This window comes from Bacillus sp. REN3, assembly GCF_017912555.1.
GTDB lineage: Bacteria > Bacillota > Bacilli > Bacillales > Cytobacillaceae > Mesobacillus.
Window position 1 is genome coordinate 1 of sequence record NZ_JAERSD010000001.1, and the last position, 57,671, is coordinate 57,671.

Genomic DNA, 57,671 nt, shown 5'->3' on the forward strand with positions numbered 1-57,671 from the left:
GGTTTGATGAGGAGGGACTGAAAGTAAAAGAGGAAGCCAGGAAGGCTCCCTCTTTGAAATCAGTTTCTTACTCTACCCAGTCATCCTTTTTTACAGGGGAGCGGTACAGGTGAAATTTTCCTGTCGCGATCCTTTTCTTTGTATTCTCGGCAATCCGTTCATTGCATGATTTGCACATATATGTATGGATTGGCCGGTTTCGCAACTGTTTTGCCTGGAGCGTATCGCTATCGATTGTTTCGATTTTGTCGCATAGTACGCACTTGACTCTCATGCTTACACCTCATATCAAAAATCGTCACACATAGGATGTTCCGAAATGGATTATGATATAGTATATCATTGTTTTATCGAATTGAGAGTGAAAATCGTTTAATTTGCCCTGTATCAAGGGTTCGTAGTACTATTATGGTAGGTAAAGGAGGGCGAATATGGCAAATCAAGTTGAACCAAAGCTTATTAAACCTTTATTTGATGAACTTCAAAAAGAACGGTTTGTGACACTTGCGACCGTTGACCATGAAACAGGCGGCCCGAATGTAGGCGCGATTTCCTGGATCTTCGCCAAGGATGATCAAACCATTTATTTTGCAGTCGACAACCGTTCCCGCATCATTGAGAACATTAAGAAAAATCCTCTTGCGGTGATCAATTTAATCGCCAATGAATCTACATACTCAATCAGCGGACATTCAAGTGTGAAGATGGAAAAGATGGACGGAGTACCCTTAAAGCTGGCGCTTGTGGAAATCAAAATCCATGAAGTCCGGGACGTCATGTTCTATGGCTCTAAAATTATTTCTGAGCCACAATATGACAAAACATATGATAAGGATGCTGCTGCAAGGCTTGATAGGCAGGTCATGGACGCTATGAGAAAAGCTTAGCCGGAAAAAACGGCTAAGCTTTTCTTTTTGGTGTACCGGCATGGATGCTGGCCCCGTGAATAACGAAGGCAGGTGCTGCTATAGCTTTAAAGATGTATCATGGGCGACTTTTTATATCTGAAGGGAGTAAGTGCTAACTTCCACCTGAAAATCACGAACCTTTTACTCACCTAAAAGGATGCCGGCGAGTAGCCAGGGATCCAATAATCTATACTAACCCTTGGCTTGCTGGAGAGGACAAGGGTTAGAGAGAATGACAGCAAGGTATGAAAAACTGCGCCTGGAACAGCCGTATTCATAACTGTACTTTCGGTAGTGTGAGAAGGACGGAAGCAGATCACTTTGTCTGGCCCAATTATTTATGGAAGTTTGATTCCTGCTCCTGATTTTTCTCCAGAGTTCTCTTTTCCTGCTGGTCAAGCCTTTTCTTCGGATCCTCTGTAGGATTCTCTGATTGTGGATCGATCATGTCTGCGGGCACCTCAGGGATGATCCTGCCAGTTATGTCGGCAAGTTCATTCAGGATTCCCTGGATTGGCTTTCCGGCACGGATATCCTTGCCGATTTCCTTTAAACGGGCAGTCACATCGGGGTCTGCTATCACGGCAGCCCTGGCACCATGCGGGTCTTTTTTCAAGGCCTCCGCTACAGTATATTTAACCGTATCTACTTCGGACCTTTCCATGTTCTGATTTACATCAATACCTACAATAGCATATCTGCCGATGACTACCGCTGTAGCATCATCGACTCCCTTGATATCCGCGGTCAGATTTACGAGATGCTCGGATATTTCCTGTCCTGATTGCCGGTCTACCTGCTGGATATAGCTGTTTTGCACCTTTACACGTTTGTCTTGCTCCTCACGGGCTTCATCATTTTGCCAGCTGCAGGCGGAAATCAGCAGCACGAACGAAATAGCGGCGAATAATTTCAACATTTTAACCCCTCCGGATATTTATTCCCAGAACAGATCTGGCGAGATATATGGAAACAATTGAGTGAATGCCGTGAAAAATAAATACTCAAGCGTTATTGTGCAAATTTTCTTCTATCTTTATTCAGGAAATCATATATTTTACCAAAGTCCCGGCCAAGGCTATGAAGACAGCCGATGTCGGGAACAAGAAGGCGGGAGGCATCAATTTGAGTAAAATATATGTACTGGATACCAATGTACTACTGCAGGATCCGCATGCTATTTTCTCTTTTCGTGATAATGAAGTTGTCATACCTGCTGTTGTCCTTGAAGAGGTGGATTCCAAGAAAAGATATATGGATGAGATTGGCCGAAATGCGCGGCAGGTTTCAAGACTGATAGATGGAATGAGGGATACCGGGAGGCTTCATGAAAAGATAAATCTTAAAGGAGGAGGAGCGCTTCGCATTGAACTGAATCACCGTTCCTTCCATGAGCTTCAGGAAATTTTCGTGGAAAAGACGAATGACAACCGGATTCTGGCTGTTGCAAAAAACCTGAGCCTGGAGGAACAAACAAAAGAAGGTGGACGACCAGTCATCCTAGTCAGCAAGGATGCGCTTGTCAGGGTCAAGGCGGATGCCATCGGGCTGCTTGCCGAGGATTTTCTGAGCGACAGGGTGGTCGAAATGGACCATTTGTATTCTGGTTATGCAGAAATATACCTTGAAAAAAGAGAACTGGATCGTTTTTATGAAAATGGGGAGTTGGAACGATCAGAGCTAAAGGGGCAGGCTTTCCTTTACCCGAACCAGTTTGTGTTAATGAAGGATCTCCTCGGTGGCTCTGGATCAGCCATTGGGATGGTAGACGAAAAAGTGGAAAAGGTAAAGAAGTTGATTTTCGAGGGTGAAAACAAACCAATCTGGGGAATCAGGCCAAGGAATGTTCAGCAAATCATGGCCCTTGAATTGCTTTTAAGACAAGACATGCCCCTAGTTACCCTTACAGGCAGGGCGGGAACAGGAAAGACTCTCCTTGCCCTCGCGGCAGGACTCCTGCAGACAGAGGACAAAGGGACCTTTAAGAAGCTGCTTGTCGCCAGGCCGATAGTTCCTGTCGGAAAAGACCTGGGATTCCTCCCAGGAGAAAAAGAAGAAAAACTGAGGCCATGGATGCAGCCAATCTACGATAACCTTGAATACTTGTTCAATACGAAAAAACCAGGAGAGCTGGATGCCATTCTTGCCGGGATGGGCTCCATCGAGGTTGAAGCGCTGACGTATATCAGAGGGAGAAGCATTCCTGACCAGTTCATAATTATCGATGAAGCCCAGAATCTGACAAAGCATGAGGTGAAAACGATCCTGACAAGGGTAGGGGAAAGGAGCAAGATTGTCCTCATGGGCGACCCCGAACAAATTGACCATCCATATCTCGATGCCTATAATAATGGTCTTACGTATGTGGTTGAAAAATTCAAGGACCAGCAAATTGCCGGCCATGTCCAATTAGTCAAAGGGGAACGATCAGCGCTTGCCCAGCTTGCTGCAGAATTACTTAAATGAAAGGGCAGCGTGAAAGCTGCCCTGACGTTCGGTATTCTTGTTCATTCAACTGTAAAACCTGAAATGTTCCTGATTGGGTGTTCGAAATTCGAGCCATCTGGAAAATAGGCGTATAATGGTCCATCTTCAATCAAAGGCTTGCCATCCTTCGAAAAACCAAGGATCAAACCGTATGCCCGATCCAGCGGCATTTCTGTGTGTTCGCTGCCATGATGGATGATGACGGTGGATGCTCCTTCTTCTGGTTCGGCATTTTCCAGGAACGGTTTGAAAGGAATGCCGAAAGTCCCGTGCAAAACCCTTTCTTTCTCGTATTTCCTTTCGGATTTCAAAGTTGGCGGAAAGACTGCTCCTTCCATGATCTCACGGTCCCAATGCTTTGATATCGATTTGGTGTATTCTTCCATATCGTTATTACCCTTCTCTTCCTGCTTGAAATATGTATGGAGATCCACTTTGCGATCATCGAAAATCCAGACACCTGGGTCCAGTGTAAGTTTGTATTTGACTTTCCCATTTATAGATACAATGGTTTCCATGCTATACCTCCATTCAATTGAGCGCTATAGAAACTAGTATAACTTTATTTTCCGAAAAAGTCATAAACACACCGGTTCCTGTTGGAAAAGCAATTCAGAACCCTTAATATTCTTGCATTTTTGCATAGTTAAGGGTAAAATTTAAAGATAGGATCGGGTGAACGCTCGGAAACGGGGGGATCAAGTTGGCGTCTGAAATGATAATCAACCACCAAGAAAAAGCCCATGCCTTGCTTAAGGCTGACGCTGATAAAATTTTGAAGCTCATCAAGGTGCAAATGGATAACCTGACCATGCCGCAATGCCCTCTATATGAAGAGGTATTGGATACGCAAATGTTCGGTTTATCAAGGGAAATCGATTTTGCCGTAAGACTAGGCTTAATCGAGGAATCAGAAGGGAAGGCAATCCTGGAACAATTGGAAAAGGAACTTTCCGCCCTTCATGAAGCGTCATTAAAAAAATAAAGCCGCTAAAAACTCAAACAGCCAAGAGGAATGTTTGAGTTTTTTTGTCGTTATGACTACTGCAATTGTGCGGGAAAGGGATGTTGTTTTGATTTCATCTCTATGACATAATTTAAATGCATTTCACGTTTTCCATTAAGGGCAGCAGGATATTTGCTTTTGTAGTAGAATAGATTAATCAACTTAGAAGATGGGGAAGAGACGATGTTTAAAAAAATACTCAAATCATATGACTATTCATTGATCATCGCGATTGTGCTTTTGTGTTTATTCGGTCTTGTGATGGTATACAGTGCCAGTATGGTCACCTGGCATGGAGTGGAAAGTGATTTCTTCTACCAGAAACAAAAATTCAATCTGCTGGCTGCACTTATTGTGTTCATTGTTGCTGCCATTTTTCCGTACAAAGCGATGAAAAGCACGAAAATCCTTCTGCCCATGGTCGTGCTTACACTGGGCGGGTTGGTGATCCTGTTCATGGTCGGAAAAGTAGCCGGAAATGCACTTAGCTGGATTGAACTTGGCGCACGAAGCATCCAGCCTTCTGAATTGGCAAAGCTGAGTGTGATCATCTACCTGTCGGCTGTGTACGCCAAGAAGCAGTCATACATAAATGAATTCAATAAAGGGGTAGTACCCCCGTTGCTGTTCCTGGTCATGGTAGTTTTCCTGATCGCGCTCCAGCCGGATTTTGGAACGGCCGGCATCATCCTGCTAATTGCCGGAGCCATCATTATTTCATCAGGGATGAATTTCAGGAACATCTTTAAACTGATCATGATTGTAGTCATTTTGCTCGTTCCGATTTCACTCATCATGAAGGATGAAATTTTTTCGGAAAAAAGGATGGCGCGCCTGACATCATATAGTAATCCTTTCACGGACGAAAGGGATTCTGGCTACCAGTTAGCCAATGCCTATTATGCTATCGGGTCGGGCGGTCTTACCGGATTGGGACTGGGAGAAAGCAACCAGAAGCTCGGTTACCTGCCTGAGGCGCACACTGATTTTATTATTGCTGTCATCTCAGAAGAACTCGGGATCTTCGGTGTAGGGTTCGTTCTGTTAAGTCTTGCTTTCATTGTCCTGAAAGGAATCTACATCGCCCTGAAATGTAAGGACGCTTTCGGCAGCCTGCTGGCGATAGGAATTTCGAGCATGATTGGCATTCAATCATTCATAAACCTTGGAGGGGCTACAGGAGTCATTCCCCTGACAGGAGTCCCGCTCCCTTTTGTCAGCTATGGAGGTTCTTCACTGCTTCAACTGGCAATTGCCGCTGGCATCCTTGTGAATATATCGATGTTTGTAAGTTTTGAAGAGAAATACAGGAAGGATGGCACCGCCCAACCTAAGCCAGCATCATCAGCGCTGCCGCAGAAAAGTTCTTTTAAGTTCAAATGATGAGGATAAAAAAAAAAGCTGCATTGCGCAGCTTTTTTTATTTAACCGTTGCCGGAGAAGGAGGTAGTGTCGCTGAGTTTTTCACTTTCAAGGTTTCCTCATTTTTTCTGCTCCTCGATACCAACAGGATGAAGTAGCTGAATACTCCGAACAGGACGGAAATGAAGAAGGCGTGCGCCAGTGCTACGTATAAGTTCAGCCTTGTATAGATAATGAACGCCCCGGCTGTTACTTGCAATGTCGCCAGGATGAAAGAAATGATCCAGCCCCAGTAAAGAACTTTCTCATCTCTGTAATATTTGACTGCCAGGTATGTGACATAAGCGATCCATATGAAAATGAATCCCGCCGCAGCCCTGTGCCCCATCTGTACCCATTCATATATATTGGTTGGGAGCAAGGATCCGTTATTTACGCACAATGGCCAATCCTTGCAGACAAGGCTTGCATTCATATGCCTTACAAGCGCTCCAGTGTATACGACCATGTAGCTGTAAATCGTCAAGCCGACAATATGGAATTTCATCCTTTTGTCGATTACAAGCTTTTCAGCCTGGAACTTTTTATCGATTTCGAATATAAGCAAAGTCAATAAAAGAACGGCGGAAAATGAAATAAGTGAAATACCAAAATGGAGGGCAAGCACGAAATCCGATTGGCCCCATTTAACTGCGGCTGCGCCAATCAGCCCCTGCAGCATTAAAAATGTAAAGGACAGTACCGATAAAAATTTTGTTTCCCGAATATGGCCAATCGCCCGCCAAGTCCAGATGGAAAGGACGAGGACCATGAGCCCGACAGCACCTGAAACAAGCCTATGTGCGAGTTCTATCACAAGTTCAGGGGTGATTTCAGATGGTATGAACTGGCCGTTGCACAGCGGCCAGGATCGGCCGCAGCCCATTCCAGAATCTGTTTTCGTTACCAGTGCCCCCCCGAGCAAAACAAAAAGCATGCCGATCGTAGTTGCGACCGCGAGCCACTTAAGTGACTTTTTCATTATAAATCACCTGCTTATTCAAAGTTCGATAAGTTGTCAAACAATCAACTTGACATGTATAATAAAAAATGTCGTGTAAGGAGAAAAATTCTATTCATATAATAACGAATTTTGGCGGAAAAGAATAGGAGACAATACATAAGATACTACACAATAAACAATGAATATTCAATACTTCAAGCCTCCATAAGGATCGAAAGGCATTGAATGGCCCATCTGAAAGAAAATGTTCCATGAGGTTTTATGACAATTTTCCTGTTTTTTTTCCCAAAGGAAAAAAATTATCCAAAAATATATTTTCTCCTTCTTGGCATCCTGGCAATTTCTTTCTATTTTCAAGGGATTATTTCTTGCAATAAGTAAGATCTTTATGGATAATGGCGGTAAGACACAAATTAGTCAAATTTTGTTCTAAAAAAATTCACAAAAATACTGTGAAGTGTGATTTAATATACAACGAAGATGTTATTTTTCTACGCAAATATTTAACAGTCTTTACACATTGATAATAGTAGAAACTAAAGTTGGTTATAGAAATATAAACTCTTCTTTTTTTTGTAAAAATTCCGTATAGGGATTTTAAGAATAAAGGGGATGAAGGAGGAAGAAAGAATGTCTAATCCTAAAGCTTTCAACGAAGCTGTATTAGATAATGGACGGCCTGCATCGGCAGAGAGGACTGCTCTGAAGGATTTTCTTGCCTTGATTAAAGTTGGCATTGTAAATTCCAATGCGATGACGACCTTTACAGGCTTATGGCTCGCTCTTCATTTCAGCGGTGCTCGGTTCCTGGATAATATAGATTTGGTCCTGGCTACATTGATCGGATCATCACTTGTCGTTGCCGGATCCTGCAGCCTCAATAATTATATTGACCGCGATATTGATCCTTTGATGGAGCGGACAAAAGGGCGACCAACAGTCACCGGCCGTTTCCAGCCATCAAAAGTCGCGTGGATAAGCTTCATCCTGATTGGGATCGGGACAGCGTTCCTGTTAACGACGACAGTCACCGCTGCCGTTATTGCCCTCTTCGGTGTGTTCAGCTATATAGTCCTTTACACAATGTGGTCTAAACGCCAGTATGTATCAAATACTATTATTGGCAGTATTTCTGGTGCAGTGCCACCGCTGATTGGGTGGGCGGCAGTCGATGCGAATCTAGACATGAAGGCATGGGTTCTGTTCGCAATTGTATTTTTATGGCAGCCTCCGCATTTCTACGCCCTTGCAATGAGAAGGGTCGAAGAGTACCGGGCGGCCAATGTGCCGATGCTTCCGGTTGTAAAGGGATTCAGGGCAACAAAACGATCTATTTTCCTCTGGATTGCCGGGCTTCTGCCACTTCCATTCCTGATTCCTTCACTGGGAATCCCATTCCTGATCCTGGCATCCGTGCTGAATATTGGCTGGCTGGCATTGGGAATTTACGCCCAGAGGCTTAAAGATGATATAAAATGGGCAAAATTAATGTTCATATATTCCTTACAATACTTGACCGTTTTGTTTGTTGCTATGGTAATTGTCACACTTATTTAACTTTCTGTTAGATGATTCACTCTTTGTTGCAGAGAGGGAATTTATCCATATATTTTATCAATCATTTTTTCAAAGACTTTTTACGAAAGAGGGGTTTATTAAGCTATGAAGATGCGACCTAAATGGCGTCTGCTATCACTGTTCACAATGATGGCATTGATTTTGTCCGGCTGTGGTGAGCCGTACTTGTCCGCTTTGAGGCCTGCAGGTGAAGTTGCGCAGTCTCAATACGAGCTCATGTTGTTGAGCACAGCGATTATGGTGGGAGTAATTGCTGTTGTCACTATCATTTTTATTATTGTTCTTCTTAAGTTCCGCAGAAAGAATGACAATGAAATCCCAAAGCAGGTTGAAGGAAGCCATAAACTAGAAATCCTTTGGACAGTCATTCCGATCTTGCTGCTTTTAATCCTGGCAGTGCCAACTGTTGCAGCAACTTTCAATCTTGCTGATGTCTCTAAAATGGATAAGAAAAACAAGGACGGAAAGACGGATGTACTTGTTGTCAATGTACGCGCCAGCCTGTACTGGTGGGAATTTGAATATCCAAATGAAGAAATCGTCACCAGCCAGGAGTTAGTCGTTCCAACAGATGAAAAGGTTTACTTTAACCTTAAGGCATCTGATGTCAAGCACTCCTTCTGGATTCCAGCTGCTGGGGGCAAAATGGATACAAACACTGATAACGTGAATAAGTTTTGGCTTGAATTCGACAGCAAAGCAGCAGATGAAGCTGGCGGACTGTTCTATGGAAAGTGCGCAGAGCTGTGCGGCCCTTCACACGCGCTGATGGATTTCAAGGTTAAAGCTGTTTCCCGCGCCGAATTCGATGACTGGACAAAGAGCATGCAAGCAGTCAAGGAACCAGCAAAAGCAGAAACTGCAGCTGCACAAAAAGGACAGGAAGTCTTCAACAATAGCTGTATCGGCTGCCACGCTGTCACTCCTGCCAATACAGCACCTGAAAAAGCGCGTGTTGGCCCGAACTTGACAAACTTTGGTGACCGTTCACGTATCGCCGGTGTCCTGGATCATTCAGAAGAAGATCTGAAGAATTGGCTCAAGGATCCTGAACAATATAAGCCAGGCAACTTGATGACCGGAAAATATGGCGAACTTTCTGAAGAAGAGCTGGATGCTTTGACAGAATACTTAATGGGCTTAAAGGTCCAGAAATAAAAGAAGATTTGGTTAAAAGGGAGGTAAAACTGTGAGTACCTATGCTCAGAAAAAAGGATTCGGAGCGACATTGTGGGATTTCCTCACAACAGTTGACCACAAGAAAATCGCGATCCTTTATCTAATCGCTGGCGGATTCTTCTTTATCCTGGGTGGTTTGGAAGCTTTGTTCATCCGTATCCAGCTAGCTGTACCTAACAATGACTTTGTGAGTGCGGGTTTCTACAATGAAATCTTGACGATGCACGGAACAACGATGATTTTCCTTGCTGCGATGCCGCTTTTATTCGCATTCATGAACGCTGTCATGCCGCTGCAAATCGGTGCGCGTGACGTTGCTTTCCCGTTCTTGAACGCTCTGGGTTTCTGGCTGTTCTTCTTTGGCGGACTGTTCCTGAACCTCTCATGGTTCATGGGAGGAGCGCCAGACGCGGGCTGGACTTCCTATGCTTCACTTTCGCTTGCATCGAATACACATGGGATTGATTTCTATGCTTTAGGACTGCAGATTTCAGGTGCCGGCACATTGATCGGGGGTATCAACTTCCTGGTTACGATCATTACCATGCGTGCACCCGGGATGACTTATATGCGTATGCCGTTGTTCACATGGACAACATTTGTAACATCCGCTCTCATCCTGTTCGCGTTCCCGCCACTGACTGTCGGTCTATTCTTATTGATTTTTGACCGTATGTTCGGCGCTAATTTCTTTGATGTTGCAAATGGTGGGAATACGATCATCTGGGAACATCTGTTTTGGATTTTCGGACACCCTGAGGTTTATATTCTAATCCTGCCTTCATTCGGTATTTTCTCTGAGATTTTCTCGATTTTTTCAAGGAAGCGTCTGTTTGGATATTCTTCAATGGTATTCGCAACTGTATTGATTGGTTTCCTTGGATTCATGGTTTGGGCCCACCACATGTTCACAACCGGACTGGGACCTGTTGCCAACGCTATTTTCGCAGTGGCCACTATGGCGATTGCAGTTCCAACAGGAATCAAGATCTTCAACTGGCTGTTCACGATGTGGGGAGGAAGCATCAAGTTCACGACGCCAATGCTCTGGGCAACTGCGTTCATCCCTTCCTTCGTTGCCGGAGGGGTAACTGGTGTCATGCTTGCTACAGCGCCTGCTGACTACCAGTACCATGACAGCTATTTCGTAGTCGCACACTTCCACTATGTTATCGTTGGCGGTGTTGTGTTCGCGTTATTGGCAGGAACTCATTTATATTGGCCGAAGATGTTTGGCACAATGCTTAATGAAACGATGGGTAAAATCACATTCTGGCTGTTCTTGATTGGTTTCCATCTGACATTCTTCATCCAGCATTTCCTGGGCCTGATGGGTATGCCTCGCCGCATTTTCACATTCCTCCCTGGGCAGGGGTTGGAAACAGGCAACCTGGTGAGTTCCATTGGTGCTGCATTGATGGCGATTGCCGTAGTCTTACTTTTAGTCAATATCGTCATGACATCTGTAAAAAATGAAAAAGTCGGAAATGATCCTTGGGGAGACGGACGTACACTTGAATGGGCAGTCGCTTCGCCACCACCATTCTATAACTTCAAGCAGCTTCCGCTCGTTCGCGGCTTGGACGCATATTGGCTTGAAAAGATGGAAGGAAAGAGCGGCATGACGCCGGCAGAACCACTGGGCGATATCCACATGCCTAATAGTTCTTTCACTCCATTTGTCATCGCTCTGGGACTTTTCATTGCAGCTTTCGGTGCAATGTATCGTACAGAGTACTCCTGGGGACTTGCCGTCCTGATTGGCGGATTTGTTGTTACGTTCGGTGCGATGTTCTTCCGCTCAATCAAGGATGACCATGGATTCCATATTCATAAAGAAGATTTAATGGATGATGAGAATGATAAGGGGGTAAAGGCATAATGCAAGCTGAAGAAAAATTCACTTACGAAACATGGCCTGCTTCGCCGGAAAAAGCGACCCTCGAAGCAAAGAATAAATTTTTAGGCTTTTGGTTTTTCCTTGGCGGCGAAACGGTTTTGTTCGCTACGCTCTTTGCCACTTATCTTGCATTGAAAGATAAGGTCCCTAACGCAGAGCACGCGCTGGCGAAGGATCTTTTCGAGCTTCCGCTGGCATTTATGGCAACAATGCTGCTTTTGACAAGCTCATTGACAAGTGTGTATGCGATGTACCACATGAAGAATTATGATTTCAAAAAAATGCAGCTTTGGCTTGGAATGACCGTCCTTCTGGGGGCAGCCTTCCTTGCCCTTGAGATTTACGAGTTCAATCACTATGTACATGAATATGGACATACGTTTACATCCAGTGCGTTTGGTTCTGCATTTTACACACTGGTCGGTTTCCATGGGGCGCACGTTACCTTCGGACTAGCGTGGATCATCACTCTGATGGCCCGCAACTCGAAACGGGGATTGAATCTCTACAATGCTCCGAAGTTCTATGTTGCCAGCCTTTACTGGCACTTCATCGATGTTGTGTGGGTATTCATTTTCACTGTAGTATATCTAATGGGAATGGTGGGATAAACTGATGGCGAATCAACAACCAAGTTCAGGGAACCCAAGGGTAGACATCGAATATCGCCGCAAGAAAAGCGCGGAAGAGATGAGATACCAAATCGTTTCCTTTGCATTAATGATTTTCTTGACAATTGTTGCTTTTGTTGCTGTAGGGTATGAAGGATTTTCAGGCTGGTTTACAGTACCGTTCATCCTCCTGCTTGCAGTAGTCCAGGTTATTTTCCAACTGTACTATTTCATGCATATGAGCCATAAAGGACATGAGGCACCAGCATTGTTCCTATATTCTGGCGCTTTGATCGGCGCTGTTACGGTTCTTGCTTTTACAACAATTATCTGGTGGTAAGGAATAATTAAACCATATGAAAAAATCGGCTTTTCCGGCCGATTTTTTCTTTGCTTAGCAAAAGGATAGGTTTTTGCAATTGGACAAATGCTCGGTTCTGCTGTAAACGCCGCTTCCGAACAGGGGGGATCTTTCAGGAATAGTCTGTCTTATCAAGTATTTCGGTGAAAGCAGAAGGGTGGGCTTACTGCTGTCCGCAGCCAGTGCCAGGCAACAGCATGAAATCAGGTGCTGTTTCACAGCCGGTGCTGCATGGATTAGGGTAGCGTCTCCTTGCCAGCGGACGTTCCTTTTCCTACCGGTGTTCGTTGATCAAGGCGGAAGTGCATACCTATTTGAATAAAGAATGCATTTTATGGAAAGTCCATTTCATTGAAGTTGCAATCAGCAGAAAGTATAATGGAATAAAAGTTTTAAATTTCGCGGGGTGAAAAAATGCTTACTCTTGACATATTCGGTTTCAGAGCTTTATGGAGCCCTTACTATTTTTTGGTACTTGCAGGACTTCTGATTGCTTATTACCTAGTTGTTTTTAAGTATTATGGCCGTTTTAAAAACGGGACTCCTGCTACAATGAAACAGGCGTCGAATTTTACTGCGTTCATTATTGTACTGTATCTGATAAAGGGTTCTCCTGTCGATTTGATGGGGCATATCACTTTTTATACCCATATGATTCAGATGGCCGTACTGTATCTGGTTGTACCGCCGCTGTTGATTTTTGGCCTTCCTGATTGGCTGTGGAGATCATTCCTTTCACTCCCGGTTGTCAACCAGGTGTTCCGATTCCTGACGAAACCGCTGATTTCGCTGATCATGTTCAACGGAATCTTTTCGATCTACCATATCCCGCTTGTTTTTGATGTCGTGAAGACCAACATGTGGCTGCATGCAGGCTATACATCAATCCTGTTTGTGCTAGCGGTGAATATGTGGTGGCCGCTTATCAATAATCTGGCAGAGCACCAGACATTGACTGGTTTGAAGAAAATTGGCTATATTTTCGCCGACGGTATCCTGATCACGCCGGCGTGTGCGTTGATCATTTTTGCGGACGCTCCAATGTACTCCACTTTCTCTGATCCTAACGCATGGGCCCAATCGCTTCAACTGTGTGTACCGACAACAACGCTTTCATCACTTGATTTAAGCGGGCCTGAAACTTTCAGTTCAATGTCCCTGCTGCATGACCAGCAATTAGGCGGAGTCATCATGAAGATTATCCAGGAAATTGTTTACGGATTCTTTTTGGCCTATACCTTTTTTCAATGGTATCGCAAAGAGCAGTCTGAGGAGAAATCACTCAATCTTTCCCATTCGCCGCAGACAGTTGAATAATCCTTAAGTCCAGAGGCTGTCACAAAAGGTCAACATTTTCGATCTTAGGATAGCCTCTCTTAATTTTCCGGTTTCATGGCATCCAATATTGAAAAAACAGAGCCTGTCACCTACAATTAGTTTTGTGGACAAAAAAAGAATGAGAGGGAATTTTTATGGCTAATTTACCGATTTTGCCTACGATCAGCACATCATTCATTGTGCTGAGCGCTATTTTTGTAGCGATAGGATGGGGACAGATCAAGCAAAGGAAAATTGAAAAACACCGAAAGACGATGACGCTTGCGGGAATATTCGCGGTTCTTTTTTTCATTATTTACGCGTCCAGGACCCTTTTCATCGGAAATACATCTTTCGGTGGGCCTGATGACATTAAGATTTATTATACGCTATTCCTTATATTCCATATTACACTTGCTACGATAGGTGCGGTCCTGGGCATCATTTCCTTGTATTCGGGATATAAAAACAGGCTTGAACGCCACAGGAAACTTGGTCCGATCACCAGTACAGTCTGGTTCTTTACCGCAATAACAGGCGTGGCTGTCTACCTGCTTCTTTACGTTTTTTACAAAGGCGGAGAAACTACCTCGGTCATCAAGGCAATTCTCGGCTTTTAATAACTGGCTAAAAAAGCCCCCCTTCCAAAGTTCAGCTGGAAGGGGGCTTTTTTATCATATTTTGAAGTTCATTTTGATGATACCGGCTTCCTTTGCTGAATTGAAGGCGATGAGGATCAGGGGCCCAATGATGAAGCCAAGGATTCCTAACAGCTTCAATCCTAAATACATGGCGATTAGCGTGGCAAGAGGTGACAGGCCGATGTGACTGCCCATCACTTTCGGTTCTACAGTCCTTCTGATAATGAGCAGGATGACCGCCAAGATTCCAAGCTGTGTCCCCAGAGCGATGTTCCCGGTGACTAGATGGAAAATGGACCACGGTGCCAATATGACAATCGAACCGATGATTGGAATGAAGTCTATCACCCAGATGATCGCAGACATGACAATCGCATATTCCGGCGCGATGAACAGCAGACCAATCAAAGCAACAATGAAAATCAGGACACTGACAAGGAATTGGGCTTTCAGGAACCCAAATACGACATACGATAGTCGGGAGGTCATGAAATGGACCTTGTCGGCCGTTTTTTCAGTTAAATGGCTGTAGACTGCCCGTCTCAATGAAGGCAAATCAAGCAGGAACAGGAAAAGAGCAATCAAATAGACAAGAAAGCTGATCAGGAAATTAGGGATATTAGTCAGCAGTGCTTTTAAATTATCAATGTTAATGAAAGCAATCATGTCGTTTTTTAGCTTATTCAGGAATTCTTCCGTGCGGTCACTGAATTCAGTTACGACTTCTTTAGGAAGGTCACTTGCAGCCTCAATCAAGTGGTGTTCAGCCTTATACCAGGCATTGGTGATCTCGTTTATGTAAACGGGCGTGTTTTCAATTAGCTGGATCACCTCTGTTACTGCGGTTGTCGTAAGGAAATACCCCGAAACACCAATCAACAGGACAAAAAGAAGGAAAATCACCAGGACGGAAAGGCGGCGCCCAACTTTGAGTCTCTGCTGGAGATAGATTACTGCTGGCTCCAGGAAAAGAGCCGTGATCAAGGCGGCAATGAGCGGGATAGAAACCGGCAGGATGATATATAGAACAACTGCAGTAAAGATGGCAATAAGTGCAAAAATCCAAAATCTCTTAGTAAAAATACCGGCCAATGCGGACTCCTTTCTATACTCAATAAGAGTAAAAACACTTCATAATAAATTTACAAAAGTCTATATCAAAACATAAAGTTCAGTTTTTGCTGAAAATATTGTCCGATGTGGATAATTCATGAAAGGAACAACTGAAAAACCTTAACATTTAAATTATAGTATGCATTTACTATAAGAAACAACCAAAAGATTCAACCAATACAATTCTTCGACCGGGGTGACCTATGGTGAAAGATAGGACGATTTCACGGGAGGTTTGCATGGCCCTTTGCGCAATCATCCATGCTGCAATTGATGAAAGCTCCTTTTTTACCCAGGCTGCAGAAGGAAACAGGAGAAAGCTCCAATTCCCTAGAAAGTACTGCTTCTCTGACGGAGGGGTGATGATCGGAATGGAAGATGGGAAAATCACAGCAAAGGTCCATATCGGCATGGAAGTTGGAAGTTTATCCATTCATAAAACTGTTCTTGGTCTGCAAAAAAGAATTTTCCACGATGCTGCCCTGCTGACCGGACATGTAATTGGCAAGGTGGATGTATTTGTCGCTAATATCGGCAAGGCACCTATCAAAGTTGAAAGCTGATAATCGCCACAATTGATTGCGAAACGACTACACCCATTCAAGTACATGCAGACCAAAGTGATAGTACTGAACTCAGAAGGGTGGTTCTGTCAACTTCCCTCGGCGCCATTTAACTGGCTCATGTAAAAAAAACGCTGAAGACTATAAGTCCTGGGGAAAATTACTACAATAAAAAAAGACGCAATCATGCGTCTTTTTCAGCTGTTTATAAGGCGAATTTCTCGATTTCTGCTTTGATGTCTTGTAAAAGCTTTTCGCACTGGCTGACCAGTCCGCCGGGGAAATGTTCCCCTTCGCCATACTCGACTCCATGTGGATAATAATGCTTGCCGAGCAATGGCGCCATTAACTGGATGATAGCTTTATGGGCGCCAACATCCCCTTCGTGCACATACCCCTGGACACGAAGATAATATGTACCTTCTTTCATTTCGAATTTTCGGTCGTAGGTGACACGCTCATAATCCCACTGTCCTTCTCGGATAAGCCCATGCGCATGCATGACCTCATCAAGGCGGTTCAATTCTGCCTTAAGCGTCTCAATGCCGGTATTTTCAAATTTCATCCTATTCCCTCCTAAAAACACACTGCATTTATATGTCCATAAAAACAGTTGATCACAATTTCAATAATAGTAAAAAAATGCATAACTTGCAATGAATATAAATTGGATATTCCCACTATTTTCGCTGATGATGAAGTTAGTATTCAATGCTCAGGTTCGATTTATGCAGGATTGAAGGAATAATATACAGTCTTTGGGAGACTCTACTATTGGATAGCAAGATCCATTCAAAAGGAGGCTTATGTATATGCGTGAAATACGAGAAATCATGACACAGGAAATTGAAACTTGCTCCTTGCTAGACAATGTTTATGAAGCAGCGGTAAAAATGAAAGATTGGAACGTAGGTGCCATTCCGGTGGTCGACGGAGATAGGCTGGTCGGCATGATTACCGATCGTGATATCGTCATTCGTGGTGTTGCTGACAAACATCCTCCATCTTCAAAGGTAGAAGATGTAATGAGCGAGCACCTTATAACTGCGACTCCTGATATGTCAACACAGGAAGCAACAAGGCTGATGGCAGAGCATCAAATAAGAAGGCTGCCTATAGTGGAAGGAGATAAGCTTGTTGGGATCGTCGCCCTTGGCGATTTTGCTGTAAATGAAATGACAGACCAGCAGGCACAGCATGCTTTATCGGAGATTTCCGAACCAGGAAACCAAATACAATAACATTGGAGGCACCCTGACTGGGGGGCCTCTTGTTTTTAGAAAGTGAAAAAATGGCAGGGTGGGCGATAAGCAGGCCCTGGTAAAAATCCATTATCTATCCTTTCTGTAATTATCTGGGTGCGCATCTTGTTAATTTTTTATACGGATATGCAGTTTCTATCAAAAGAAACATTTAAAATGATATAATAATTTTGAAAATCAGTCATACAGTAATAGAGAAGATGATAGAAAGGGGGATTCCATCTGCGTACGATACTGAGAATCTTGATTTTTGCCGTAATATTTCTGGTTATTGGTCTGTACTTCGGCTATTCGAAGGAAAATGTTGATGAATTAGTGATTGAAAAGGAATCTGAACCAAAAGTGGATGAATCCCTTGAAAGACCCAGCAATGGCGTACCGAATGAAGGGATAAAGCAACCTGAAAAAGGGCTTGGTTCCCTGATTGGAAAAGATATTGAATCACTTAAGGCGATAATGGGCGAACCTTCAAGGGTCGATCTTTCAGGATTTCATTTTCATTGGTGGGTATTCAATGACAATCTAGATCAATATGTACAGGCCGGGGTGCTTGGAGGCAAGGTGGTTACAGCATATGGAGTCGGGGAGAACCTCAACACAGAACCCTTCAAAATCGGTCAGCCTATTGAAGAAATTTTTTCACTGAATGTCATCGAACCGGATATCACCTTTGAATATAAAGGAAGCTCTTATAAGTTCGAGTTGTCTGAGGAGGATATGAATACTCGGCCGCTCATCAGGATGGGAAATTATTTCGCCCAGCTTTATATAGACAGGTACACAGGGGCACTCTCAAGCATCCGTTTCCTTGACAAAGAGACGCTTATTAAGCAAAGGCCGTATGAAATGGTTTACCGTGGGAAACTAGTCGAGCCTCCGGAACTTACAGAACAAGAGTGGAGCAGGATTGAGGAAGGGACAGAGAAGCAAATCCTGGACATCACAAACATTTTCAGGATGAGGCATGGACTGGGCATGCTGCAATGGGACGAGCAGACAGCAGAGGCTGCATTCGCCCACAGCAAGGATATGGCCGAAGAGAAATACTTTTCGCATGAATCGGAGACGAACGGCAGCCTTTCTGACAGGCTAAAGGCAGCAGATGTAGGGTATGAGCTCGCCGGGGAAAATATCGCAGCCAACTATACAGATGCACCAGCAGTCGCTGAAGGCTGGCTTAACAGTGAATCACACCGGGAGACAATGCTGAACGACAAGTTCACCCATATTGGTGTGGGGGTCTACCAAAAACACTATACACAAAACTTCTTGAAGAAGTGGGAAACAAAGTAATTGCCATTTTCAAATTTATTATCCATTAAATTAAAAAGCTTGAACCAATCCGGTTCAAGCTTTTTTCAGGCTACAGGAAAACGCCAATCTTTGGCGCCCGGATCAGTTCTCTCCAGAGCACCGCATTCGTATGGCACCTTTTCCAGAAGGGGGAATTAGTCACGGTTCTTTTTTATATGGCACGGCTTCTATTCGTTCTGTACTAATGCCCTGTTGACTGAGAAAAAACCATCCTTCCAGTTGCCGTATAGATGGACTTTGCTGCCTTGTTTAAATTCAGGAGGAACGAACCCTTTTGTAATCGGGGTGATTTTCCTGACGTTCAGCTCCTTGGAGCCTGTATCAATTTTTAATGTGGTGATGTGAATGTATCGATGGTAATAAAATCGTTCCTTATGGTTCCTCACTTCGATGATCTTGCCGCTGACGACCGCTTCTTCCGGTATTTCTCTAAAATCGCGCCATTTCCGATCATTTTTTTGCATTTCTTTTTGCGTCACCAAATAAAAATACAAGATAACAAGCGGAACCAGGATTGCTGTGATCATGGAATCACCTTACTTTGTTCGTTTTTCGACTACGAAGAAGCTGCCTGAAGAATGAGCGATCTTCTTTCCGTCCGACCTGAAGGCTTCTGCTTCAAGAACTAAGGTGCTCCTGCCTTTATGGACCAGATTCGCCTTGCAATTGAGCCAGTCCCCGATTCCAGGAGCTAAATAATGGATGTTCATTTGAGAAGTAACAGCAGCGTATCCTTCCGGAAGTAGCCTGTTGGCTAAAGTTCCCATAGCAGTATCGAGCATCGTGGCAGTGAACCCTCCATGTACGATTCCCAGTGTATTGTCCAATATGTTCGTGTTGGGAATTTTGATTTCGCACTCTGTTGGGGTAACGGTCCTTTCCATGTGCATCAAGCCATCTATATAGGTACTGTTTTTGCCTGAGAGTTTATTTTTGACACCTTGCAATACATCTTTTAATGTCCTCAATTCCTGTTCACCGGAAAGCGATATGCATTCCTGAAGCAACTGTTGTAATTCGTTTTCCATTTATTGTTTTACCTCTTTCTATTCTGTCTGTTATTATTTTACCATTTAAGCATATTTTATTGAAATTGAGCAACCGGGCTAAAGAGTTCCCACGGAATCATCACCAATTTCAACGAAAGTTCATACGCTATTATAGGCATTTGTTACACTGTGAGGTGAGAGCTATGGCTAAAAAAAATCTCCATCCCTCTGTCCGGAAGTTCAAGGAATTCGTTAAGAATAACCCGTCGATCATCCAGGAAGTCCGTAAAGGGAACGCGACCTGGCAGGAGTTATATGAGGATTGGTACCTTTTGGGTGAGGATGATCCGAAATGGGCAAACATCGGGAATTCGAATCTGGACAAAAAAAGTGAGGAACAGGAGAAAAAAACGGACTGGCTGGGAACGGTCATGGGAGCTTTCAAGAAAATGGATCCTGAACAGCTTCAGGGACAAATCAATCATATCAGCCAGGCATTAGGAGCGATCCAGGGCGTGCTTTCCCAATTCCAGGGGAATAAGGGAGGGCAGCCAAGCCAAAAAAACCCAGGACCCCAGCACCCTTTTTCCTTTAGGAAAGATTAGGGAGGAACGATTCAATGAGAAAAGATGTCATGAACCAAATCCGTTCGAATAAAGAGCTGCTGGAATTTGTCAGGATGCAGCCAAATTGGTACAGGAAGCTCAGCAGGGACCCTCGGGACCTTCATACCGCGCAAATTGCTGCCCTCAACCATTTTGAAAACACGATCCCGCATAAAGTGCAGAAGTTCTCAAATAATGTCCAAATGGCTTCGATGATGATGCATATGTTTTCCAATATGAAAAACCAGGCCTGACCAAGCATTCTTCTTATGGGGAATGCTTGATTTCTGTTCCCCTGCCAAAACAGTCACTTATAGTGGTTCTGTCGGGAACCCTTCGCTTTTTTGGCAGATTCATGGTAAAATGAGATCGGAGGTGAGCAGCCATTGTTTGCTGTAACATCAGAAAGAGTTGAACTACTTGACGCAGCTGATCAGCTCGTCAGCATGATTTTGCAATCTGAGCTTGTCGAGTATTACCAAAAATGTTTATATAGAGTGAAGAATGATCCGGAAACCCAAAGGAAAATCCGGGAATTCGTCGATATGAAGGAACGCTTTGAGGAGGTACAGCGTTTTGGGAAGTACCATCCTGATTACAAACAAGTGATGGGCCAGATCCGTGTACTGAAAAGAGAACTTGATATAGATGAGGCTATTGCCGAATTCAAGAGGGCTGAAAATGACTTGCAATCGATGTTGGATGAAGTGAGTGTATTGATTGGCAGGTCGGTATCGGAAAGTGTCAAGGTACCGACAGGCAATCCGTTCTTCGATAGTTCCTGCGGAGGCGGTTGCGGAAGCGGGGGGAGCTGCGGCTGTTCCGCATGATGGTAAGTTGGAAGAAGAGCATGGGGCCTCCCGTGCTCTTTTATTCTGGCCAAAGCCTGATGCAATCAGGGCATAAATTTCCGCAGCAAAACATTTTCTTTTGCGGGACAAAAAAACGGTGCCTGAAGATGGAAAGTTGCTCTTCACTCCGAACAAAGATCGTTTCACTATGGAGCCGTTTGCCTTTCATCGCCGTGGCGGCGGATATGCGGATTGCTTCTTCAAGGTCCTCCTGCCTGGTGCCTTCCTTTGCGGTTATATAGAGAAAGGGGATACCGGCAGCTTTTTTATAGGAAATACGATGGATGTTTTCGAACTGAGAGAGCGTTTGTAAAAATATGTCCCAAATTGCCTCAATATCCATTCAATCACCCGGAATATCCTTTTTTATTATCATACTCAATGAATGGAAAAGCGGCAAATAGGATTTTCATCATTGAAATCCCTTGTTTTCCTATGCTAGACTAGTACAAAGCAAACGTTTACCGAAGGGGAAAAGAAAATGATAGGACAGAGACAGGGAATCATCGTTTGGCTTCACTCCTTGAAGCAAGCCAAGATGCTTAGAAGATTTGGGAATGTGCATTTTGTCTCAAAACGGCTGAAGTATGCCGTTGTTTACTGCAATATGGATGAGACACAGTCACTGATGGCCAAAATCAAATCATATTCATTTGTTAAAAAGGTAGAGCCCTCCTACAAACCATTCTTAAAAATGGAATTCGAAAACTCTTCCCCTGATAAGGCAAAGGAATATGATTATAAGATGGGAATTTAAAAAGGCGAGGGTTTCCTCACCTTTTTTTATTGCAGCCTTGGTATGTAGTGGTTAAGCCTCAATATACCGATTAAATATTGATAATACAATTCTTTGTCGGCAAATTGTGTGGATGGCTTGACATCCAGCTGGATGATGGTCCTGTCCAGTTCTGCTGCCAGCCCTTCGAATAAATCATATCGTTTATTTTTCAGAATATGCGGGTTTGGTATCCCTTCACGGCAAATATACAGCGGCTGAAAATCACCGGGATTTGTAGGCTGCAGGATCACGATCAGCGAGCTTACCTCTTTATCTTTTATTTTTGAATTCAATGCCATTAAATGGGCAAGGCGATGGCGGTTTGCCTTGGCGATCTCTAGCAATTCGTATAAATCGGAGTATCCTTCTCCCAGCTCAATAAAACGCTGAATCAATCTTTTTCCCCCCTTCCAATTCATTCTTTCCATCCCACTTTATCATTTGCACCCGCCAAATTAAAGTTCCTAGATTTTTGCTTACTAATGATTCCTGATTTTTGGTATTTTAGAAATAGATATTTGATTGAGGGGAACGGCGATGAAAAAAGTTTCAATCCTATTCATGATCATTCTAGCAGCGCTTTTGATTGTAATATTGGTTTGGCAGTGGGCAACATTTTTAAGTAGGGAAGCTTTAACGAAACGCACTGCCGCTAACACAATCATACAGAATATCACGATAACGGCAGACGAGCAGGGGCTGAAGGTGAAGCAGGTTTTTCAGGGCCTTGAGGAAAGAAGCTATGAAGCCGCTTTTCCTGGCCAAGCATCGAATTTGGAGTGCAAGGATGCCACCGGCGCTCCATGCCGGAAGGCTGAGAGAAAAAATCATTATTTCGGGCTAGATGGCCAGCTTCAATTTAATTATTATATAAAAGGAGATTTTCAATCGAAGAGTACCTTGATTGATGGCTGGATGGTTATCCTAGCCGATACGTTCGTTTCCGGGACGAAATTGAAAGTCGTTGATCAACGCAACCGGCAAGGCATGTGGGTCGCTGGCCTTCCTTTAAAAGGACATAAGCAAATGGAGTTCGTCGATTACTATGTTTTTGAAGGTACCACTCCGAATCCGGCCCTATATTGGCATAACAAAAAGCTGATTAATATTCCAACAAAAAAAGGGATCAGTTATTATGCTGACAAAAAATCAAGCAATTCGAGCTTCCAAACAAAAACGTTGGATTGCTTAAGGCAGAATGGCCATGTATCTGTGGTTGTTACCAATCAAAAGCAAAATGAACGAGGACCTGGTATGGTAATTGCGGCCGGCAATACGCCCAAAGACAGGCTGGAACATGAACTGGCAGCCGCATTCCTTGAATTGAAGCTGCCGCCTCTTGCCCAAAGTGAAAAATGGATGGCTGATGCACTTGCTTCCTTGGCAGTATCCCATCCCGCTTCCACTCAAAAAGGCAGGGACCTGACAGCCGAACTGAAAAGAAAGGTGAGTGCATCCGATTTAAGCGATTTTCTCGTTTTTTTGGAAAAAAGCCCTTCGCTGCAGGATTTTGAACAGCTTGATGAACATCTTGGGAAGCTAAATGGCTTGAATACTGATTTTTTTATGATTAACAGGCGGGAGGACTCCCCCTTATCTCCTTTGATTTTTACTGAAACAAGGAGCCTTTTCATAAATGAGAATAAAATAAGCAATCCTGAAATCATAGTAGAAGACGGAAAACGGTTTTATCCATTCCTGGAGACGATGGGTTTTCTTGGATTCGTGGCAACTTATGAACCATCGAAGGATATTGTAAAGGTAACTTCTTTCAAGAAAAAATTCATTTTCAATTCCAAGGATGCTACATTCGACCTGAATGGAAAAAAATACGGCCTGCTCTCAAAGCCTTTTATCTTGAAAAAGGAGATTCTGTATATGGAGGAAGCAGTGATGGAATCCATTTTCGGTATTTCCGTTATTGAAGATGATCAGGAAATCAGGATTTCAGCATAAAAAAAAGCCCTGCAATACATGCAGGGTCCTTCCAAATCCCCTACGAGGGGAAGAAGGCAAAGGGAGAGGAGAAACCGGAGGAAGAACTTATGGGGAAACGTAAGCCTTCTCCGCGGTTGGCAACAACATCCTCAATTTGATGTTGTTGGTCTCAGTATTTCCATTCCGGAATGGGTTATACACCTATTTGGTTAATTTTTTGGAGTGTGGTAGGATAAGGGAGTAATTTGCAGTCTTATATATGAGGAGCACGAAGAATGAGAGTGGTATCTGGAGATTTAAAAGGGCGTATCCTGAAGGCTGTTCCCGGCATAAGCACCAGGCCGACAACTGACAAAGTGAAGGAATCCTTGTTCAACATGATCGGTCCATACTTCAATGGGGGTCTCGGCCTTGATCTTTTTGCAGGCAGCGGCGGCCTTGGAATCGAGGCGTTAAGCAGGGGACTTGATAAAGTCATATTTGTAGACCGTGAAGGAAAAGCTATACAGACCGTGAACGAGAACCTTAAGGCATGCAGACTTGAAGACAGAGCCGAGGTGTACAAAAATGATGCTGTTAGGGCACTGAAGGCAATCAAGAAAAGAGGCCTGGCTTTCCACTATATCTTTTTGGACCCTCCATATAAAAGGCAGCAGCTTGTCAGGCTGCTTGAAATCATAGAAAAAGAACAACTGATCGTCGAACGCGGTTTGATCGTCTGCGAGCATTCCTCCGACATCGAGATGCCAATGGATGTCGGCAAGCTGAAACAGTCGAGGAACGAGAAGTATGGAATCATAGGGGTTACGTTATACAGGCTTGATGGACATGGAGAGGGGGAAATTGAGTGACAAGAATCGCAGTCTGCCCTGGCAGTTTTGATCCGATTACATATGGGCATTTGGATATCATTACAAGGGGAGCAAAAGTATTTGATGAGATTTATGTTGTCGTCCTGAACAATTCTTCAAAAAATCCGCTGTTTTCCGTGGAAGAAAGGATTGAGCTGATCGAGACGGTGACAAAGGATATTTCGAATGTAAAGGTCGATTCTTTTCAGGGGTTGCTTGTCGATTATGCGGCTAGTGTAAATGCCAATGCGATTATCAGAGGGCTACGGGCCGTTTCCGATTTCGAGTATGAAATGCAGATCACTTCAATGAATAGAGTATTGAATGATGATATCGAAACCTTTTTCATCATGACAAACAATCAGTACTCTTTCTTGAGTTCCAGCATTGTCAAAGAGGTTGCTAAATATGATGGGAAGATTTCCGAACTGGTGCCGCCTGAAGTGGAAGAGGCTTTGATTGAAAAGTTCAAGTTGGAAAAATGCCAGGCTCCAGGAAATGATTGATTATTGTTCGATAAAAAATTTCAAATCCTAAGTTGATTGGAGTGGAAGGAGCGAATATTCCTTTGTGATCAGCTGGACAAGAACCCCGCTTGCGCCAACGGAGGCGAGGAGGCTCACTCAAAGCCCCCGCGGAAAGCGAGGCGCCTGGAACAGAAATCAACGTCCAATTTTTACAGCTATCCTAAAAATAAAGAGGGTGCCCAAAAGGTTGTACCTTTTGGGACACCCTCATTTTGCTTTTATCGTACGTTTGCCAAGGATGATGATGTATACCCCAAGGCTGAAGAGAGTAATAAGGGGTCCCGATGCAGCGACAATTTCATGAAATTCAGCAAACAGAGTTCCTTTCGAATGCAGATAATGAAGCACTGGGATCGCATTTGAAGGCTGGCCGTTTTGAAAAAAGCGTTCATAAACGGGTTTCCAAAGCAGGAATGCATAAAAAGCGGCGAAAAAGCCGTGAAGGATCCTTGCCAGGAAGAACGGCCGGAAGCGGATATCTGTCTGAGCAAGGATACTGGCTACCTGCGCCTGGACGCTGAATCCACTGAAGGCAAGGATGAAGCTGGTGATGATGGCTTGTTGCATCAACGTCGCCTCCTGTACCTGGCTGGTCATCTGGCTGCCAAGCGTTATTTCGAACAGTCCGGAAATATACGGGATGCTGAGCATTTCTGGCATGCTTAACAGGCTGAGCGCGAATTCGATGAACTTCGCGAGGAAAGCGGTGATATGTAGATGGAACAAAAGCTTGTTTACGACCGAAAACAAAATAATGAACCCGCCAATCATCAGCAGTGTCTGAATGGATGACATCACAGCGTCCCCGAGAAGCTTTCCAATTGGGCGCTTATCATTCATTCTCGTCCGGTGCAGGGCCGCAAACGCTTCAACGATGGAAGGCTTCTTCCCCTTTTGCTTTTCGGCGGTTTCCTCATTTTTTCCATAGAACCTCATGAACAGGCCGACGCTAATGTTGCCAAGATAATGGGCTAGTGCGAGGATCACTCCCAGCTTGACATTCATGAAAAATCCAACTGATACCGCCCCAAAAATAAAGAGCGGATTGGAAGAATTAGTGAAGGATACCAATCGTTCAGCTTCAATTTTGCTTAGCTGTCCTTCCTGGCGCAGCCTTGCTGTAAGCTTCGCGCCTGCTGGATAGCCTGATGCCATCCCCATTGCCCAGACAAACCCGCCAACTCCAGGAACCCTGAAAAGCGGACGCATCAGTGGCTCCAGCAGGACACCGATGAACTTTACGACGCCGAAGCCAATCAGCATTTCGGATACGATAAAAAACGGGAGGAGTGAAGGGAATACGATTTCCCACCACATATCCAATCCTCTGATGGAAGCGTCGAACGATTCCTGCGGGAAAGCAATCAATGACCCAGCCAGCATCGTAACTGAAGCTGCAAGGAACAATGTTTTCAACCTGGATTTTAGCAACGTCCATCCTCCTCCGGTGTTCTGCTGCTGTGAAACTTAGAAAAACAGTGGTAAAATAGAAAGAAACTAAAAAATAGTTTTTTTTTCCAATCTTAAGAAACGCAAACCGCCGATTAGACAATCGTTTTTTATTCAAAAATAAGAAGTATAAAATTCACTTCAAGAAAATATCCAGCACAGTGCCTGCCTTTACGCTCGCGCCATGTCCAAGGGAGTCTACTCGGGCAGAGGATAGAGAACTGCCTCTTCAAGGACCGTTTTATGCCTGTCGCGGCTGTCCAAGGGGCTTGTGCTTTTCTTGTGTACAGTTTCCGGCCTTGTCCTCATATAATTCAATATACTCGCTCAACCCTGATTTAGACCAAATTTACATATAATGTGCATTAAAATCAGGCCATTAAGGGGGAAAAAACGTTGCTGCGTCCAACGGTTGGTTTAGCACTTGGTTCTGGGGGCGCGCGGGGCTTCGCTCATTTGGGCGTCATCAAAGTGCTGCACGAAGAAGGGATCCCGATTGACTTGATTGCCGGCAGCAGCATGGGAGCCCTCGTTGCCGCATTTTATGGGGCTGGGCGTGATGTCGAGCGTCTTTACAAACTCTCAAGAGTATTTAAAAGAAAATATTACCTTGATTTCACCGTCCCGAAAATGGGGTTCATCGCAGGAAAAAGAGTCAAAGAACTGATCAGGATTTTTACCCATGGCATGATGATCGAACAACTGGATATTCCGATCGGGATTGTTGCCACCGATCTTGTATCCGGCGAAAAGGTTGTCTTCAAGAAGGGGCCAATTGCCGAAGCGGTCCGTGCCAGTATCGCAATACCTGGTATCTTCGTACCCGAAAAAATGGATGGCCGGCTTTTTGTTGATGGAGGCGTAGTCGATATGATCCCTGTGTCCGTAGCCAGGAAAATGGGGGCCGACATCGTCATTGCGGTCGATGTTTCAAACGTAAAGCCATCGGCAGATGTCAGTTCGATTCTGGATGTCATCATGCAAAGCATCGATATCATGCAAATGGAATTGGTTTCCAACCGTGAGGTCGCTTCTGATATCATGATTCGTCCCAAGGTTGAAATGTTCAATTCCAGGGCATTTACTAATATTGAAGAAATCATTAAGATGGGCGAAGAAGAAGCTAAGAAGCATATAGACAAAATCAAGCAATGTATACAGCATTGGAAGGAGTCCCAGTCAGAATGAAAAGAAAATTCCCGATCAGGCTGTCCATCCTGGCGGCCTTGATATTATTTGCTAGTGCCTTTTATTACTTGCCTTTTTATGTATCAAAACCAGGCATGGCCAAAGAACTCGAGCCAATCATCAAGGTTGAGGGGGGCTATGAGGAAGAAGGAAACTTCATGCTGACAACTGTCAGGATGGGAAGGGCGAATATTTACGCTTACTTAATTGCCCAATTCAGCAAGTATCAGGAAATTTACCCTGTTGAAGAAATCAGGGCGGAGGATGAAACAGACAAAGAATATACGATCAGGCAGCTTCATATGATGGACAATTCCAAGACGGCTGCGATTGAAGTTGCCTATAAAAAGGCCGGCATCCCAGTGGAATATGATTTTAAAGGTGTATATGTCCTAAGGGTGCTTCCCGATATGCCTGCAGAGGGAAAGCTTAAACCTGGTGACCATGTTTTTGAGGTTGATGGCAACCCGTTCGCATCCGCGAATGATTTCATCGATTATGTAAGCTCCAAAAAGGCTGGAGACATTGTTAAGCTTTCTTTCAAGCGGAATGGCAAGACAATGGATACAGAAATCCCTCTCAAGGCTTTTGACGATGGGAGCGGCAAAGCAGGTGTGGGAATCCAGCTTGTTGACGATAAAGAAATCAAAGTGGAGCCGGATGTGACCGTTGAATCAGAAGAAATAGGGGGTCCATCGGCTGGACTGATGTTTTCGCTGGAAATCTATAATCAGCTGACAAAGGAAGATTTGACAAAGGGCTATGATATCGCAGGCACGGGAACGATTTCGCCCGATGGCACAGTAGGAAGGATTGGAGGAATCCAGCAAAAAATCGTTGCCGCAGATAAAGCAGGGGCTGAATTGTTTTTTGCGCCATTTGAAAAAGGAGCGAAGGACTCAAATTACGAAGAGGCACTGGAAGCAGCAAAGGACATTGACACAAAGATGAAAATCATTCCGATTGATACATTTGATGAAGCAGTTGCCTACTTGGAAAAAATGAAGAAAAAAACAAGCTGAAAAACCAGCTTGTTTTTTTATGGATCCAGCATGATTGGAGGGTGTGAGAACTCCTCGGCAAGAAGTTTCTCCTGTCCGGGTCCCTGAAGCCCAAGAGCGTAAATCCGGGATGATCTGACATCCAGGCAAATGTTCCGTCCAGAGAATGAAGAAAGCTTGGAGACGACTGGAAGCAAAAAATCTTTTTTGTTCATTTTTAAATAATCCCTGCCTTTTGCAGTTGCCCCAAGCAATCGTAAATAGCCAGCAGTGTTATCTTCTTTTTTGATCTCCGTTTTTCTTGTGTTCGTCAGGATGTGCAAGCAGACTCTCTGAAGCCTAGTCCACGTATATCGTTTTGTTTTGATCGTTTCCATGAATCCCTGGAAGGAGGAAGAAGCTGCAGCGGCGGCAGCCAGCCTGTTTTCAAGACCTTCTTCCACTTCATAAATTTCCTGGAGTTCTGAAGCACTGCTTTGCAGGAGCTTGTACTTTAGCAGCGGCCAATAGTTTTCCCAGGAATGGAAGCCGCCATAGCGTTCCTTGTAGAGGATCAGCTGTGCAAAGGTAGAAGCTGGGACAAGTCCCGAAATCGCCTCAAGTTCGCCACCTTTGCCGAACAATGCCTTCCTGATACTAGTAGCACTTGCTATGGTGGAGGAAGAAAAATATTCATCGTGATAACCAGCACTTTTTCTTACGATCGTGAAAGGCTTCATGCTGCTGCCCTGCCTGTTGATGGCCTGCATGTAATGAAGCCCAAGAATGTTATTGGGACTGGAGATGTCGACGAATTCCTGATCGGGCTCCATTGATTGGAAGCTGAGGGAAATGGCTTTTGGATAGCTGCAGCCGCCCCCGGTAAAAAACTTAATGTTCTCCTGGAATCTTTCATCATTTTCTTCAAGGAAACGAACCGTTTTATGGAAAGCCTCGATTTTTCCAGACTCACTCCCAAAACAGAGCGTATCACAACCTGAAGCGGACAGAATCGAAACGGCTCCTTCGGCAAAGATTTCAGCATGCTGGGTCGCAAACTGGTAGGGCAGTTCGAAAACGAGATCAACCCCGGCTTCAAGAGCCATTTTTGTCCGCGACCATTTTGAAACGAGGGCAGGTTCTCCCCGCTGCAGGAAATTTCCGCTCATCGCGGCTATCGCGATGTCGGCCCCTGTCAGTTTTTTTGCCTGCTTGAGGTGAAAGGCATGGCCATTATGGAATGGATTATATTCGACTACAACACCAACAGCTTTCATTCCTGTTCTCCTTCATGATAAGATGGAACATACATCGTTACATGTTTATTTTTCAGTATGAATGACTAAATTATAGTGTAAAGAAAAAATATTGACAAATGATTGAGCGAAAGCTATAATTACCTTTGTTGCCTTGGGGTGATTTTATGAAATGGACAATAAGTCAGATACAAAAACATCGAAACAAGGAATTCCTGATTGACGAAACGGTACGGATGGATTCGGTCAAGGAAACAGATCCCGAAATCCGCGAGGTTTCTCCCATAAAGCTGAGCGGTAGAGCGGATATCAGCGCCTCGAAAGTGACTTTCCAGATTAGGATCCAGGGGCATATGATCCTGCCGTGTTCCCGGACGTTAGTTGATGTTAGATACCCGATTGATGTTGAAACCACAGAGACATTCGTCCTTAACGGCCACGACTATGTAGCTGAAGAGGATGTTTATCAAGTAAAAGGCGATGTCATTGACCTGGAGCCGGTCATCCGTGAAATTCTTTTGCTGGAAGTTCCGATGCAAGTTTTCTGTGATGATGCGGATGGACAGGAAGGCGCACCCCAGTCAGGGAAGGATTGGGAAGTGATCGAGGAACAGGAAAAGCAGGAAAAGCTTGATCCCCGCCTTGCCGGACTTGCAAAGTTCTTTGAGGACAAAGATTCCTCTGACTAATGAATCGATTGAAAAAGAGCGTGAGGGTCCAGCATGGACTGGCCTTCATCAACTTTCTTATTCTCTTTAAGGAGGTGGGAAGAATGGCTGTACCATTTAGAAGAACGTCTAAAACTGCAAAAAGAAAACGCCGTACTCATTTTAAATTACAAGTTCCGGGTATGGTAGCATGCCCAAACTGCGGTGAAATGAAACTTGCTCACCGCGTTTGCAAAGCTTGCGGAACATACAAAGGAAAAGAAGTTGTAAACGACTGATTTCCTGAAAGAAGAGCACAGGATGCATCTGCATTCCTGTGCTCTTTTTTATGGGGTTGTTTTCTTCTCCTTTGCTGATTTTTAATAATGCAGAAATAGTACTCCTTCTGTACCCCTTATGTCTCAAAAAAATAAACCGGGCATACTTGCCGGAAATTCATAGCCATTATGAAGCCATCATTCGCAGCAGAAAGTTGATTCCGCACTCTTCAGTGTAGATAAGAAGAGTGTCTCCCAAGGCAATGTCCATTGGAAGACAATCGGACCGCTTCTTTATAAGGTTCGCCACTCGCTGTTTTTTCTTTATTTGCTAACTTCCACTGATAATTGATAAAATTTTAAGAGTCTATGAATGTCGGTTATAGGAGGAGAAAGATGGGAGCATACACGATATCGAGGGAACAGGGCGGCATTTTGCTTTTTACGATCACCAAGCCGGAAAGAAGGAATGCTGTTGATTATGAAGTGATGGACGGGCTTGAACAGGCAATTGAAATGGCAGAGGAAGATGCTGTGAAAGTGTTGGCTATCACAGGTATGGGGGACCAGGCGTTTTGCTCAGGCGGGGATTTATCGGTCTTTCATTCATTGAAGACCGAGGAACAGGCATATGCCATGCTATCGAGGATGGCAGGGATCTTATACAGGCTTCTCATCCTGCCGAAGCCGACGATCGCGGTCATGAATGGCACTGCAGTTGGCGGGGGCTGTGAGATTGCTTCAGCATGCGATTTCAGGATTGCCCGGAAGGGAACGAAAGCAGGATTTGTCCAGGGAAATCTTGCAATTACGACAGGCTGGGGCGGGGGATCGATCTTGCTTGAGAAGCTTCCTCAGCATACAGCATTCAAATTATTGATAGGTGCAAGAATTTACACTGCTGAAGAATTGAAAGAAACAGGTTTCATCCAAGCTACATTCGAAGACAACCCACTTAAAGCATGTTTCGATTTCCTTAAGGATACGCTGGACAAGGAAGTGTCAGTCTTGAAAGCATATAAGTCCCTTATAAGAGAGAAGTGGATCCTGGATGATATGAAGGAAAGAATGGAAAAAGAAGCAGCGAATTGTGCGATTCTTTGGGAGAATGATGCCCACCACAAAAAAGTGGAAGAATTCGCGAGGAGAAAAAAATAATAATGGATTATGGCTTGATATCAGTCTATCTTTCCTATCAGATACATATATATGGATAAAAAACAGTAGGAGGGATTGACTGATGCCATTAACCCGTCAAGATGCCTGGTCACAGGATGAAGATTTATTGCTGGCTGAAGTTGTGCTGCGAAATATCCGTGAAGGCGGAACACAATTGAAAGCTTTTGAAGAAGTAGGGAAAAAACTCTCACGAACAGCCGCCGCCTGCGGTTTCCGATGGAATTCATTTGTCCGCAAGCAGTATAAATCGGGAATTGAATTAGCGAAAAAACAACGGAAAGAAGCGAAGAAGCAGACAAAGAGCGAACAGGGTACAGAGCCTCCGCTTGTACCTGACGATAGGAAAACATCCGAGAAAGTGGAAGAAGCGAAACTGACTTTGAATGATGTGAAACGTTATCTGGATGATCTCTATGAAAAAGCCGGTACAGGAAGCCATAGTGAAAGCCATCAAAGGATCAAGGAACTTGAAAAACAACTCTTTTACTTGTCTGCTGAAAATGAAAAGTTGGAAATTCAGTTAAAATCGATGGAAGAAGATTATCGTGATTTAATTGATATTATGGAGCGTGCAAGGAAAAGGGTTGTCTTAAGAGAGGATGGTTACCAGCAAAAAGTTAAATTCCAGGCCGATGCCAGCGGGAACCTTGCAAAGCTTGAAAAATGAAAGGAAAAGCAGCCTGAACGATGGGCGGCAACATAAGTGAAGCTGTTCAGGCGGTGATGGTTATCCTGCCGGCCGCGGCTGACAGTAATACTTATTCAATATGCGCTGTATTCCAACTTGCTGCACATCTTTGCACTCTTAATATGTAAAAAAACGCCTGCTGGATAATAACGAGCAGGCGCTTCCTTTAGATTGAGCCAAGGTACTTATTGTATTTGTTCAGACACGCCGGCAGGGTACCAAAGAAGCGGGTTTTCTCCGCGGTCCCTTTCTACATCATAGTGAACTGGGGTGAAGCCCATCTTTTCCCAGAAACCTTGTGACTTTATCCTAGGATTCGTCTTGATAGGCAGTCCGAACCTTTTTGCGAATTCGACAAGGGTCTTGCCATAGCCTTTCCCTTGATAATCAGGCAGCACTTCAAGCTTCCAAAGCTCAAGGTAATCCTGAGGCGGTTCGAAATAACGGTCAAATTTCGCCTGCACTTGATAAAGGCTCATTCGGGCTACAAGCTTATCGCCAAAATAAATGCCATAAAATGGAGAGTCACTGTCATTTTCAACAATATTGGCTTCCAAGTCCTCGAGCATGGACAATTCCTGGTGGCCATACTCCTTGAATTTCTTGAATTCTTCAAGGGTCTTGTAGTTGATCTTTAACTTTTCCACTTTCTGCTCCACATTCATTCCCCCAGTCTGCTGCCTCTTTGATTGAATTTATTGTTAAAGACGGCAGCAAAGTATTATAAATGATTTTTCACCTATTTTTATTATATTATAAAAACATAAAAAATTCTGCATTGGAAATCCAGAAAGCGGTTTCATTTTTTTGCAGGAAATAGACTGAATATTGTAGAATTTTATAAGTGAGCGTATTTTTAACTGAAAGGGGAAAAAGCGTGCAGAAAATTTTGATTGCAAACAGAGGGGAAGTTGCGCTTAGGATCATTCGGACATGCCAGGAGATGGGGATTGGGACCGTGGCCGTCTATTCGGACGCTGACAAGGATCTGCCGTTTGTAAAAGAAGCTGACATTGCTCACAGGATAGGCGAGCCGCCAGTTCAAAAGTCATATTTGAATGTCCGGGAGATCCTTCGGGTGGCGAAGGAAGAAAAAGTGGATGGCATCCATCCCGGGTACGGATTTTTATCAGAGAATGCGGACTTTGCCCGCAAGGCTGTCGAAGCAGGTTTCAAGTTCATCGGACCTTCTCCGGATACAATTGAAAAAATGGGAGATAAAATTGTTGCAAGGTCGACCATGGGAGCTGCAGGTGTCCCAGTGGTCCCAGGAAGTGAGTCAGGGATCAGGTCGCTTGAAGAAGCGGCTGGCCTTGCAAGTGAGATTGGATATCCGGTGATGCTGAAAGCAAGTGGAGGCGGAGGGGGCATCGGTATGGTGCTCTGTGAAAATGAGCAAGCGCTCGCTAAGAATTTTGATTCGACGAAAGCGAGGGCTCGCGCTTATTTTGGTTCGGACGAGGTTTTTATCGAAAAGTACATCAAGAATGCTAGGCATGTGGAGGTCCAGATTTTTGGCGATAGCCATGGCAGCCATGTTCATTTATTCGAACGGGATTGCTCGATCCAGCGCCGCCATCAGAAGGTAATTGAAGAAGCACCTTCTCCGTTCCTGTCGGATGAAGCAAGGGAGAAAATGTATGATACAGCATTGAAGGCTGCCAAAGCAGTGGGATATATCAATGCAGGAACCGTTGAGTTCATTGTCGATGAGAATGCGGATTTTTATTTCCTTGAAATGAATACAAGGCTCCAGGTAGAGCACCCTGTGACGGAAGCTATTACAGGGCTTGATCTTGTAAAATGGCAGATCATTGTTGCCCGGGGTGAGAAGCTTCCTCTTCGTCAGGAAGAAATCGAAAAGCAGGGTTCTGCGATCGAGTTCCGTCTGTATGCAGAGGATCCTGTAAGGTTCCTGCCATCACCGGGGACAATAAGTGAGTTCTCCTGGGACGAAACAGTCAATGTGAGAGTTGATTCCGGATATGGATCCGGTTCCGTGGTCACACCATTCTATGACCCAATGGTCGCAAAATGCATCACAGCAGGCAGCTCCAGAGAATCGGCGATTGAGGCGGCGCAAGCATTCTTCTCGTCGCTGAAATTGGAAGGTATCAAATCGAATGCGCCTCTGTTCAAGGAAATTTTAGGCGAAGAAGGATTCCGGTCCGGCAATTATACAACAGCCTATTTAACAGAAAGAAAACTAGCATCTAAATAGGAGGAATACACATGAAAGAAATTACAGCAAATATGGCAGGAACAGTCCTGAATGTACTAGTGGCAGCAGGAGACAAAGTCACCGAAGGACAGGAAGTACTGATGCTTGAATCGATGAAAATGGAAATCCCGGTTGAAAGCCAGGGTGCTGGAAGCGTATCGGAAATAAAAGTGAATGTCGGAGACTTCGTCAACGAAGGCGATGTCCTGCTCGTATTGGAATAAACAAAGGTAAGGAGATGAACAATGACTACAGCGAAAATTCTTTCCGAATCATTAGAGGATAAAGTAAAACGGATTGAGGAGGGCGGCCATCAGAAATACCATGACAAGCTTGCCGAACAGAATAAATTGTTTGTCCGCGACCGGCTGAAGCTGTTATTTGATGGCGGTATTTATAAAGAAGATGGAAAATTCGCGAACTTCCAGGCTGGCGACCTTCCAGCTGACGGTGTCGTTACGGCCATCGGAGAAATCGGCGACCAGACTGTCTGTGTCATGGCGAACGATTCAACGGTAAAGGCGGGTTCATGGGGATCGAGGACCGTTGAAAAAATCATCCGAATCCAGGAAACTGCTGAAAAGCTGAAGGTCCCACTGCTGTATCTTGTCGACTCAGCCGGTGCCCGAATCACGGATCAGCTTGAGATGTTCCCGAACCGCCGCGGGGCAGGACGCATCTTTTACAATCAGGTCAAACTGTCAGGTGTCATCCCGCAAATCTGCCTTCTGTTCGGGCCGTCTGCTGCAGGTGGTGCCTATATCCCGGCATTTTGCGATATTGTCATCATGGTTGATAAAAATGCTTCGATGTACCTTGGCTCGCCGAGGATGGCAGAAAAGGTAATTGGCGAAAAGGTAACGCTGGAAGAAATGGGTGGAGCCCGGATGCACTGCACTGTAAGCGGGGTTGGTGATATGCTGGTTTTCAGTGAGGAAGAAGCCATTGAGGCAGCGAAAAAGTACCTCGGCTATTTCCCTGCAAATTTCCAGGAGAAACCGAAAATGTTTGAAAGTGTAGCGCCTAAGAGTGGACGGAGTCTCGAAGAAATTATCCCGGTGAACCAAAATGCGCCATTTGATATGTATGAAGCAATTGATTCACTGATTGATGAAGGTAGCTTTTTCGAAATCAAAAAGCTGTTTGCCCCAGAATTGATCACTGGACTTGCGAGGATTGACGGCAGGGCTGTCGGAATCATTGCCAACCAGCCGAAGGTCAAGGGCGGCGTACTTTTCGTCGATTCTGCGGACAAAGGCGCTAAATTCATCCAGCTTTGTGACGCCTTCCATATTCCATTGCTGTTCCTCGCTGATGTTCCTGGCTTTATGATCGGGACGAAGGTAGAGCGCGCAGGCATTATCCGGCACGGGGCAAAGTTGATTGCAGCAATGAGTTCGGCTACAGTTCCAAAAATTTCTGTCATTGTCAGGAAGGCTTATGGAGCAGGTTTGTACGCAATGGCCGGTCCTGCATTTGAACCGGATTGCTGCATCGCACTCCCAACAGCGCAAATCGCCGTCATGGGACCAGAGGCAGCAGTCAATGCGGTTTATTCAAATAAAATCAATGAAATTTCAGATCCAAAGGAAAAAATAGCATTTGTACAGGAAAAGCATCAGGAATATAAGGAGAGCATAGACATTTACAAGCTTGCTTCCGAATTGATTGTCGATGATATCGTGGCGGCATCGGACCTAAGGGAAACCCTGATTGACAGATTCAGGCTGTACGAGACGAAAGATCTCTTATTCAGTGTAAGGAAGCACCCGGTCTATCCCGTCTAAATAATTCGGAGGTCCTTTAAGGAGGGGCCTCCGATTTTTTTTCGGCGAGTTAATGGAACTAAATTTCATCTTTCCTGTCAAACACTTCTTTCAAATAAAGCAATGTATCTGATAAAATATGACTAAAGATACAGTCAGAGGGGATCTTATGAAAATTGCGATTATTGGCGGCGGGTCACTTGGTCTGCTTTTTGCCTATTACTTAAGCAAAGGACATGATGTCCATTTATACACAAGGACAAAGGAACAATCGGACATAATTAACCGGCATGGAATACATATGATTAAGTCAGGGGCTGAGCATACAGCGTCCAATATCACTGCTTCTTCGATCACTGATTGGCAGGGGACGGCGCATCTCACCATTATTGCCGTAAAGCAGTATCAGCTTGCTGGTCTTATGCCAAAGCTGAAAGCAAACAGTTCAGGGAGCCTCCTTTTTATACAGAATGGCTACGGGCACATCAAACTGCTTCCCGAACTGCCGACCATCCCAATTTATCTTGGCTCTGTGGAACATGGGGCGGTAAAGTCAGGCGACAACACCGTCTTCCATAATGGTGAAGGGATTACCCGGGCAGCAGTTTACAAGGGCAGTGGCAGCCTGCTCGAGAATCTTTCCGTTTCGCTTTCTGATGATTTTCCGGTGATCCTTGAACCGGATTACAAAACAATGCTAATCAAAAAGCTGGTTGTCAACGCGGTCATCAATCCTTTGACAGCAGTGCTACAGGTGAAAAATGGCGCTTTGATTAGCAATACATATTTTCATGGGATATTCATCAGGCTTTTTGAAGAATGCGCAAACGTACTGGAATTGAAAAATCGTGAAGACTATTTCCGCCATGTCGTCGACGTCTGCAAGAAAACGGCCGATAACTATTCTTCAATGTACAAGGACATTGAAGAGGGCAGGCAAACAGAAATTGATTCCATCCTCGGATACATGCTGGAAGAAGCTAGAAATAAAAAAATGACTGCTCCGCTAATATCCAATTATTATTTTTGCGTCAAGGGGAAGGAGCATGAAAGGGAGGAGACGTAATGACAGGAATCGTCTCAGCATTCATCGCCGCTATTATCACTGTTCCGCTGCTTGGTTATCTTGCGGTATTCATCATCAGCAAACAATTAACTGGGAATCACCGTCGGTCGGTCAGTCTTGCCATTGATTTCAGCACAATCCTCCTTGTACTGTCCGTTCATTTTTTAATTTTCACGATCTGGAACAAATCTTTTCTTTGGCTGATTGTGCTTGTTTTGCTGACAATTGCTGCTCTTTTCGTCCTAATCCATTGGAAATTAAAAGGGGAAATCGTCCTTCCGAAGGTGTTCAAGGGGTATTGGCGGTTCAACTTCCTGTTGTTTTTTTCTGCTTATATCATCCTCATCATGTTTGGACTGTTTCAACGCCTCACCTTTTTATTTTCCCACCCTTAAAAACTTTGATATCGGAAATTTCGAAAGGCAAAGTTTTTTTCATTTGGATTCAAACAATGCTATACTCTTAACAGTGAAAATCGTTTATGAGAAAGGAAGTACAAATTAATGGAGATGATGAATCTCTCTCTTCCGGCAGCAAACCGGTTTGCGACAGATTATCTTGCTGGAAGCAATGGACTACAGAGCTTCTTTCATTATAATTACCAGGTTGAAAATGATTACGTTCATCGGCTTGATGAACTTAAAAATAGATCCTTTATGAGAGTTGAACTTGCCGATCATATCGAGTCATTCATGTCCCGATATGCCCATAGTGACAAAACAGCAGACAGCATCAGGAAACTGAAGGAGGAAAATAGTGTTGCAGTCATTGGCGGACAGCAGGCCGGCATTTTGACAGGCCCTCTATATACCATCCACAAAGTCATCTCGATTATCAAACTCGCGGAACAGAAAGAGGCCGAACTTGGCGTCCCTGTAGTCCCGATTTTCTGGATTGCTGGCGAGGATCATGATTATCAGGAAGTTAACCATGTCTATGTCATGAATAACAGCAAGCGGGAAAAATGGCTGTATCCCGAAAAGAATCTTGAGAAAAAGATGGTTTCCGAGATTTGCATCAATAAGGAGCGGTGTTATAACTGGATTGAAGAGATTTTTGGCACATTCGGTGAAACACAGCATACAAAGCAGGTTCTGGCCTTTGCTCTTGGTTCTCTGGAGACAGCCGATTCCTTTGTTGATTTTTTTGCTTCTATTATTATGGAGCTTTTCAAGGATTCTGGACTGTTGATTGTCGATTCAGGGAACAAGGAGCTCCGGAAGCTTGAAAAAGAATTTTTTATCCGGCAAATCAATGAATACAAAAAAATAACCTCTGCCGTCCTTGATCAACAAAAAATCACGGGTGCAGCTGGTTATCCCAAGATGATTGATATCAGTGAAAATGCCGCCAATATCTTCTATTATGACGAAGAAGTGAAGGAACGGATCCTTCTTCAATATGATTACGAGAATTCCATATTCACCGGCAAAAATGACGAAGTGAAATTTTCCCTTGATGAACTGCTGGAAATTGCGAACGAATATCCGGAGAGGCTTAGTAACAATGTCGTCACCAGACCGTTGATGCAAGAATCCCTTTTCCCAACGCTTGCATTTATCGGAGGTCCGGGTGAAATCGCTTATTGGGCCGAACTCAAACTAATGTTCGAACATTTTGGATTGAAAATGCCGCCTTTGGTTCCGCGGCTGAACATCACAATCCTTGACCGGTCAATCGAAACGGACTTGAATGATCTCGGACTCGATCTGAAAGAAGTGCTGACCTCTGGCGCGGGCACGCACGAACTCAAATTCATCGAATCCCTGAAGGACCGGGAAGTCGAGGAGCTATTTGCTAACGTGAAATCGATGCTTGACGAACAGTACAAACTAGTCAGGGAGAAATCTAGCCGCATTGATGCTGGCCTGCTGCCGCTTCTTGAAAAGAATGAATCGATTGTGCTCAGCCAGCTCAGCTTCATGGAAGGGAAAATTGAGGAAGCTGTTTGCCGGAAGCATGATCACATCCTAAAAAAATTCGCAAGAATCGAAAATGCCTTGAGGCCAGGAGGTTCCCCTCAAGAAAGAGTCTGGAACCCTTTTTATTATCTGAATAGGTATGGACTCCGCTTCATTTCAGAGTTGCTTGATTTGGACTATCGATTCGATGGCACCCATAAAATCATAAAAATGTGATTGGAGGCTCCACCCAGGATTGGGTGGAGCTTTTTCCATTCCACGGAATAGATGCTCCTGGTTAAATTCACAATCGAATACAAGGAGCGACTAAGGAAAATGTCTGAAACATAAATCATCCTGCTGGTGAACTTGAGGTTGAAAACACCGTTCACTCTTCCAAAACAGGCAAAATACATTACTCGAAATGCTGTTCATAAAAAACTAGTGACAGGAATCTGTTGTCTTTATAAAAAGCTTTGTTAATGCATTCTCGGCAAAAAGGACACTATTTGTGTATCAAAAATCTATGACAAGAAAGTGTAAAATTGAAAAGAAAAAGGAGCCTTTATACATATATGAAAACAAAAGTGTTACTGAGAGAGATATATCAAGGTATATTAATTTATTTATTTGATTATATTAGCCCCATATTTTGCACCTTTTTAACAGGCTGACAAAAGTTTTTGGTTATTGTCAGTGTGCTAATCCGTATGCTATTTGCTATGCGGATTGATGTGCTTAAAAGCTTAGGTGGATTTTGGAAGTTTATATTAAGGTTGAAAAATAAGCTTATTGAAATACGGTTTAATTAAAAAAGAATTTGGAAAACAAAGGAATTATTATTGTCATACTTGAACTAAAATAAATCAGAAGAAAAAAAGGGGAGAGTATTTTGGGTTCAAGAATAATGCACTCAATTATTGGCAAAAAAATTGCAGAGGCTTTATCGATCGAGGGCAAAACATCATTTTTGTTTGGCAGCATTGCTCCAGACGCAGTTTTTTCATTCGATGAAAAAAAACTTATCACATTTCTTCATAGGTGAAGTGCAAGATTATTCAAGAAGCGTTGATTACATAGGGTTTTTACGTAAATATGGTTCGCAAGTAGAAAACCCTTATATATTGGGGTACTGTGCACATTTAATTGCTGATGATATATGGTTAAGAGGATTTAACCTGTCTTGGTTAAGGAACAGAATGGATGTTGATGATGGATTATACAAGTTATACCATAATGATTTCCGATTGCTAAATGGGAAGTTATTAGAACACTATGGTTTTACAGATGAATTGAGAAAGTTATTTAGTCAATTTCCTACAATCTTAGATTTGGATGAGGTTACTTCGATAGATATTGAAAAATTTGTTCCTTATGTATTAGGAGATATGGAATACGATAAGGAAGTTCTAAATGAAAAACTTAATGTTTTTACTTTTAATCAAATAATCGGTTATATAGAGACATCAGTTGATCTTGGGATACAGATTATTAAACCAATCCTTACAAAACAAGCCAGAGACTAATCTGTATATACCCATGGGAAATTAGCTACCTTTTTTCAATTCTATCTAAAACTGGGAAAGCTTAATATGCAATAAATAAACAAAAATTTCTGAATAAGAGAGGTTGAAATATGCCCTTTCCAACACACATTGTATCTGCTGGTGGATTTGTTGAAGATTCGGAAGGAAATATTCTTTTAGTAAAAACTCGTGACGGTGGTTGGGTTTACCCTGGAGGACAAGTGGAAGCCGGAGAAAACCTTATGGATGCTTTGGTTCGTGAAATCAAAGAAGAAAGTGGAATTAGCACGACGGTTAGCTACTTAGTTGGTGTCTACTCAAATACGGGATCTTTTAAATGGTACGATGGTGTAACTGATGTTCCTACTCAAGTTATTTTTGATTTCGTATGTCAACCTGTTGGTGGTCAGTTAGCTGTTTCTGAAGAAACCACTGATAGCCACTGGGTAGCGAAAGATCAAGTTCTTGACTTGGTTACACATCCAGCTATTCGAACTCGCTATCAAGCTTATTTGGAGTTTAAGGGAGAGGTAAATTACATTGAATATATTACGAAGCCCGAGTTCAAAATCAAGCACCAGACAGGGATATCGAAGCAGATTATTTTTCCATTATGATATTGGCAGTCGCATTGATTGGAAGGAAAAATTCCTTTTGAAAAATATCCTTTTAATGAAACGGTGCAGTTAAACTGAAGAGTAATTATATCACTAGGAGATCAATTATGTTAAAGGGAAATAATATACGAACTTCGGGCGCTTATGTTTTATATAAAGGTTTATTTATATTCCAAGTTGGTCCAACCAAAGAAGGTGATAAACTTGGAGTAGTCAGATTGGGTGGACATAGAGAAAATAATGAAACTGCTTTGGAAACAGCAAAACGTGAAGTGTTTGAAGAAGCTCAAGTAGAAATTGAACCTTTTAATCCAAATACAACATTTTTTCTTAGTGAGTGGGACGAGGAACCTACTAAAGCAAATGTAAATGAACCCGTTTCTCCGATTCTAATTAAAGGAAGTAAGGAATTTTCATATACGGTAATGTATCTATCTAATACATTATCTATGCCAACTCCCTCTTCTGAATCGAGAGGTATATTATTGCTTTCACCATTGGAAGTAGATCTTATTTGTCGTAGGAAAATATCGCTAAGTGATTTTCAAAAATCAGATGGAGTTTCTATTATTAAATCAGAAATAGATGCTAATCTAATCCTACAACCTTTTCCTCAATTATTATTCCTATCACGGTTGCTAAATGAAGAAACTGAACTAATGGAACGCTTTATTGATTCATCCTCATCCATCTAACGGGTCCAGATTACAGAAGCAACGTATAGATGTGCAGAACGGTCTACTGCAATCGGGGGCGAGTGTTGTACGTGCGTCTCTTTTTTCTTCTTCATCGGGTGCTTTAGTTAAATAACAGAGGTAAATCCGATACTTTGAACATTCTTGCTGTATTATATAACTAAATTGTTGATTGAACGAAATGAGCAAAAAAATGATGATTTGATCTGGGACACTCCACCTCATTTTTCAGTTGCGTAACATTAAATTAAACTTCTTACTAACATTGGAGTTCCTTTTTACTTTTTGTTGTTATTAAAAAATACAGTAATAGAAACAGCTTAGCTGATATAGCCAAGCTGTTTTTGTTTTTGAAGGAGTAGAAGAATAAAAGATAACAAATACTTGTCATTAGTCTTGTGTCATTAAAGTAGACGTTTATTTATCATTCTTTTGTGTCAATTATATCCAGATATTTTTTGTCTTTCATCACTTATTAAGGGAGGATTTAATAGCAACGGAGAGAATATATAGATTATAGTGGTGAAAAGTGGGGGAATGTGGTACATTGTATTTAGAAAGTGGGGGTAGTGGCATGTTCATGGGCGAATACCATCATAATGTTGATAATAAGGGTCGCTTGATCATCCCTGCCAAAGTCCGTGAGAATCTGGGTGAAGTTTTTGTCCTCACCCGTGGACTTGACCAGTGCTTATTTGGATACCCGCTTTCAGAGTGGTCAGTGATCGAGGAAAAACTGAAAGGTCTTCCGCTGACTAAAAAAGATGCCAGGGCATTTACCCGTTTTTTCTTTTCAGGCGCTACCGAGAGTGAAATTGACAAACAGGGGAGAGTCAATATCCCATCCCCGCTTATGCAATACGCAAAGCTTGATAAAGAGTGTGTCATCTTAGGAGTTTCCAATCGAATTGAAATATGGAGCAAATCAATCTGGGAGGATTATTTTGCAGAATCCGAGGAGTCATTTGCCGAAATTGCTGAAAATATGATTGGGTTTGATATTTAAGGGTAATACTATTCTGATATAATATTACCTGCTCCTCGATTGGAAAGGTGGAAAGAAATGTTCAAACATACAACAGTTTTACTGGAAGAAACAGTAGACGGTCTTAATATCAAGCCAGATGGTACATACGTGGATTGTACTCTCGGTGGTGCCGGCCATAGTGAATTGATCCTTTCGAAGCTATCCGGAGAAGGAAAGCTATATGCATTTGACCAGGATGATACCGCCATCGCGAATGCAAAAGAAAAATTGGCGGATTATAGTGACAAGCTAACCATCATCAAGAGCAATTTCCTCTATTTAAAAGAGGAGCTTGAAAATCACGGGGTAACTGAAGTGGATGGTATCCTTTATGACCTTGGAGTCTCATCGCCGCAGCTGGATACACCGGAACGCGGCTTCAGCTACCATCACGATGCCCCGCTTGATATGCGGATGGACAAGGACGCTGCCTTATCGGCATATGATGTCATCAATGAATGGCCATACGAAAAACTGGTCAAGATTTTTTTCAGATATGGGGAAGAGAAATTTTCGAAACAAATCGCCAGGAAGATTGAATCAGCAAGGATAGACAAACCAATTGAGACAACTGGGGAACTGGTTGAACTGATCAAGGATGCCATCCCTGCTCCAGCAAGAAGAAAAGGCGGCCATCCAGCAAAACGGATTTTTCAAGCAGTCCGGATTGCTGTTAACGACGAACTGGGTGTACTTGAAAAGTCGCTTGGCCAGGCGATTGATTTATTGGCTGTCGGAGGGCGCATCAGCGTCATCACATTCCATTCATTGGAAGACAGGATTTGCAAGGTTACATTTAAAAAAGCGAGCGAAACACCACCGCTTCCCCCAGGACTGCCGGTGATTCCAGAAGAATACCAGCCGAAACTGAAGCTGATCACGAGGAAACCGATCCTGCCATCGGATGAAGAACTGGAATTCAATAACAGGGCAAGATCGGCCAAATTACGCATCGCAGAAAAGATAAGAAAATAAACGAAAAATCTATCAGGAGGGAAAATGATGAGCAATCTGGCAAGAAAGCTGCAGCAGGAACAGCAGCGAACTGTACAGGCGCCGGCAAAAGAACCGGTAAGAAAAATGTCCTGGCTGACTCCGGGAGAAAAAGTGCTGATTTTCGCTTTCGGAGCAATGGTCTGTTTTGGTGGAACATTCCTTGTATCAAAGCAGGCGGCCATTTATGAAGTCAACAAAGAGATCCAGGTCATGGAAGGGGACATCCAGGAGCAGCAAAAGGTCATCAATGATCTTGAGGTCCAGGTCAGTGAACTGAGTACATATGAACGGATCAAAAAAGTAACGGAGAAGCTAGGGTTAACATTGAACGAAAACAATGTTAAGGGTGTTGAAAATTAAATGATAAAAAAACAACCCCATATGAATCTGGGAGCAGCGGTATTATTCGTAATATTCAGCCTGCTCTTTTTTATCTTGATTTTTAGGTTCGTGTCCATCCAGGTGACCGGAGAAGTCCATGGACAGGCACTCGCTGCAAAGGCCCAGAAAAAATATTCTGACACAAAGGTCATCGAGGCTGCAAGAGGGTCGATCTTTGATCGGAAAGGCGAAGTGGTTGCCGAGGATACCTCCTCTTACACACTTGTTGCGATTCTTGACAAGTCCGTCACAACCAATCCGAAGAAACCGCGCCATGTTGCCGACCCTGAACGGACAGCCAGCAAACTTTCGAAATATATAGATATGAGCGATTCGGAAATTTATGAGCAGCTTACGAAAGAAGGGCCTTTTCAGGTCGAATTCGGGAGAGCGGGGCGCAACATCTCACATCAAACAAAAAATGAAATAGAAGAATTGAAGCTTCCAGGCATTACTTTCTTGAAGGATTCAAAACGATTTTATCCAAACGGTGTCTTTTCATCCCACTTGGTCGGCTTTGTCGAGAGGAAGGAAAACGAGGAAGGGAAAGCAGTTTCAACCGGGAAACTGGGAATCGAAAAGATGCTAAATGACCAGTTGACTGGTAAAAATGGCTCTGTATCATTCAAGAAAGATTTCTGGGGTTTCCTCCTTCCTGACAGCGAGAAAAAAATCACGCCTGCGCATGATGGCGATGATGTCTACCTGACTATTGACAAAAAGATCCAGACATTCCTTGAAGATGCCATGGACCGGGTTGACAAGGAATACAAACCGAAAAAGATGGTTGCTGTAGTGGCGGATCCGAAAACAGGAGATATCCTTGCAATGTCCCAGCGGCCAACCTTCCATCCCATAACGAGGGATGGCCTTGAAAAAGGGTGGAGCAACGAAGTTGTCGAAACGCCGATCGAACCGGGATCGACAATGAAAATCTTCACGCTTGCCGCAGCAGTGGAAGAGAAACAGTTCAATCCGAATGAGACATATAAATCCGGTTCCTACAAAGTTACTGAAAAATCTAAACCAATCAGGGACCATAATGGCGGCCAAGGCTGGGGATCGATAACTTACCTGGAAGGAATCCAGCGTTCCTCCAATGTCGCTGTAGCAAAGCTTGTAAAAGAGAAAATAGGAACGGAAAAATTCAGGGATTATCTTACAAAATTTGGTTTCGATAAGCCTACCGGAATCGATCTTCCAAATGAAGGCTTAGGGAAAATCGTCTATAAATGGCCGATTGAAAAGATTACGACTTCATATGGGCAAGGTTCAACGGTAACGCCGATCCAGCTCGTTCAAGCGGCTACAGCTGTGGCCAATGACGGTAAAATGATGAAGCCACGGGTCATTGAAAAAATTGTCGACCGGAACACTGGAAAAGTCATCGAACAAAAGGAACCGCAATCCGCAGGGCAGCCGATATCAAAAGAAACAGCGAAAGAAGTAAGAGATGTGCTGGAAACGGTCATCACCTCGAAAAAGGGAACGGGAAAGTCATATGCGATTGAAGGCTATGACGTAGCCGGTAAGACCGGGACTGCCCAGCTTTCAGGCGCAAGCGGCGGATATCTAGACGGAGCTAATGATTACCTGTTTTCTTTCTTGGGAATGGCCCCAAAAGATGATCCTAAACTGATCGTTTATGTCGCAGTCCAGCAGCCGGATATCGACCATTACTATAAAGGGTCGATCCCGACTTCCATGATCTTTAAATCGGTGATGAAGAGCAGCTTGCAATATTTAAATATCAAGCCTGCTCTATCCGACAAAGCGGAATCCAGTCCGGTCCCTGATACAGAGGGAATGGCCGTCTCAGAAGCTAGTGAACTTTTAGAAACGAAGGGGTTCAGGCCGGTGATTATCGGGACAGGTGACAAAGTTGAAAACCACCTCCCGAAGGCTGGAACTGTGGCGCTCGAAGGTGAAAGAATCATCATTAAGGCTTCAGGCGAAAAAACGTATCCGGATCTGACAGGCTGGTCTTTGCGAGATGTAATGAAGCTTGCCCAGTTGACGGATATCAAACTGAATAAAGCGGGCAGCGGATATGTGACAAAGCAGAACATCAAGCCTGGAGCACTGATCAACGAAGGAGAGAACCTGATCGTTGAACTCCAGACACCGCTCCAGCAGTTCGAAGAATCACAGAAGCCTAAGGGAAATAAAGAAACAGAGGAAGTCGGCGGCTGACTTCCTCTGTTTTTCGTCCCAGGATTTATGAGTGTTTTATCACCAGGCCTGCTTTTAATCTTGTTGTTTTATGAATCCATTTCAAGTGAGACAACAAACACTTTTAAAAGATTGATTGGTTCGCAAGGCATGTGGGACTCTTCGAAAATGCTAAGGCAATTTCTTCATGCTTGGGGGAATTCACAGAAGTTCATTCAGTGTCCAGCGGGATCAGCGGTAAAGTTGGGACCCCGCAGGCGCTTTTGCGCCGAGGAGGCTCAACTCACGTCCCCCTGAAAGCGAGCAGCCTTTGAGACGTTATATAGGACAGCCTGCATCACTATTTAATCATTTTATGAGGATGCCAGATTCGACATCATCCATCTCTTGTTATATTCAAAATCGTACAAGCATATATTTGAACGAGTATTATGTACATGCTTCTAATTAAGGGATGAACATGACGAAGGGGAGGTCCGTTCAATATATGCGTGTTTCTAATGTTACCGTCAGAAAACGGCTAGCGCTTGTCCTGGTCGTTGGAATCCTGGTGTTCTTCATCATCGATGTCCGTCTTGGCTATGTGCAATTCATGCTTGGGGATTTTTTGACAGGCAAGGCGAAGGACTCATGGAGCAGGAATGTACCGTTTGAACCCCAGCGCGGGGAAATCGTTGACAGGAACGGGGTGGCACTTGCCACGAATATCAGCGCGCCGACTGTATATGTGGTGCCAAGACAGGTGGATGATCCTGACGCGACAGCATCAAAGCTGGCTGAAGCACTAGGTATGAAAAAAGAAAAAGCGTACCAGCATCTCACGAAAAAGGCAATGATTGAACGAATCCAGGAAGGGCGGAAGATTTCACATGAAAAAGCGAAAGAAATCCGCGCTCTCAATTTAAAGGGAGTTTACATCGCTGAGGATTCTAAACGCCATTACCCTTTCGGCAGCTATCTTTCCCATGTGCTTGGATTCGCAGGCATCGACAATCAGGGACTGATGGGACTTGAACTGTTCTATGACCGGCAATTAAAGGGAAAAAAAGGGTCGGTTCAATTCTACGCGGACGCCAAACAGCAACGGATGAACAATATGGCGGATGATTATCAGCCCCCCGTGGATGGTCTGGACCTGAAGCTGACAATTGATAGCAAAATCCAGACAATCATGGAACGAGAACTGGATATCGCTCAGGCAAAATATAACCCTGATGGCATCATAGCGATCGCGATGAACCCGAATAATGGGGAGATTCTCGCAATGTCAAGCAGGCCGGACTTTGACCCGGCGAATTTCCGGAATGTCGCACCTGAAATTTACAACCGCAATCTTCCCGTCTGGAGCACGTATGAACCAGGGTCCACCTTTAAGATTATCACCCTTGCTGCCGCCATCGAAGAAGGGAAAGTGAATCTTGAAAAGGAGCATTTCCATGATCCGGGTTTTGTCGAAGTGGCTGGCGCAAAGCTGCGCTGCTGGAAAAAAGGCGGCCATGGGAGCCAGACCTTCCTCGAAGTTGTGCAGAATTCATGCAACCCGGGGTTCGTTGAGCTTGGTGAAAGGCTGGGGAAGGAAAAGCTATTCAAGTATGTAAAAGACTTCGGTTTTGGACAGAAGACAGGAATCGACCTTCAGGGGGAAGGGAAAGGAATCTTATTCAATCTCGATCGAGTCGGACCTGTCGAGCAGGCAACGACAGCTTTCGGACAGGGCGTTTCCGTGACGCCGATCCAGCAGGTCGCGGCAGTGTCGGCGGCTGTCAATGGAGGGATCCTGTATACACCTTACATTGCGAAAGAGCTCATCGATCCTGTGACTGGAGAGGTTGTGATGAAGAAGTCACCGCAGGCGAAAAGAAGGGTAATATCAGAAGGAACCTCAAAGGAAATCAGGCATGCGTTGGAAAGCGTCGTAGCGCAAGGATCAGGAAAAAATGCATTTGTTGATTCCTATAGGGTCGGAGGAAAAACGGGCACAGCCCAAAAAGCGAAAGACGGAAGGTATCTGGAAAATAACCACATTGTTTCTTTCATTGGTTTCGCCCCTGCAGATGATCCACAAATCGTCATTTATGTAGCAGTTGATAATCCTAAAGGAACAGTCCAGTTCGGTGGTGTGGTTGCAGCTCCAATCGTCGGCCGTATCATGGAAGACAGCCTGCGCGCACTCGAAGTCAAGCCAAGGAAGGGCCAAATAGAAAAAGAAAGAACCTGGCTTGACACCCCGATGATCGAGGTCCCTGACTTAACCGGTATGACCAAGCAGGAGCTCCAGCAGCAACTGGTCAATTTGAGGCTTGATGTCGCCGGAGAAGGGAATAAGGTCGTCAAGCAGCTGCCATCGCCAGGAGTTAAGATAAAAGAGGGGGCAACCATCAGGGTTTACATGAACGATTAGCGACCCAAGAAAAGAGGCGGTAGGATGCGAGGATCCGCCGCCCGTTTTATTTGAAGGAAAAATGGAAAATAAGGATCATGAAACCGGATGCAATAATAACAGACTGCATCCGCTGCCAGGGAGGATCTACTGCCAGTGTTTGGGAAATTATCAGGAAGCCTCGTGGACCATCATAGTTTGCAAAGCCAAATGGAAAATGCTTTAACCGTTTGTCAGGAAGGACGGTAAAAAGGCTTGGACTTTTTTGCTCAACGATGGCTAATTTTAGCCTAATCATGTAAAATAAAAGTCGCCATGTTGTTTGAGAGGATTTGATAGTTATGGAATTACACGAACTGCTTAATTTTTTGCATCCGTTCGTGGATTACAAGGGGGAAAACCCTGAAATCACTTCAATAGAAAATGATAACCGTAAAGTGACTAAAGGAAGTTTATTCATATGTATTAAAGGCTATACAGTTGATGGCCATGATTTCGCCGCTTCAGCAGTACAACGGGGAGCAGCTGCTGTCCTCGCGGAGAGGGAACTTCCGCTCAATGTCCCAGTCATTGTCGTCAAGGATACCGTGAGGGCGATGGCAGTGCTGGCAGACGCTTTTTATGGGCAGCCAAGCCATAAGCTTCACATGATCGGCATCACTGGGACAAATGGGAAGACAACGACAAGCCACATCATCGAGAAGATCTTTACAGACGCTGGCCAGAAGACTGGCCTCATCGGCACGATGTACACAAAAATCGGGGAACAAATCTATGAGGTCAAGAATACGACGCCTGAGAGTCTTACTCTTCAAAAAACGTTCAAGCAGATGGTTGACGAGCAGGTGGAGACAGCTGTTATGGAGGTTTCCTCGCATGCGCTTGCCCATGGGCGAGTCCATGGAACGGATTATAATGTCGCTGTCTTCACCAATCTTACCCAGGACCATTTGGATTACCACAAAACGATGGAGGAATACCGGAAAGCGAAGGGTTTGCTTTTTTCACAGCTCGGGAACGCTTTTAACCATGATGAGCCGAAATTCGCAGTCCTGAACGCGGATGACTCAGCAAGCGAGGAATTCGCAACGATGACCACTGCGCATATCCTCAGCTATGGAATCGATAATCACGCCGACTTGCAGGCAACGAACATTTCAATGACGGCAAGCGGAACTTCCTTTGACTTAATAAGTCCATTTGGCGCTACCAGGGTTGATATCCAGCTCATTGGGAAATTCAGCATCTATAACGTACTGGCCAGCATTGGCGCTGGCCTTGCCTCTGGGATCGCCCTCGATGAGATCATCGCTTCCGTCCAAAGTGTCAAAGGTGTCCCTGGAAGGTTCGAGGTCGTCGATGCCGGGCAGGACTTTTCCGTCATCGTCGACTATGCCCACACTCCTGACAGTCTCGAAAATGTGCTTAAAACAGTCCAGCAGTTTGCGAAGAGGCGCGTTTTTGTTGTCGTTGGCTGCGGCGGAGACCGTGATCGGACAAAGCGTCCGCTCATGGCGAAGATTGCATGCGAATATTCGACAGATGCCATTTTCACTTCAGATAATCCTAGAAGCGAGGATCCTTCCCAAATCATCAAGGATATGGAAGAGGGAGTAGCGGGCAAGGACTATACCTCAATCCTTGACCGAAAAGAAGCAATCCACCATGCTGTAAGCCGGGCAAGCGAAGGTGATGTCATCCTGATTGCCGGGAAAGGGCATGAAACATATCAGCAAATCGGTGACAGGACGTTTGATTTTGACGACCGGCTCGTTGCGCGCGAGGCGATTGAGGAGAGGAAAGAATGCTGAAATACGAGGATGTATCGGGCATGTTTCCAAGGACTAAGGGAATCGTGGATCCTGCTATCCGTTTTCTGACCGTAAGCGGTTTTGCCAGTGTTCCGCAGCCAAAAGGGCTGTTTGTCCCTGTGTTTGAAAATTCGGGGACGTTGCAAGAGGCAATCGCCAATGGGGCGATTGCTTCGCTATGGTCTGAAAAAGAGCCGATCCCAAAGTATACACCGAATCATTTTCCAATATTTTTAACAGAAGATTTATTGAAAGGCATAGAGGATCTTATGAGAACATATACGGACTACTTATCACAGCAAGAAGAATTCACTGCAGCAACCAATTTCATTTTCCACAACAAACAGCTTCTTAATGAAAAAGAATCATCATATGATATAGCTGTAATGGCCGAAGGACTGAAACAATCCAACGCGGCCCGCAACAAGGCAGGTGAGGAATAAATGCTGGAGCAAGTTATCTTTTTTACAATATTAATGGGTTTTTTGATCACAGTTTTGCTTTCTCCGGTATTCATTCCTTTTTTGAGAAGGCTTAAGTTTGGCCAGAGCATCAGGGAAGAGGGGCCAGAGTCCCACCAAAAGAAATCAGGAACGCCGACAATGGGCGGAATCATGATTTTGCTGTCAATCACTATAACGACATTAGTAATGACCGGTAAGTTCTCCGAACCAACTGTGGAAACGTATTTGCTTCTTTTTGTAACGCTTGGCTTTGGCCTGCTTGGTTTCATGGATGATTTTATCAAGGTCGTCATGAAACGGAACCTTGGACTTACATCAAAGCAAAAACTTCTTGGCCAAATTATCATTTCTGTCATTTTTTATTTTATTTTCAAACAAAGTGACTTTTCGACCGAAATAGAAATTCCGCTTATCGATTATTCGATCGATCTTGGCTGGATGTATGTATTCTTTATCATTTTCTGGATGGTTGGATTCTCGAATGCTGTCAACCTGACGGACGGGCTCGACGGACTATTGTCCGGGACTGCCGCTATTGCCTTCGGTGCATTTGCAGTGCTTGCCTGGAACCAGTCACAATACGAACTTTCGATTTTTTCAGTAGCGGTTGTTGGGGCTGTTTTAGGGTTTCTTGTTTTCAATGCGTATCCTGCAAAGGTGTTCATGGGCGACACAGGATCCCTTGCCCTTGGAGGAGCGATTGCGACAATCGCGATCCTGGCGAAGCTTGAAATCATCCTTTTGATCATTGGCGGTATTTTCGTAATTGAAACTTTGTCCGTCATCCTGCAGGTCATTTCCTTCAAAACGACAGGAAAGCGGATTTTCCGGATGAGCCCGCTCCATCATCATTACGAGCTGATCGGCTGGTCCGAATGGCGCGTAGTCGTGACATTCTGGACTGTTGGGCTGCTGTTAGCAATTCTGGGAATCTATATTGAGGTGTGGGTATAAATGAAACAGATCACGACATATCAGCATAAGAAAATACTCGTGCTCGGGCTGGCGAAAAGTGGTGTGAGCGCCGCAGCCCTCCTACATAAACTTGGGGCGTTTGTGACAGTCAATGACAGCAAGCCCTTTTCCGAAAATCCTGAAGCGAGAGGGTTGCTTGAGCAAGGAATCAAGGTGGTTTGCGGGAGCCATCCGATCGAGCTGATGGATGAAGGGTTTGAACTAATTGTCAAAAACCCAGGGATTCCTTACTATAATCCGATGATCCAAAAGGCTGTTGAAAAAGGGATTCCTGTCATCACAGAAGTAGAGCTTGCATATCGGATTTCTGAAGCGCCGCTCGTGGGAATTACCGGAACGAATGGCAAGACAACAACGACAACCCTTATTTATGAGATGTTAAAAGCCAGCCGCAAGGATCCCCTCATTGCTGGAAACATCGGGACCGTCGCCACAAGCGTAGCCCAGGATGCAACGGCAGACAACACGATTGTCATTGAGCTTTCCTCATTCCAATTGATGGGGATTGATCAGTTCAAGCCACGGATCGCGATTATCCTTAATTTGTATGATGCCCATCTCGATTACCACGGAACAAAGGAAGAATATGTGGAAGCAAAAGCGCGGATCACGATGAACCAGACCGAAGAGGATTACTTGATCGTCAATGCCGATCAGGAAGAGGTAATGGAAATTGCCCGGCACTCCCGTGCGACCATCATCCCGTTCTCAACTAAGGATGTCCTGGAAAAGGGGGCTTTCATTAAAGAAGGCTGGGTCGTCTTCAATGGAGAGAAAGTGATTGAAATAAAGGATATTGTCCTTCCAGGAAAACATAATCTTGAAAACATCCTGTCCGCTGTGGCGGCGAGCATCCTTTCAGGTGCTGATCATTCAGCGATCAGGCAAGTGCTGACTACTTTCGCTGGCGTACGCCACAGGCTGCAATATGTTGGTGCTATCCAGGGGCGTAAATTCTATAATGACTCGAAGGCGACCAACATCCTGGCTACGGAAAACGCGCTTGCTGCATTCGAAGATCCAGTGATTTTGCTTGCCGGAGGATTGGACAGAGGCAATTCCTTCGATGAGCTAATCCCTTCACTCAAGAATGTGAAGGCACTGGTTACATTCGGCCAAACCGCCGAAAAAGTTGGACAGGCCGGCAAGGAAGCAGGAATAAAAACGATTTTGCGGGTCGATAATGTTGAAAAGGCCGTTCCCGTGGCATTTCAACATTCACTGCCAGGAGATGTGATTTTGCTGTCACCAGCATGTGCGAGCTGGGACCAATACAAAACTTTTGAAGTCAGGGGAGACATGTTTATAGAGGCCGTGCATAAGCTTAAGTAAGGGCTTGTCTCGACCGTATGACTCAGCCTGCCTTGGGGCAATCTTCAAAAGGCTGGATGGGGAGCGGCGTATGAGCCCTATATCATACAGCCGAGGTGTTTTGCATTGCCAACGAAAAAAACGACTCCAGACATGATTTTGCTCCTTGCCACTTTTATGCTGCTGGCAGCAGGCTTGATTATGGTATACAGTGCAAGTGCTGTTTGGGCAGATTATAAGTTCGATGATTCCTTCTTTTTTGCCAAACGGCAGATGCTTTTCGCCGGAGCGGGCATTGCAGCGATGTTCTTCATCATGAATGTCGATTACTGGACTTGGCGCACTTGGGCGAAAGTCTTGGTCATTATATGCTTCGTCCTGCTGATCCTTGTCCTCATTCCTGGTATAGGAAATGTCCGCAACGGATCAAGAAGCTGGATTGGTGTCGGTGCATTTTCGATCCAGCCTTCGGAATTCATGAAGCTCGCCATGATTGCCTTTCTTGCAAAGTTCCTGTCAGAGAGGCAGAAGGTTGTGACTTCATTCAAAAAAGGACTTGTTCCTTCTTTGGGCCTCGTCTTCACCGCTTTCGGCCTTATCATGCTCCAGCCTGATCTCGGTACAGGAACAGTTATGGTCGGAACCTCGGTCGTCATGATTTTTATTGCTGGTGCAAGAATCAGCCACTTTGTCGGCCTCGGCCTTCTCGGCGCTGCGGGCTTCGCAGGGCTGATCATCTCTGCGCCATATCGGATGAAAAGGATCACTTCATTCCTTGATCCATGGCAGGATCCTCTTGGCAGCGGATTCCAGATGATCCAATCCCTTTATGCCATCGGACCCGGTGGTCTTTTTGGCCTCGGTCTTGGACAGAGCAGGCAGAAATTCTTTTATTTGCCAGAACCGCAAACAGATTTCATCTTTGCAATCCTGGCGGAAGAGCTCGGTTTCATTGGAGGTTCCTTCATTCTTCTTTTGTTCTCTTTGCTTCTTTGGCGGGGAATCAGGATCGCCCTTGGAGCACCAGACCTTTTCGGCACCTTCCTTGCTGCTGGAATCATTGCGATGATCGCGATACAGGTAATGATCAACATCGGCGTTGTGACAGGTTTGATGCCGGTGACCGGAATCACCCTTCCGTTCTTAAGCTATGGCGGCTCGTCGCTCACGCTAATGCTGATGGCAGTAGGAGTGTTACTCAATATCAGCCGACATTCCAGATACTGAATGAAAGACCCTGGGAACAGGGTCTTTTGTTACGTGCACTCCCATGTATCCTTCCCCTTGCGAGTTGGTGCAGGCCGAACCAGAATAAGTGCCGGAAAGCTCAATAGCTGACAGGAAGGCATGGAAGAATAAATTGTCTAGCCACTCCTATGTTCAGTCAAAAGAATCACCATCCTCAATAGCCAAGGAGAGTTCTGTCAGAAAGGGATTAAACGAGGTAAAATGGGGAGTAGAGATGAACTTAGTCGAGATTCTTGATCCAACGCAGTCGTGCCATCTTATGGATAAGCAAAAAGCGTCAAGTCAATCGGGTTTCAAGGGATATATGGCCATTTTCAAAGAAATTGATGAGGCTTATGCTTGACGTATTCAATCCCGATTGCTCAAAAGACGGCAATTACCATCGAAGAGGCAAGCTTAGCACTATTTGTTTGTAAAATGTCTCAATGGAAAACATAGATATCATCATAGTTATCATGCTATATTACATTTGAATGACATTCTCTTTAAAATTCGTTCAATAGTTTAGATTATAGTAGAATAGGGTAAAACCGGGAAGTGCCTTTTATAGGTCCGGCAGATGGCCTTAGAAAAACAGGGAAGATTTATTTGAGGTGTAGAAAATGAAGATTGCAGTTAGCGGAGGCGGTACGGGGGGGCATATTTACCCGGCGCTCGCACTCATCAGGGAAATAAAAAGAATGCATGATGATGTGGAATTTCTCTATATTGGAACTGAAAAAGGGCTAGAAGGCAAATTGGTCCCGAGGGAAAACATACCTTTCAAAACTATACATATAACGGGATTCAAACGAAAACTCTCCTTGGAAAATGTAAAAACGATCCTGCGTTTCCTGAAAGGTGTAAAAGACAGCAGGAAAATGCTGAGGGAGTTCAAACCGGATGTTGTCATTGGAACCGGAGGCTATGTATGCGGGCCAGTTGTATATGCAGCTGCAAAAATGAGCATTCCAACGATTATCCATGAACAAAACAGCATACCAGGGCTCACGAATAAATTCCTGAGCCGTTATGTCGATAAGATTGCGATTTGCTTTGAAGAAGCGAAGGCTTTTTTTCCCGCACAAAAGGTTGTGCTTACCGGGAACCCAAGGGCATCAGAAGTTCTTGGACAGGATGGCATTAAAGGCAGGCTGTCATCAGGCCTGAAATTGAAGGTGCCTTCCGTATTGGTTTTCGGGGGAAGCAGGGGAGCAAGGCCAATCAATGAAGCAGTTGTGAAAAGCTTGGCGGAATTGAGCGGAAAACCCTACCAGGTTCTTTATGTCACTGGGGATGTCCATTTCGAAGATGTCAAGAAAGAAGTTGAATTGGTAGGCAATCCTGACAATGTGATCATTAAACCGTTCATCCATAATATGCCAGAGGTTTTGGCTGGCATTGACCTGACTGTTGCACGGGCAGGGGCGACAACCCTGGCGGAATTGACTTCCCTTGGCATTCCAAGCATCCTGATCCCAAGCCCTTACGTGACAAATAACCATCAAGAAAAAAACGCCAGGGCATTAAGCGACCATGGAGCTGCAAGGCTGCTCCTTGAGAAGGACTTGACAGGTCCGAAGCTGGTTGAGAACATTGACCAGATTCTTGGCAATGAAGAAAAGTTGGCCGAAATGAGGAAAGCTGCCAAAAAACTTGGCATTCCTGACGCGGCAGCAAGACTGTACAGCGTGATTGAAGAATTGGCTAAAAGGTAGCCGGCAGGCATGGAAATGCATAATATGCTTTAAATGGATCTGGCGTGAAAAGGGAGGTACTTATGAAGGATCTAGCAGACAAACTTAGAGAAATGAACATCGGTCCGGTCAAAGAAAATGAGCCATTGGCAAACCATACGTCCATCAAGATTGGCGGGCCAGCGGACATATTTATTGAGCCTTCATCTATCGAAAATCTTCAGAAAGCAATGGAAACAATCCTTGCAACGAATGTCAAATGGACAGTAATAGGAAGAGGCTCCAACCTGCTTGTCACAGACAAAGGAATAGAAGGGGTTGTCATCAAGCTTGGGGCCGGCCTTGACGATTTAAAAATCGAAGGTACCAGGGTCACGGCAGGAGGCGGCTTGTCCCTTGTCAACTTCGCGATCACGATCAGCCGGAAGGGGCTATCGGGGCTTGAATTCGCCGGAGGCATCCCAGGCTCGATTGGCGGGGCAGTATATATGAATGCCGGAGCCCATGGATCTGATATCTCAAGGATCCTTGAAAAAGCCTACGTGCTTTTTGAAGACGGGACTTTGGAATGGCTGACGAATGAAGAAATGAAATTCTCTTACAGGACATCCGTCCTTCAGAGTGAACGG

General features: G+C 44.4%; 60 protein-coding genes and 1 pseudogene (1 of these 61 running past the window's edge). 49 read left to right on the forward strand and 12 right to left on the reverse strand.

Annotated elements, in window-relative coordinates:
- Positions 1-67: 67 nt before the first annotated feature.
- Complete coding sequence (locus JJQ88_RS00005) at positions 68-274, reverse strand: YlaI family protein (protein WP_210363678.1); 207 nt, start codon at positions 272-274, stop codon at positions 68-70.
- Between the two features lie 157 nt (positions 275-431).
- On the opposite strand from JJQ88_RS00005, the gene JJQ88_RS00010 reads away from it, so the two are divergent.
- Positions 432-887, forward strand: coding sequence for a pyridoxamine 5'-phosphate oxidase family protein (locus tag JJQ88_RS00010; protein WP_210363679.1), 456 nt, complete (start codon positions 432-434; stop codon positions 885-887).
- A gap of 355 nt (positions 888-1,242) precedes the next feature.
- Here the strand turns inward: JJQ88_RS00010 and JJQ88_RS00015 are convergent, their stop codons facing one another.
- Positions 1,243-1,827, reverse strand: coding sequence for a YhcN/YlaJ family sporulation lipoprotein (locus tag JJQ88_RS00015; protein ID WP_210363680.1), 585 nt, complete (start codon positions 1,825-1,827; stop codon positions 1,243-1,245).
- A gap of 206 nt (positions 1,828-2,033) precedes the next feature.
- Here JJQ88_RS00015 and JJQ88_RS00020 point away from each other — a divergent pair, with 206 nt between their 5' ends.
- The gene (locus JJQ88_RS00020) at positions 2,034-3,374 is read left to right on the forward strand and encodes a PhoH family protein (protein WP_210363681.1); all 1,341 of its coding nucleotides are present in this window, start codon (positions 2,034-2,036) and stop codon (positions 3,372-3,374) included.
- Positions 3,375-3,415: 41 nt separating this feature from the next.
- On the opposite strand, the gene JJQ88_RS00025 is transcribed toward JJQ88_RS00020, so the two are convergent.
- The gene (locus tag JJQ88_RS00025) at positions 3,416-3,913 is read right to left on the reverse strand and encodes a molybdopterin-binding protein (protein ID WP_210363682.1); all 498 of its coding nucleotides are present in this window, start codon (positions 3,911-3,913) and stop codon (positions 3,416-3,418) included.
- A 185-nt stretch (positions 3,914-4,098) separates the two neighbouring features.
- Here JJQ88_RS00025 and JJQ88_RS00030 point away from each other — a divergent pair, with 185 nt between their 5' ends.
- The gene (locus tag JJQ88_RS00030; RefSeq protein WP_210363683.1) at positions 4,099-4,380 is read left to right on the forward strand and encodes an Fpa/YlaN family protein; all 282 of its coding nucleotides are present in this window, start codon (positions 4,099-4,101) and stop codon (positions 4,378-4,380) included.
- A 204-nt stretch (positions 4,381-4,584) separates the two neighbouring features.
- Entirely contained in the window at positions 4,585-5,784 is a 1,200-nt protein-coding gene (locus JJQ88_RS00035; protein ID WP_210363684.1) for an FtsW/RodA/SpoVE family cell cycle protein, read from the forward strand.
- A gap of 37 nt (positions 5,785-5,821) precedes the next feature.
- Here the strand turns inward: JJQ88_RS00035 and JJQ88_RS00040 are convergent, their stop codons facing one another.
- Positions 5,822-6,784, reverse strand: a complete 963-nt coding sequence (locus JJQ88_RS00040; protein ID WP_210363685.1) for a COX15/CtaA family protein — start codon at positions 6,782-6,784, stop codon at positions 5,822-5,824.
- Positions 6,785-7,396: 612 nt separating this feature from the next.
- Between JJQ88_RS00040 and cyoE the strand changes: the two genes are divergently transcribed.
- The 7 genes from cyoE to JJQ88_RS00075 all read left to right on the forward strand — a co-directional run bounded on the left by cyoE (position 7,397) and on the right by JJQ88_RS00075 (position 14,332).
- On the forward strand, positions 7,397-8,323 hold the full coding sequence (gene cyoE, locus JJQ88_RS00045; RefSeq protein WP_210363686.1) for a heme o synthase: 927 nt from the start codon (positions 7,397-7,399) through the stop codon (positions 8,321-8,323).
- A gap of 105 nt (positions 8,324-8,428) precedes the next feature.
- The gene (gene coxB, locus JJQ88_RS00050) at positions 8,429-9,502 is read left to right on the forward strand and encodes a cytochrome c oxidase subunit II (RefSeq protein ID WP_210363687.1); all 1,074 of its coding nucleotides are present in this window, start codon (positions 8,429-8,431) and stop codon (positions 9,500-9,502) included.
- Positions 9,503-9,533: 31 nt separating this feature from the next.
- Positions 9,534-11,405, forward strand: coding sequence for a cytochrome c oxidase subunit I (gene ctaD, locus JJQ88_RS00055; RefSeq protein ID WP_210363688.1), 1,872 nt, complete (start codon positions 9,534-9,536; stop codon positions 11,403-11,405).
- Positions 11,405-12,034, forward strand: coding sequence for a cytochrome (ubi)quinol oxidase subunit III (locus JJQ88_RS00060; RefSeq protein WP_210363689.1), 630 nt, complete (start codon positions 11,405-11,407; stop codon positions 12,032-12,034). Before ctaD ends, JJQ88_RS00060 begins: the two co-directional genes overlap by 1 nt.
- Positions 12,035-12,038: 4 nt before the next feature.
- Positions 12,039-12,374 (forward strand): cytochrome c oxidase subunit IVB, encoded by a 336-nt coding sequence (gene ctaF / locus JJQ88_RS00065; RefSeq protein WP_210363690.1) that lies wholly within the window; start codon positions 12,039-12,041, stop codon positions 12,372-12,374.
- 435 nt (positions 12,375-12,809) lie between these two features.
- The gene (ctaG, locus tag JJQ88_RS00070; protein ID WP_210363691.1) at positions 12,810-13,712 is read left to right on the forward strand and encodes a cytochrome c oxidase assembly factor CtaG; all 903 of its coding nucleotides are present in this window, start codon (positions 12,810-12,812) and stop codon (positions 13,710-13,712) included.
- A gap of 155 nt (positions 13,713-13,867) precedes the next feature.
- The gene (locus JJQ88_RS00075; RefSeq protein WP_210363692.1) at positions 13,868-14,332 is read left to right on the forward strand and encodes a DUF420 domain-containing protein; all 465 of its coding nucleotides are present in this window, start codon (positions 13,868-13,870) and stop codon (positions 14,330-14,332) included.
- A gap of 54 nt (positions 14,333-14,386) precedes the next feature.
- On the opposite strand, the gene ytvI is transcribed toward JJQ88_RS00075, so the two are convergent.
- The gene (ytvI, locus tag JJQ88_RS00080; protein WP_210363693.1) at positions 14,387-15,445 is read right to left on the reverse strand and encodes a sporulation integral membrane protein YtvI; all 1,059 of its coding nucleotides are present in this window, start codon (positions 15,443-15,445) and stop codon (positions 14,387-14,389) included.
- Positions 15,446-15,672: 227 nt separating this feature from the next.
- Between ytvI and JJQ88_RS00085 the strand changes: the two genes are divergently transcribed.
- Complete coding sequence (locus JJQ88_RS00085; protein ID WP_210363694.1) at positions 15,673-16,029, forward strand: hypothetical protein; 357 nt, start codon at positions 15,673-15,675, stop codon at positions 16,027-16,029.
- Between the two features lie 205 nt (positions 16,030-16,234).
- Here the strand turns inward: JJQ88_RS00085 and JJQ88_RS00090 are convergent, their stop codons facing one another.
- Positions 16,235-16,594 carry a YugN family protein gene (locus JJQ88_RS00090; RefSeq protein WP_210363695.1) on the reverse strand — a complete coding sequence of 120 codons (360 nt, stop codon included), beginning with the start codon at positions 16,592-16,594 and terminating at the stop codon, positions 16,235-16,237.
- A gap of 247 nt (positions 16,595-16,841) precedes the next feature.
- On the opposite strand from JJQ88_RS00090, the gene JJQ88_RS00095 reads away from it, so the two are divergent.
- Together JJQ88_RS00095 and JJQ88_RS00100 are read left to right on the forward strand one after the other, a co-directional pair.
- Positions 16,842-17,270 carry a CBS domain-containing protein gene (locus JJQ88_RS00095; RefSeq protein ID WP_210363696.1) on the forward strand — a complete coding sequence of 143 codons (429 nt, stop codon included), beginning with the start codon at positions 16,842-16,844 and terminating at the stop codon, positions 17,268-17,270.
- Positions 17,271-17,534: 264 nt separating this feature from the next.
- Positions 17,535-18,584 carry a CAP domain-containing protein gene (locus JJQ88_RS00100; RefSeq protein WP_246860833.1) on the forward strand — a complete coding sequence of 350 codons (1,050 nt, stop codon included), beginning with the start codon at positions 17,535-17,537 and terminating at the stop codon, positions 18,582-18,584.
- Positions 18,585-18,772: 188 nt separating this feature from the next.
- Here JJQ88_RS00100 and JJQ88_RS00105 read toward each other — a convergent pair whose 3' ends face one another.
- Both JJQ88_RS00105 and JJQ88_RS00110 read right to left on the reverse strand, forming a co-directional pair.
- Positions 18,773-19,132 (reverse strand): hypothetical protein, encoded by a 360-nt coding sequence (locus JJQ88_RS00105; protein WP_210363697.1) that lies wholly within the window; start codon positions 19,130-19,132, stop codon positions 18,773-18,775.
- Between the two features lie 9 nt (positions 19,133-19,141).
- Entirely contained in the window at positions 19,142-19,633 is a 492-nt protein-coding gene (locus JJQ88_RS00110) for a PaaI family thioesterase (protein ID WP_210363698.1), read from the reverse strand.
- A 164-nt stretch (positions 19,634-19,797) separates the two neighbouring features.
- Between JJQ88_RS00110 and JJQ88_RS00115 the strand changes: the two genes are divergently transcribed.
- The 5 genes from JJQ88_RS00115 to JJQ88_RS00135 all read left to right on the forward strand — a co-directional run bounded on the left by JJQ88_RS00115 (position 19,798) and on the right by JJQ88_RS00135 (position 21,807).
- A complete protein-coding gene (locus JJQ88_RS00115) occupies positions 19,798-20,199 on the forward strand; it encodes a YlbD family protein (protein ID WP_210363699.1) in 402 nt (133 codons plus the stop codon).
- Between the two features lie 14 nt (positions 20,200-20,213).
- Positions 20,214-20,453: a YlbE-like family protein gene (locus JJQ88_RS00120; RefSeq protein WP_210363700.1), complete on the forward strand. Its 240-nt coding sequence runs from the start codon at positions 20,214-20,216 to the stop codon at positions 20,451-20,453.
- Positions 20,454-20,585: 132 nt separating this feature from the next.
- Complete coding sequence (locus JJQ88_RS00125) at positions 20,586-21,029, forward strand: YlbF/YmcA family competence regulator (RefSeq protein ID WP_210363701.1); 444 nt, start codon at positions 20,586-20,588, stop codon at positions 21,027-21,029.
- A gap of 118 nt (positions 21,030-21,147) precedes the next feature.
- Entirely contained in the window at positions 21,148-21,363 is a 216-nt protein-coding gene (locus JJQ88_RS00130; protein ID WP_210363702.1) for a hypothetical protein, read from the forward strand.
- Positions 21,364-21,531: 168 nt separating this feature from the next.
- Positions 21,532-21,807, forward strand: a complete 276-nt coding sequence (locus tag JJQ88_RS00135) for a YlbG family protein (RefSeq protein WP_210363703.1) — start codon at positions 21,532-21,534, stop codon at positions 21,805-21,807.
- Positions 21,808-21,833: 26 nt separating this feature from the next.
- On the opposite strand, the gene JJQ88_RS00140 is transcribed toward JJQ88_RS00135, so the two are convergent.
- Positions 21,834-22,223: a DUF7147 family protein gene (locus JJQ88_RS00140; protein WP_210363704.1), complete on the reverse strand. Its 390-nt coding sequence runs from the start codon at positions 22,221-22,223 to the stop codon at positions 21,834-21,836.
- A gap of 142 nt (positions 22,224-22,365) precedes the next feature.
- Between JJQ88_RS00140 and JJQ88_RS00145 the strand changes: the two genes are divergently transcribed.
- The 3 genes from JJQ88_RS00145 to coaD all read left to right on the forward strand — a co-directional run bounded on the left by JJQ88_RS00145 (position 22,366) and on the right by coaD (position 25,123).
- Positions 22,366-23,784: a hypothetical protein gene (locus tag JJQ88_RS00145; RefSeq protein WP_210363705.1), complete on the forward strand. Its 1,419-nt coding sequence runs from the start codon at positions 22,366-22,368 to the stop codon at positions 23,782-23,784.
- 257 nt (positions 23,785-24,041) lie between these two features.
- Positions 24,042-24,617 carry a 16S rRNA (guanine(966)-N(2))-methyltransferase RsmD gene (rsmD, locus tag JJQ88_RS00150; protein ID WP_210363706.1) on the forward strand — a complete coding sequence of 192 codons (576 nt, stop codon included), beginning with the start codon at positions 24,042-24,044 and terminating at the stop codon, positions 24,615-24,617.
- Complete coding sequence (gene coaD / locus JJQ88_RS00155) at positions 24,614-25,123, forward strand: pantetheine-phosphate adenylyltransferase (RefSeq protein ID WP_210363707.1); 510 nt, start codon at positions 24,614-24,616, stop codon at positions 25,121-25,123. Before rsmD ends, coaD begins: the two co-directional genes overlap by 4 nt.
- Positions 25,124-25,351: 228 nt before the next feature.
- Here coaD and ylbJ read toward each other — a convergent pair whose 3' ends face one another.
- Positions 25,352-26,575 (reverse strand): sporulation integral membrane protein YlbJ, encoded by a 1,224-nt coding sequence (gene ylbJ / locus JJQ88_RS00160; protein ID WP_210363708.1) that lies wholly within the window; start codon positions 26,573-26,575, stop codon positions 25,352-25,354.
- A 414-nt stretch (positions 26,576-26,989) separates the two neighbouring features.
- Here ylbJ and JJQ88_RS00165 point away from each other — a divergent pair, with 414 nt between their 5' ends.
- Both JJQ88_RS00165 and JJQ88_RS00170 read left to right on the forward strand, forming a co-directional pair.
- A complete protein-coding gene (locus JJQ88_RS00165; protein ID WP_210363709.1) occupies positions 26,990-27,781 on the forward strand; it encodes a patatin-like phospholipase family protein in 792 nt (263 codons plus the stop codon).
- Positions 27,778-28,803 (forward strand): SepM family pheromone-processing serine protease, encoded by a 1,026-nt coding sequence (locus tag JJQ88_RS00170; RefSeq protein WP_210363710.1) that lies wholly within the window; start codon positions 27,778-27,780, stop codon positions 28,801-28,803. Before JJQ88_RS00165 ends, JJQ88_RS00170 begins: the two co-directional genes overlap by 4 nt.
- A gap of 17 nt (positions 28,804-28,820) precedes the next feature.
- On the opposite strand, the gene JJQ88_RS00175 is transcribed toward JJQ88_RS00170, so the two are convergent.
- Positions 28,821-30,038, reverse strand: a complete 1,218-nt coding sequence (locus tag JJQ88_RS00175; protein ID WP_210363711.1) for a nucleotidyltransferase — start codon at positions 30,036-30,038, stop codon at positions 28,821-28,823.
- Positions 30,039-30,184: 146 nt separating this feature from the next.
- On the opposite strand from JJQ88_RS00175, the gene JJQ88_RS00180 reads away from it, so the two are divergent.
- The 4 genes from JJQ88_RS00180 to JJQ88_RS00195 all read left to right on the forward strand — a co-directional run bounded on the left by JJQ88_RS00180 (position 30,185) and on the right by JJQ88_RS00195 (position 32,788).
- Positions 30,185-30,706 (forward strand): YceD family protein, encoded by a 522-nt coding sequence (locus JJQ88_RS00180; protein WP_210363712.1) that lies wholly within the window; start codon positions 30,185-30,187, stop codon positions 30,704-30,706.
- 83 nt (positions 30,707-30,789) lie between these two features.
- Complete coding sequence (gene rpmF / locus JJQ88_RS00185; protein ID WP_023615018.1) at positions 30,790-30,963, forward strand: 50S ribosomal protein L32; 174 nt, start codon at positions 30,790-30,792, stop codon at positions 30,961-30,963.
- 375 nt (positions 30,964-31,338) lie between these two features.
- Positions 31,339-32,100: an enoyl-CoA hydratase/isomerase family protein gene (locus JJQ88_RS00190; protein ID WP_210363713.1), complete on the forward strand. Its 762-nt coding sequence runs from the start codon at positions 31,339-31,341 to the stop codon at positions 32,098-32,100.
- Between the two features lie 82 nt (positions 32,101-32,182).
- Positions 32,183-32,788 carry an RsfA family transcriptional regulator gene (locus tag JJQ88_RS00195; RefSeq protein WP_210363714.1) on the forward strand — a complete coding sequence of 202 codons (606 nt, stop codon included), beginning with the start codon at positions 32,183-32,185 and terminating at the stop codon, positions 32,786-32,788.
- Positions 32,789-32,994: 206 nt separating this feature from the next.
- Here the strand turns inward: JJQ88_RS00195 and JJQ88_RS00200 are convergent, their stop codons facing one another.
- Entirely contained in the window at positions 32,995-33,468 is a 474-nt protein-coding gene (locus JJQ88_RS00200) for an N-acetyltransferase (RefSeq protein WP_210363715.1), read from the reverse strand.
- 218 nt (positions 33,469-33,686) lie between these two features.
- Here JJQ88_RS00200 and JJQ88_RS00205 point away from each other — a divergent pair, with 218 nt between their 5' ends.
- The 21 genes and pseudogenes from JJQ88_RS00205 to murB form a co-directional block, all read left to right on the forward strand.
- The gene (locus tag JJQ88_RS00205; protein WP_210363716.1) at positions 33,687-35,030 is read left to right on the forward strand and encodes an acetyl-CoA carboxylase biotin carboxylase subunit; all 1,344 of its coding nucleotides are present in this window, start codon (positions 33,687-33,689) and stop codon (positions 35,028-35,030) included.
- A gap of 11 nt (positions 35,031-35,041) precedes the next feature.
- Entirely contained in the window at positions 35,042-35,254 is a 213-nt protein-coding gene (locus tag JJQ88_RS00210; protein WP_210363717.1) for an acetyl-CoA carboxylase biotin carboxyl carrier protein subunit, read from the forward strand.
- Positions 35,255-35,275: 21 nt separating this feature from the next.
- Positions 35,276-36,817: an acyl-CoA carboxylase subunit beta gene (locus JJQ88_RS00215; protein WP_210363718.1), complete on the forward strand. Its 1,542-nt coding sequence runs from the start codon at positions 35,276-35,278 to the stop codon at positions 36,815-36,817.
- A gap of 148 nt (positions 36,818-36,965) precedes the next feature.
- Entirely contained in the window at positions 36,966-37,862 is an 897-nt protein-coding gene (locus JJQ88_RS00220) for a 2-dehydropantoate 2-reductase (RefSeq protein WP_210363719.1), read from the forward strand.
- A complete protein-coding gene (locus tag JJQ88_RS00225; RefSeq protein ID WP_210363720.1) occupies positions 37,862-38,257 on the forward strand; it encodes a DUF3397 domain-containing protein in 396 nt (131 codons plus the stop codon). Before JJQ88_RS00220 ends, JJQ88_RS00225 begins: the two co-directional genes overlap by 1 nt.
- A 108-nt stretch (positions 38,258-38,365) precedes the next feature.
- On the forward strand, positions 38,366-40,000 hold the full coding sequence (bshC, locus tag JJQ88_RS00230) for a bacillithiol biosynthesis cysteine-adding enzyme BshC (protein WP_210363721.1): 1,635 nt from the start codon (positions 38,366-38,368) through the stop codon (positions 39,998-40,000).
- A gap of 655 nt (positions 40,001-40,655) precedes the next feature.
- A pseudogene (locus tag JJQ88_RS00235) lies at positions 40,656-41,289 on the forward strand (zinc dependent phospholipase C family protein).
- A 110-nt stretch (positions 41,290-41,399) separates the two neighbouring features.
- Positions 41,400-41,906, forward strand: a complete 507-nt coding sequence (locus JJQ88_RS00240; protein WP_210363722.1) for an NUDIX hydrolase — start codon at positions 41,400-41,402, stop codon at positions 41,904-41,906.
- Positions 41,907-42,013: 107 nt separating this feature from the next.
- The gene (locus JJQ88_RS00245) at positions 42,014-42,601 is read left to right on the forward strand and encodes an NUDIX hydrolase (protein ID WP_210363723.1); all 588 of its coding nucleotides are present in this window, start codon (positions 42,014-42,016) and stop codon (positions 42,599-42,601) included.
- Positions 42,602-43,175: 574 nt separating this feature from the next.
- Positions 43,176-43,607 carry a division/cell wall cluster transcriptional repressor MraZ gene (mraZ, locus tag JJQ88_RS00250; RefSeq protein ID WP_210363724.1) on the forward strand — a complete coding sequence of 144 codons (432 nt, stop codon included), beginning with the start codon at positions 43,176-43,178 and terminating at the stop codon, positions 43,605-43,607.
- Positions 43,608-43,664: 57 nt separating this feature from the next.
- Positions 43,665-44,603, forward strand: coding sequence for a 16S rRNA (cytosine(1402)-N(4))-methyltransferase RsmH (gene rsmH, locus JJQ88_RS00255; protein WP_210363725.1), 939 nt, complete (start codon positions 43,665-43,667; stop codon positions 44,601-44,603).
- Positions 44,604-44,630: 27 nt separating this feature from the next.
- A complete protein-coding gene (gene ftsL, locus JJQ88_RS00260; protein WP_210363726.1) occupies positions 44,631-44,984 on the forward strand; it encodes a cell division protein FtsL in 354 nt (117 codons plus the stop codon).
- Complete coding sequence (locus JJQ88_RS00265) at positions 44,985-47,198, forward strand: penicillin-binding protein (RefSeq protein WP_210363727.1); 2,214 nt, start codon at positions 44,985-44,987, stop codon at positions 47,196-47,198.
- A gap of 466 nt (positions 47,199-47,664) precedes the next feature.
- On the forward strand, positions 47,665-49,578 hold the full coding sequence (locus JJQ88_RS00270) for a stage V sporulation protein D (protein ID WP_210363728.1): 1,914 nt from the start codon (positions 47,665-47,667) through the stop codon (positions 49,576-49,578).
- A 320-nt stretch (positions 49,579-49,898) separates the two neighbouring features.
- Positions 49,899-51,368, forward strand: a complete 1,470-nt coding sequence (locus JJQ88_RS00275) for a UDP-N-acetylmuramoyl-L-alanyl-D-glutamate--2,6-diaminopimelate ligase (protein ID WP_210363729.1) — start codon at positions 49,899-49,901, stop codon at positions 51,366-51,368.
- Positions 51,362-51,811, forward strand: a complete 450-nt coding sequence (locus tag JJQ88_RS00280; protein WP_210363730.1) for a hypothetical protein — start codon at positions 51,362-51,364, stop codon at positions 51,809-51,811. The genes JJQ88_RS00275 and JJQ88_RS00280 overlap by 7 nt, the downstream gene beginning before the upstream one ends.
- Complete coding sequence (mraY, locus tag JJQ88_RS00285) at positions 51,812-52,786, forward strand: phospho-N-acetylmuramoyl-pentapeptide-transferase (protein WP_210363731.1); 975 nt, start codon at positions 51,812-51,814, stop codon at positions 52,784-52,786. It abuts the gene before it with no gap.
- Complete coding sequence (gene murD, locus JJQ88_RS00290) at positions 52,787-54,139, forward strand: UDP-N-acetylmuramoyl-L-alanine--D-glutamate ligase (RefSeq protein ID WP_210363732.1); 1,353 nt, start codon at positions 52,787-52,789, stop codon at positions 54,137-54,139.
- 105 nt (positions 54,140-54,244) lie between these two features.
- Entirely contained in the window at positions 54,245-55,345 is a 1,101-nt protein-coding gene (gene spoVE, locus JJQ88_RS00295; RefSeq protein WP_210363733.1) for a stage V sporulation protein E, read from the forward strand.
- Positions 55,346-55,968: 623 nt separating this feature from the next.
- Positions 55,969-57,063, forward strand: a complete 1,095-nt coding sequence (gene murG, locus JJQ88_RS00300) for an undecaprenyldiphospho-muramoylpentapeptide beta-N-acetylglucosaminyltransferase (protein ID WP_210363734.1) — start codon at positions 55,969-55,971, stop codon at positions 57,061-57,063.
- A 62-nt stretch (positions 57,064-57,125) separates the two neighbouring features.
- Positions 57,126-57,671 carry the 5' portion of a UDP-N-acetylmuramate dehydrogenase gene (murB, locus tag JJQ88_RS00305; RefSeq protein ID WP_210363735.1) on the forward strand. The gene runs 363 nt beyond the window's last position, so only the first 546 of its 909 coding nucleotides appear in the window; the start codon lies at positions 57,126-57,128; its stop codon lies off the right edge, out of view.

Coding starts and splice junctions, on each gene's coding strand:
- JJQ88_RS00005 (WP_210363678.1), bottom strand. CDS start 274: ATGAGAGTCAAGTGCGTACTATGCGACAAAATCGAAACAATCGATAGC.
- JJQ88_RS00010 (WP_210363679.1), top strand. CDS start 432: ATGGCAAATCAAGTTGAACCAAAGCTTATTAAACCTTTATTTGATGAA.
- JJQ88_RS00015 (WP_210363680.1), bottom strand. CDS start 1,827: ATGTTGAAATTATTCGCCGCTATTTCGTTCGTGCTGCTGATTTCCGCC.
- JJQ88_RS00025 (WP_210363682.1), bottom strand. CDS start 3,913: ATGGAAACCATTGTATCTATAAATGGGAAAGTCAAATACAAACTTACA.
- JJQ88_RS00035 (WP_210363684.1), top strand. CDS start 4,585: ATGTTTAAAAAAATACTCAAATCATATGACTATTCATTGATCATCGCG.
- JJQ88_RS00040 (WP_210363685.1), bottom strand. CDS start 6,784: ATGAAAAAGTCACTTAAGTGGCTCGCGGTCGCAACTACGATCGGCATG.
- cyoE (WP_210363686.1), top strand. CDS start 7,397: ATGTCTAATCCTAAAGCTTTCAACGAAGCTGTATTAGATAATGGACGG.
- coxB (WP_210363687.1), top strand. CDS start 8,429: ATGAAGATGCGACCTAAATGGCGTCTGCTATCACTGTTCACAATGATG.
- JJQ88_RS00060 (WP_210363689.1), top strand. CDS start 11,405: ATGCAAGCTGAAGAAAAATTCACTTACGAAACATGGCCTGCTTCGCCG.
- ctaF (WP_210363690.1), top strand. CDS start 12,039: ATGGCGAATCAACAACCAAGTTCAGGGAACCCAAGGGTAGACATCGAA.
- ctaG (WP_210363691.1), top strand. CDS start 12,810: ATGCTTACTCTTGACATATTCGGTTTCAGAGCTTTATGGAGCCCTTAC.
- JJQ88_RS00075 (WP_210363692.1), top strand. CDS start 13,868: ATGGCTAATTTACCGATTTTGCCTACGATCAGCACATCATTCATTGTG.
- JJQ88_RS00090 (WP_210363695.1), bottom strand. CDS start 16,594: ATGAAATTTGAAAATACCGGCATTGAGACGCTTAAGGCAGAATTGAAC.
- JJQ88_RS00095 (WP_210363696.1), top strand. CDS start 16,842: ATGCGTGAAATACGAGAAATCATGACACAGGAAATTGAAACTTGCTCC.
- JJQ88_RS00105 (WP_210363697.1), bottom strand. CDS start 19,132: ATGATCACAGCAATCCTGGTTCCGCTTGTTATCTTGTATTTTTATTTG.
- JJQ88_RS00110 (WP_210363698.1), bottom strand. CDS start 19,633: ATGGAAAACGAATTACAACAGTTGCTTCAGGAATGCATATCGCTTTCC.
- JJQ88_RS00115 (WP_210363699.1), top strand. CDS start 19,798: ATGGCTAAAAAAAATCTCCATCCCTCTGTCCGGAAGTTCAAGGAATTC.
- JJQ88_RS00120 (WP_210363700.1), top strand. CDS start 20,214: ATGAGAAAAGATGTCATGAACCAAATCCGTTCGAATAAAGAGCTGCTG.
- JJQ88_RS00135 (WP_210363703.1), top strand. CDS start 21,532: ATGATAGGACAGAGACAGGGAATCATCGTTTGGCTTCACTCCTTGAAG.
- JJQ88_RS00145 (WP_210363705.1), top strand. CDS start 22,366: ATGAAAAAAGTTTCAATCCTATTCATGATCATTCTAGCAGCGCTTTTG.
- rsmD (WP_210363706.1), top strand. CDS start 24,042: ATGAGAGTGGTATCTGGAGATTTAAAAGGGCGTATCCTGAAGGCTGTT.
- JJQ88_RS00170 (WP_210363710.1), top strand. CDS start 27,778: ATGAAAAGAAAATTCCCGATCAGGCTGTCCATCCTGGCGGCCTTGATA.
- JJQ88_RS00175 (WP_210363711.1), bottom strand. CDS start 30,038: ATGAAAGCTGTTGGTGTTGTAGTCGAATATAATCCATTCCATAATGGC.
- JJQ88_RS00180 (WP_210363712.1), top strand. CDS start 30,185: ATGAAATGGACAATAAGTCAGATACAAAAACATCGAAACAAGGAATTC.
- rpmF (WP_023615018.1), top strand. CDS start 30,790: ATGGCTGTACCATTTAGAAGAACGTCTAAAACTGCAAAAAGAAAACGC.
- JJQ88_RS00190 (WP_210363713.1), top strand. CDS start 31,339: ATGGGAGCATACACGATATCGAGGGAACAGGGCGGCATTTTGCTTTTT.
- JJQ88_RS00195 (WP_210363714.1), top strand. CDS start 32,183: ATGCCATTAACCCGTCAAGATGCCTGGTCACAGGATGAAGATTTATTG.
- JJQ88_RS00210 (WP_210363717.1), top strand. CDS start 35,042: ATGAAAGAAATTACAGCAAATATGGCAGGAACAGTCCTGAATGTACTA.
- JJQ88_RS00215 (WP_210363718.1), top strand. CDS start 35,276: ATGACTACAGCGAAAATTCTTTCCGAATCATTAGAGGATAAAGTAAAA.
- JJQ88_RS00220 (WP_210363719.1), top strand. CDS start 36,966: ATGAAAATTGCGATTATTGGCGGCGGGTCACTTGGTCTGCTTTTTGCC.
- JJQ88_RS00225 (WP_210363720.1), top strand. CDS start 37,862: ATGACAGGAATCGTCTCAGCATTCATCGCCGCTATTATCACTGTTCCG.
- bshC (WP_210363721.1), top strand. CDS start 38,366: ATGGAGATGATGAATCTCTCTCTTCCGGCAGCAAACCGGTTTGCGACA.
- JJQ88_RS00240 (WP_210363722.1), top strand. CDS start 41,400: ATGCCCTTTCCAACACACATTGTATCTGCTGGTGGATTTGTTGAAGAT.
- JJQ88_RS00245 (WP_210363723.1), top strand. CDS start 42,014: ATGTTAAAGGGAAATAATATACGAACTTCGGGCGCTTATGTTTTATAT.
- mraZ (WP_210363724.1), top strand. CDS start 43,176: ATGTTCATGGGCGAATACCATCATAATGTTGATAATAAGGGTCGCTTG.
- rsmH (WP_210363725.1), top strand. CDS start 43,665: ATGTTCAAACATACAACAGTTTTACTGGAAGAAACAGTAGACGGTCTT.
- ftsL (WP_210363726.1), top strand. CDS start 44,631: ATGAGCAATCTGGCAAGAAAGCTGCAGCAGGAACAGCAGCGAACTGTA.
- JJQ88_RS00265 (WP_210363727.1), top strand. CDS start 44,985: ATGATAAAAAAACAACCCCATATGAATCTGGGAGCAGCGGTATTATTC.
- JJQ88_RS00270 (WP_210363728.1), top strand. CDS start 47,665: ATGCGTGTTTCTAATGTTACCGTCAGAAAACGGCTAGCGCTTGTCCTG.
- JJQ88_RS00275 (WP_210363729.1), top strand. CDS start 49,899: ATGGAATTACACGAACTGCTTAATTTTTTGCATCCGTTCGTGGATTAC.
- JJQ88_RS00280 (WP_210363730.1), top strand. CDS start 51,362: ATGCTGAAATACGAGGATGTATCGGGCATGTTTCCAAGGACTAAGGGA.
- mraY (WP_210363731.1), top strand. CDS start 51,812: ATGCTGGAGCAAGTTATCTTTTTTACAATATTAATGGGTTTTTTGATC.
- murD (WP_210363732.1), top strand. CDS start 52,787: ATGAAACAGATCACGACATATCAGCATAAGAAAATACTCGTGCTCGGG.
- murG (WP_210363734.1), top strand. CDS start 55,969: ATGAAGATTGCAGTTAGCGGAGGCGGTACGGGGGGGCATATTTACCCG.